The sequence below is a fragment of the Limimaricola soesokkakensis genome (assembly GCF_900172345.1).
In the GTDB taxonomy this organism is placed as follows: Bacteria; Pseudomonadota; Alphaproteobacteria; order Rhodobacterales; family Rhodobacteraceae; genus Limimaricola; species Limimaricola soesokkakensis.
Genome location: NZ_FWFY01000004.1, coordinates 56,725 through 112,581, shown reverse-complemented (window position 1 = coordinate 112,581; position 55,857 = coordinate 56,725). Strand labels below are relative to the sequence as shown.

The following is a 55,857-nucleotide window of genomic DNA, read 5'->3' as shown; positions in this document are numbered from 1 at the left end:
ATGTCCTGGCCGATGGTCCGGTTGATACGGGTGGCGCGATCCATGTCAGTCCTTTCTTCCCCTGCGGGGACCCTCATACGCCTGCAGGCCGAGCGGCAAAAGGGTGACTGCCGCGTCCGGCCTGACGAAGTCGGGGTTTGGGCGATGACACGCCGGAAACGCCGAAGTCGGGCAAAACCGGCCGGCGTCCCGGCCGATTTCCCGGCCGAGGGACAGGACCGATCGTTTGGATTAGACGGTGAGCAGCTTTCGATACATCTCGATCAGGAACGCCTCGGCATCCGCGAAACGGTCCTTGGCCTTTTCCGGCGCGATCTCCTCGATCTGGACGTCGAAATCGGCGTAGTGCTGGGTCGTGGCCCAGATCGAGTAGAGCAGGTGATGCGGATCGACGGGCGCGATGCGGCCCGTTTGGATCCAGTCTTCCAGCACCGCGATCTTGGCGTTGTAGAGCTCCTTCAGCGGACCGAAGATCTCGCTCTTGGACTGCGGCAGCCCGCTCAGGATCTCATTGGCGAAGAACTTGCTTTCCTTGGGGAAGTTCTTGGAGATGTCGAGCTTGCGCCGGATGTACTGGCAGATCTCCTCGACCGGCTCGCCATGCGGGCTGAGCATGTTCAGGGGCGCCATCCACAGCTGTAGCGTGCGGGCCAGAAGCTCCCGGCGGATCGCGTCCTTGCTTTCGAAGTAGTAGAGCAGGTTCGGCGTGGTCAGCCCGGCGGTCTTGGCGATCAGGTTGATCGAGGCACCGGAGGAGCCGTGCTGCGCGAAGACCTCGAGCGCGGCGCCGAGGATCTGTTCGGTGTTCTTGCGCTGGATCCGGGTCTTGGGCTTCGTGCCTGCCATGCGTGCCATGAGCCGTCCAGCCCCTCGTATAGGTCGATCCGCACGCCCTATCGCACAACTGGAATGGCGAGGCCAGCGGGGCGGACCGTTCCGGCGGGCAGGGTGGGCTGCCCGCCGGTCGGCGTCTCTAAGGCGCGATGCGCTCCTTAGGAGACGGCCTTCAACTTGGTGACGTTGTCCGCCTTCTCGCGGAAGGCCGGGATCACCGTGTCGCCGTAATCGGCGATGATCTTCTCCTCGTCGCCGCTGTCGAGATAGATGTTGAACTGCGTGGTCCCGGCTTCCTCAAGCTCGCGGATCTTGGCGATGTGCTCTTCGGGGGTGCCAAGCACGCAGAAGCTCTTGATGATGTCCTCGGTGATGAAGTCGAGATACGGGTTATCGCTCTGGCCGTGCTTGGAGTAGTCGTAGCCTTTGCGGTTCTCGATGTAGGACGTGAGCGAGGAGGGCACCTGGTCGCTGTCGGCACCGTATTTCTCGACGATGTCGGCGACGTGGTTGCCGACCATGGCGGGGAACCACTTCACCTTCTCGATCGCCTCGTCGATCGGCCCGGTATGGGCCGGCGCGGCGGCCATCACCTTGTAGTTCGACATGTCGAGCCCGGCCTCGGTGCCGGCGTTCTTGGCCTGATCGGCCAGCCACTTCACGATCTTCGGCTCCGCGATCTGCAACACCACGCCGTCACCGACACGGCCGGCCGAAGCCAGCGCCTTGGGGCCGTAGGCGCCGATCCAGACGGGAAGCTCATAGCCGTCGGCCCAGGGGAACTTTACCGGCTCGGGGCATTCGCCGTACTGCACTTCCTCGCCGCGGATCAGCGCCTTCACCACATGGGTGAACTCCTCCAGACGCTTGAGCGTCGACGGCTTCTTGCCCATCACGCGCACCGCGCTGTCGCCGCGGCCGAGACCGATGTCGAAGCGGCCGCCGGACTGCTTGGCGAGCGATCCGAACAGTGAGGCCGCGACCGACCACTCGCGCGAGTTCGGGTTGGTCACCAGCGGGCCGAAGCGCATCTTGGTGGTGTGCTCCATGCACATCGCCATGGCGACGAAGCTCTCGCGCCACAGGATGTGGCTGTCGTAGAACCAGCAATAGTCGAAGCCTGCGTTTTCGGCCTGGCGGACCAGCGCGCGGGCGCGTTCGGGTTCGACGAAGCCCTTGAAGCAGATGCCGAATTCCATGTGATTTTTCCTCCCTAGAAAATCGATGGTCTTTTGTTCGTTCAGTGATCGGGCGGGCAGATGCGGATGCCCGCATGGCTGAAGGGCACCGCTTTCGAGATGTTCAGCCGGATCAGGATCGGGGTGATTGCCTCGATGCAGCGCGCCGATTGCGCGTCGCCCGCGTTGTAGGCCTCGACGCCGAGCTTGCGCACCAGCTCGATCACCTTCTTGCGGGCATCAAGGCTGTTGCCGCAGACGAGTATGTCGCAGTTGATCGACTGGTCGAGCGCCTTCAGCGTCACCGCCGAGACGTTGTGCAGCGCGCCGATCACCGGGATGTCGGGGCCCAAAAGCGCCTGCGCGGCCTCGGTGGCCGAGCCCTCGGGCGGCATGTCGACCTTCTTGGGGTCGCCCTCGGCGAGCGGCACCACGATGTCGACGAGGATTTTGCCGGCGAGGGCGGGCTTGAGTGCTTCAAGTGTGGCGTTGTGGGCCGAGAAGGGGACGGCGAGGATCACCATCTCTTCGGCGGCCTTGGTCGCGCCCTCGTTGTCGAGGCCGCGGATCTTTGCAGCACTGCCGGGCAGTTGCGCCTGCAGTTCCTCGGCGATGGCGGCGGCGCGCACGCCGTCGCGGCCGCCGAGCACCACCTCGACGCCGGCGCGCGCAAAGCGCAGCGCGAGGCCCTGTCCCTGCGGTCCCGTGCCGCCAATGATCGCGATTGTCATCTGAACATGTCCTCTTGTTTCTTGCGTAGAATGTCGGCACCGCGGCTCTCGGCAGGCGTCCAGTCGAGCCCGCGCAGCAGCACCGCCGGGGTCTTGCCGTCCTTGCGCACCACCAGCCCCGAGGCGGCGGCGATCTCGTCGGCGAGCGCCGGTTCGGTGACCTGCAAAGGGCGGCCCCAGGCGTCGGTGTTGCCCTGCTCGCGGATCGTCGCGGGCACCTTTGAAAGGCCGATCGCGACGTTGACCTGTCCCAGCCGCCAGGGCCGGCCGAAGGTGTCGGTCATGACCACCCCGATCTCGGCGCCGAAGCGCGCATGGAGCGCCTCGCGCAGCGTGGCACAGCTCGCATCCGGATCGGGCGGCAGCACCATCACCGCGCTTTCTTCACCGAAATTCGATTCATCGACCGCCGCGTTGGCCGAAATGAAGCCGAGCCGATGCTCGCAGATCATCGTGCCCTCATTCTGATCGGGGCGGCGGAAGGAGCGGACCACGCGGGTGCTTTCGCGCAGCACCACCTCGACCTTGCGGGCGTCCTTGTTGAGCTCCTCGGCGTAGCGAAGCGCCTCCTCGGAAGGCATCACCGTGTCGAGCGGGATGATGCAGCCTTCGGCCTTGGAGAAGATCTTCTGCGCGACGCAGAGGATGTCGCCATGGCGCAGGCCGAGATCGGCGGCGTCGAGCCGGTCGCCGATAATCGCGGCGAGATCGTCGCCCTCGCAGATGTCGGGGATGCCGGGGATGGCGGTCAGCGAGACGGAAAGGCTCATTGCGCATGCTCCTGGCGCGTGCACCGCAAATGGCCGGCGGGCAGGTGATGCAGGTCTTCGACGGTGTCAATGTCGATGCGAAGGCTGCCCAGCGGCATCATTACCGGGGTCAGCCCGGCGGCCTCGGCGGCGCGGCGGTGCCGGATCGTCGATTTCGCGCCATAGGCAAAGGCGAAGGGACAGGGCAGCGGCACCAGCAGCGCGTTGGTGCCCAGATCCTTGGCCGGGCAGATCACGGCCGTCCCGGCATCCAGCGGATGGGCGAGCAACAGCGCCAGTTCGGCAGGATCGGGAGCGGCGAGATCGCCGGGCAACACGCAGAGCGCCTCGTAGCCCTGGTCCGTGGCCCAATCCGCTGCGGCCTCGACCGCCGGGGACAGCGAGGGCGCCCCGGCGTCATCGATCACGTTGAGCCCGAGGCTCTCGGCCACGCCGCAAATGGCCGGGCTGCCGGTGACGACGGCCAGATCGATCCGGGTCGCGCATCCTGTCACCGCTTCGCGCAGCCGCGTCACCGTGGCCCGGAACAGGGTCAGGGCCAGATCACCGCGCTGTTCGGGCGAGAGGGCGAGGCCGAGCCGGGTCTTGGCGTCGCGCGGATCCTTCATCGGGATCGCGACGAGCCGCTTGGCGGTGCCGCTCATGCCACCGCCTCCACCGGGGCGAAGGCGAGATCGAGGATCTCGCGCGCCAGCCGCGCCTTGTCTGCTTGAGTCTTCATCAGGATGTCGCTGCAATGCGGGGCAGGGCCCGCGGCGGCGATCTCGGCCCCCAGCGCGGCATCGGCATGATCGATGACCAGCCTGTCGGCCAGCCCGCTGTAGCGCTGCGCGACGCCGAGCGCGTCGGCCCGCAGCCCCAGCGCCGCCATCATGCGGTCGGCCGGGCCCTTGACCACGCGACCATCGATGAAGGGGCTGACCGCGATCTTCGGCGCGGTGGCGGCGCGCAGCGCCTGGCCGATGCCGGGAATGCCGAGGATCGGCGCGATGCTCACCAAAGGGTTCGAGGGCGCGATGACGATCAGGTCGGCCCCGGCGATGGCGGCTAGCGCCTCTGGCGTCGGGCGGGCCATGTCCATGCCGGAAAAGGCGATTTCGCGGATCTCCGGGGCGCAGCGCTCGCGCACGAAATATTCCTGGAAGCTGAGCCAGCGGCCATCGGTGGTGCGCAGCCGGGTCTGCACCACGTCGTCGGTGGGCAGCAGGATATCCGGTTCCACGCCGAAGGCGCGGGCCACGTCACGGGCGATGTCGGAGGGCCGATCGCCCTTTGCGCGCCGCATCGTGCGGTGGATGTGCAGGCCAAAATCGCGGTCGCCGAGCGACATCCAGGTCTCGGCGCCCAAAAGGTTCAGCGTCTGAAGCGCCCGGTGCCCCTCATCGGCCACGCCCCAGCCCTGGCTGCGGTCGATCATGCCCGCGAGGCTGTAGGTCAGCGTGTCGATGTCTGGCGAGACCCACAGCCCGTGGAAGCTCTCGTCATCGGCGACGTTGCCGATCACCGACAGCGCCACGTCGTCATGTGCGGCGAGCCCCTCGGCCATCTTGGCGCCGCCGACGCCACCGGCCAGCAGGCAGACCTTGCGCCGGCTCATTGCGCGGCCTCCGCCCGGGCAGGGCGCTCGGGGAACATCTCGAGGAAGGCCAGCGGGTCGCGACCCTTGCGGTCCACCAGCGGCGCCAGCTCCTCGGGGTCGTGATGCTCGAACACCTCGCGCGTCTCGTAGATGGTGTTGCGGCGCACCGGCACGCGGCCCGCGGCCCGGATCATCCGCACCAGTTCCCGCGCGGTGATCTCCTGCCCGTGGTTCGATCCGGCGGCGCGCGAGATGCTCTCGTTCATCAGCGTGCCGCCCAGATCGTTGACCCCGCGCGACAGCATCTGCTGCGCCCGCGCCGCGCCGAGCTTGGTCCAGCTCACCTGGATGTTGTCGATCCAGCCATGCAGCATGATCCGCGACACCGCGTGCATCAGGTCGACCTCGCGCGCCGTCGGGCCGGGGCGCACCTTGTCGGGGTTCTGGGCGTAGAGGGGCGAATCGGTGTGCACGAAGGAGAGCGGCACCAGCTCGGTGAAACCGCCGGTGTCCTTCTGGATGTCGCGCAGGAGGGCGATATGCGCGGCCCAGTGTTCGGGCGCGTCGACATGGCCGTACATGATGGTGGCGGTGGTCGGGATGCCGACCTCATGCGCGGTGCGGATGATCTCGACCCAGCGCTCGGCCGAGAGCTTGTTGGTGGTGAGCTGCATCCGGACCTCGGTGTCGAGGATCTCGGCCGCCGTGCCGGGCATCGAATCGAGACCGGCTTCCTTCAGATCGGCCAGGAAATCGCGGTAGGACATCTTGGTCTTGGAGGCGCCGTACCAGATCTCGAAGGGCGAGAAGGCATGGATGTGCATCCCGGGCAGCGCCGTCTTGATGGCGCGGATGATCTCCCGGTAATAGGTGCCTTCCATCTTCGGATGCAGCCCGCCCTGAATGCAGACCTCGGTCGCGCCGCGGTCCCAGGCCTGCTGCGCGCGCTCCACGATCTGCGCGGGCTCGAGCCACTCGGCGGATTTGTCCTCGGCCCGCTTGGCGAAGCCGCAGAACTTGCAGCCCATGTAGCAGATGTTAGTGAAGTTGATGTTGCGGTTCACCACGAAGCTGACCCGGTCGCCATTGGCGCGGCGGCGCAGCGTGTCGGCGGTGCGGTAGACGGCGTCGATATCCGCTCCTTGGGCCCGGAACAGGGCCACGCCCTCATCCGTGCTCACCTCGCCGCCCGAAAGCGCCTTTTCGAGGATCGCGCGGATCGGGTCGGATGCGCCACCCACGGCGGCGGGATCGCAGGCGAACTGCCGGGTCGTCGACTGGTAGGTCATGCTGTCTCTCCGATATGCCGCTGCTCGCGCGCCAGCCCTTCGCCCCCGGCCATGCCGAGCGCACGGGCTCGCACGGAGGCGTTGATGAAGCCCAAATCCTCGGTGAGGTATCTCGGGTAGACGGTGAGCCTTTCGCGCAGCTCGAACCCGGCTTCTTCGCAGGACCGCGCGAGGCTGCGGATCTCGGGCCATTCGTGTTGCGGGTTAATGAAATCGATGGTGACGGGCGAGATGCCACCCCAATCGTTGATGCCCGCGTCGAGATAGGCGATGTGCCGCGCGCTCAGGTTCGGCGGCGCCTGCAGGCTTATCTCCGGCGCGAGGATGATCCGCGCCGCTGCGATGGTGCGCAGCATGTCCTCGAGCCCGGGCTCGGGGTGATCGGCCATTTCGATGTCGGGCTTGCGCTGGAAGTTCTGGATGATGACCTCCTGCACGTGGCCATGGCGCGCATGGGCGGCGTTGATCGCCTCCAGCGCCTCGATCCGCTCCGCCCAGGTTTCGCCGATGCCGATCAGCAGCCCGGTGGTGAAGGGCACGCGCTTCTGGCCGGCGCGCTCCAGCGTGCGCAGCCGCTGCAGCGGCGTCTTGTCGGGGCAGGCGAAATGCGGCTGGCCCTTGCGGGTCAGGCGGCGGCTGACGGTTTCGAGCATCATGCCCATCGAGGCCGAGACCGGCTTGAGCGTGTCGATCTCGTCGTCGGTCAGCGTGCCGGCGTTGACATGCGGCAGCAGGCTGGTCTCGCGCAGAACCAGCGCGCACATGTCGCGCAGATAGTCGGTCAGCTTCGAATAACCCAGCCGTTCCAGCCCCTTGCGCGCCGCCTCATAGCGCAGCTCCGGTTTTTCTCCGAGGCTGAACAGCAGCTCCTTGCAGCCCTCGCGCTCGCCACGCAGCGCCTCGGCCAGCACCTGTTCGGGCGTCATGATCCGCGCCTCGGGCGAAGAGGGATGCTTGACGAAGGTGCAGTAGCCGCAGGTGTCGCGGCACATGTTGGTCAGCGGCACGAAGGCCTTGCGCGAATAGGTGATCCTGCGGCCCCAGGCCGCGTCGCGGATCTGGCGGGCGCTGGCCATCAGGGCATCGAGATCCCCGTTTTCGGCAAGCGGCGCGCCGGTGCTGGGCAAGTGGCTGGTCATGATCTCCTCCTGCCCTCAAGGCTGAGCGATCTCGACGCGACTTGTCAAAACTATTTTTAGCATCAGGTCAAAAAACAGCTCATTGTCAGTTTATATCGTTTAGATTCATTAAGATAACCTGCAGAACCATTTCTTCATGATCAAAATAATTGACTACTAGATAAAACTACGCGGATAGTCGGGGAAAGCTTCACTCGGCGCTTGGGAGGGCGCCGTGGGGCAATGGGAGGACAGTATCGTGAGGATTGGAGCGCCACGCGAAGTGGCCGCCGGCGAGGCGCGGGTATCGATGACGCCTGCGTCGGCGCGGGATCTGCGGAAGCTGGGGCATGCGTGCCTGATCGAGGCGGGGGCGGGTCTGGCGGCGGGGTTCACCGACGCGGCCTATGAAGAGGCGGGGGTCACCGTGGTGCCGGACGCCGCGACGCTCTGGGCCGAGGCGGAGATTGTCACCAAGGTGCGGCCGCCGCTGGACGAAGAGCTCGGGCGGCTGCGCGAGGGCCAGACGCTGATCTCGTTCTTCTACCCGGGCCAGAACGCCGAAGGCTTGGGCCGGGCGCGCGACGCCGGCGCCACGGTGATCGCGATGGACATGGTGCCGCGGATCTCCCGCGCCCAGAAGATGGACGCGCTCAGCTCGATGGCCAACATCGCGGGCTACCGCGCGGTGATCGAGGCGGGCAGCAATTTCGGCCGCTTCTTCACCGGCCAGGTGACCGCCGCCGGCAAGGTGCCGCCCGCGCGGGTGCTGGTGATCGGCGCCGGCGTCGCCGGCCTCGCGGCGATCGGCACCGCGACCTCGCTGGGTGCGGTGACGCTCGCGTTCGACGTGCGCCCCGAGGTGGCCGAGCAGATCGAGAGCATGGGCGCCGAGTTCGTCTATCTCGACTTCGAGGACAGCCAGGACAGCGCGGCGACGGGGGGCTACGCCGCCCCCTCCAGCCCGGAGTTCCGGGAGAAGCAGCTCGCCAAGTTCCGCGAGCTGGCCCCCGGGATCGACATCGTCATCTCCACCGCCCTCATTCCGGGCCGCGACGCGCCGGTGCTGTGGACCCGCGACATGGTCGAGGCGATGAAGCCCGGCTCGGTGATCGTCGATCTCGCCGCCGAGCGCGGCGGCAACTGCGAGCTGACGGTGCCGGAGGAGAAGTTCGTCACCGAGAACGGCGTGACGATCATCGGCTACACCGATTTCCCCAGCCGCATGGCGGCGCAGGCCTCGACGCTCTACGCCACCAACATCCGCCACATGATGGCCGATCTGACGCCGAACAAGGACGGCGTCGTCAACCATAACATGGAGGACGACGTGATCCGCGGCGCCACCGCGACGCATCGCGGCGAGATCACCTACCCGCCGCCGAAGCCCAAGACCGCCGCCATCGCCGCCGCGCCCAAGAAGGAGAAGGCGCGCGAGCTGACGGTCGAGGAAAAGCGCGGACAGGAGATCGCGGCCTTCAAGAAGCAGACCAAGGACCAGATCGGCCTGCTGGCCGCGGGGGCGCTGGTGATGCTGCTCATTGGCGCGGTCGCGCCCGAGAGCTTCATGAGCCACTTCATCGTCTTCGCGCTGGCCTGCTTCGTCGGCTTCCAGGTGATCTGGGGGGTCAGCCACTCGCTGCACACGCCCTTGATGGCGGTGACCAACGCGATCTCCGGCATCGTGATCCTCGGCGCGCTGCTGCAGATCGGCTCGGGCAACTGGCTGGTGGTGTTTCTGTCGTTCATCGCGGTGCTGATCGCCTCGATCAACATCGTCGGCGGTTTCCTGGTCACGCGCCGGATGCTCGCCATGTTCCGCAAGTCGTAAGGGGGCCGGATCATGAGCATCGGCATCGTTTCCGCCGCCTATATCGTCGCGGCCATCCTGTTCATCCTGTCGCTCGGGGGGCTGTCGAACCAGGAAAGCGCCAAGCGCGCGGTCTGGTACGGCATCGCCGGCATGGCGGTGGCGGTCTTCGTCACCGTGTTCGGCCCCGGCGTGCACAACCTGTTTCTCATCCTCGTCGCGATCGCGGCGGGCGGCTTCGCCGGCTGGATCGTCGCCGGCCGGGTGCAGATGACCGAGATGCCGCAGCTGGTCGCCGCGCTGCACAGCTTCGTCGGCCTGGCGGCGGTGTTCATCGGCCTGAACGCCGACATCATGCTGCACGACGTCAACGCGCTGCTGGCCAGCCACGGCCTCGACCGCGCCGCGCTGGCGCTCTTGGACCCGACCGAACTCGCGCAGGCGGGCGGCGGCTTCTTCGGCGAGCTCACCGGCTTCGGCAAGAAGCTGGCGCTGAAGGACGCGGCCGAGATCGGCATCCTCAAGACCGAGGTGTTCCTCGGCATCTTCATCGGCGCGGTGACCTTCACCGGTTCGGTGGTGGCCTTTGGCAAGCTCGCCGGCCGCGTCGACGGCAAGCCGAAGAAGCTGCCGGGCGGCCACATGCTCAACGCCGCGGCGCTGGCGCTGTGCCTGGCGCTGGGGCTTCTCTACCTCACCGGCGCCGGCATCTGGACCATGGTGCTGGTGACGCTGATCGCGGGCTTCATCGGCTGGCACCTGATCATGGGCATCGGCGGCGCCGACATGCCGGTGGTGGTGTCGATGCTGAACTCCTATTCGGGCTGGGCCGCCGCGGCGATCGGCTTCACGCTGGGCAACGACCTGCTGATCGTCACCGGCGCGCTCGTGGGCTCCTCGGGTGCGATCCTGAGCTACATCATGTGCAAGGCGATGAACCGCAAGTTCGTCTCGGTGATCCTCGGCGGCTTCGGCGGCACCTCGGGCCCGGCGATGGCGGTCGAGGGCGAGCAGATCGCGATCGACGCCGACGGCGTGGCGCAGGCGCTGGAGGACGCCGACAGCGTGGTGATCATCCCCGGCTACGGCATGGCGGTGGCGCAGGCGCAGCAGTCGGTCTCCGAGCTGACCCGCAGGCTCCGGGCGCAGGGCAAGACCGTGCGCTTCGCGATCCACCCGGTGGCGGGGCGTCTGCCCGGCCACATGAACGTGCTGCTCGCGGAGGCCCGGGTGCCCTACGACATCGTGCTGGAGATGGACGAGATCAACGACGACTTCCCCGAGACGGACGTCGCCATCGTCATCGGCTCGAACGACATCGTGAACCCCGCCGCCCAGGACGACCCCAACAGCCCGATCGCCGGCATGCCGGTGCTCGAGGTCTGGAAGGCCAAGCAGGTTTTCGTCTCCAAGCGCGGCCAGGGCACCGGCTATTCCGGCATCGAAAACCCCCTCTTCTTCAAGGACAACACACGCATGTTCTACGGCGATGCCAAGAAATCGCTGGATGAATTGCTGGCCCGCTCGGCCGCCTGAGGCCACCGTTCAAGGAAATGACGAGATGAACGCAGAGACCAAGATCCGCAACGACCTTAGCGCCTACTGGATGCCCTTCACTGCCAACCGGCAGTTCAAGGACAACCCGCGCATGATCGCCAGTGCCGAGGGGATGTACTACACCACCACCGACGGGCGGAAAGTCATGGACGGCACCGCCGGTCTGTGGTGCGTCAACGCCGGTCACCGCGCACCGCGCATCACCGAAGCCGTGCAGCGCCAAGTCGAGGAGCTGGACTACGCGCCCGCCTTCCAGATGGGCCACCCCAAGGCCTTCGAACTGGCCTCGCGCCTCGCCGATCTGGCACCGGGCAAGCTCAAACACGTCTTCTTCACCAATTCCGGCTCGGAATCGGTGGAGACCGCGCTGAAGATCGCGCTGGCCTATCACAAAGCGCGGGGCGAGGCGGGGCGCACCCGGCTGATCGGCCGCGAGAAGGGCTATCACGGCGTCAATTTCGGCGGCATCTCGGTCGGCGGGTTGGTCAACAACCGCCGCGCCTTCGGCACGCTGCTGGGCGGCGTCGATCATCTGCCGCACACCCATGACATCGCCCGCAACGGCTTTACCAAGGGCCAGCCCGAGCATGGCGCAGAGCTCGCCGACGAGCTGGAGCGGATGGTCGCGCTGCACGGCGCCGAAACCATCGCCGCGGTGATCGTCGAGCCGATGGCAGGCTCGGCCGGGGTGATCCTGCCGCCCCAGGGATATCTGCAGAAGCTGCGGGAGATCACCCGCAAGCACGGCATCCTTTTGATTTTCGACGAGGTGATCACCGCCTATGGCCGGCTCGGCCGCGCCTTCGGTGCGGATTACTACGGCGTCGAGCCGGACATGATCACCACCGCCAAGGGCCTGACCAACGGCGTCATCCCGATGGGCGCGGTGCTGGCCGGCGAAGAGATCCACAACGCCTTCATGACCGGCCCCGATCACATGATCGAGCTGTTCCACGGCTATACCTATTCGGGCAACCCGGTGGCCTGCGCCGCGGCGCTCGCCGCGCTCGACACCTACCGCGAGGAGGAACTGTTCGAGCGCGCCGCCTCGCTCGAGGACTACTGGGCCGATGCGCTGTTCAGCCTGAAGGACAAGCCCGGCGTGATCGACATCCGCGCCGTCGGCCTCGTTGGTGCGGTCGAGCTGGAGCCCTTTGCCGATACGCCCACCAAGCGGGCCTTCGACACCTATCTGCGCGCCTGGGACAAGGGCGTGCACCTGCGCACCACCGGCGACACCATCGCCATGTCGCCGCCGCTGATCATCGAGAAATCCGAGATCGACCAGCTGGTCGGCACGCTCGGCGAGGCGCTCGACGCCTGATCATGGCCGGTGCGCGGCGGCCGGGAGGGCCGCCGCGCACCGGTCCGTAACGGGAGGACCTATGAAAGACATCCAGACCAACACCCGGATCGACGGGGCCCGGCTGTGGGACTCGCTGATGGAGATGGCCAAGGTCGGCCCCGGCCTGCGCGGCGGCAACAACCGCCAGACCCTGACCGATGCCGACCGCGAGGGGCGGGACCTGTTCAAGCGCTGGTGCGAGGAGGCCGGCATGAGCGTCGGCGTCGACAGCATGGGCAACATGTTCGCCCGGCTCGAAGGGGCCGAGCCCGATCTCGACCCGGTGATGATGGGCAGCCATCTCGACACCCAGCCCACGGGCGGCAAGTATGACGGCGTGCTGGGCGTGCTGGCGGGGCTCGAGGTGGTGCGTTCGATCCGCGACCAGGGCATCACCCCGCGCCGCCCGATCGTCGTGGTCAACTGGACCAACGAGGAGGGCACCCGCTTCGCCCCCGCCATGCTGTCGAGCGGCGTCTTCGCGGGCGTCCACACGCAGGACTGGGCCTATGCGCGTGAGGATGCGGAGGGCAAGCGCTTCGGCGACGAACTTGCCCGCATCGGCTATGTCGGCGAGGAGCCGGTGGGCCAGCGAAAGATGCATGCGATGTTCGAGCTGCATATCGAGCAGGGCCCGATCCTCGAGGCCGAGGGCAAGGATATCGGCGTCGTCACCCACGGGCAGGGGTTGAGCTGGACCCAGGTGACCGTCACCGGCAAGGAGAGCCACACCGGCTCCACCCCGATGCCGATGCGCCGCAACGCAGGCCTCGGCATGGCGCGCATCCTCGAAAAGGTCGACGAGATCGCCTGGAGCCACAAGCCACACGCGGTGGGGGCGGCCGGTCATATCGAGGTCTTCCCAAACTCGCGCAACGTGATCCCCGGCAAGGCCGTGTTCACCGTCGATTTCCGTTCGCCCGAGCTGGCGGTGATCGAGGACATGGAGGCGCGGCTGCGCGCCGAAGGCCAGAAGATCGCCGACGAGATGGAGCTGGAGATCGCCTTCGAGAAGGTCGGCGGCTTCGATCCCGTGCCCTTCGACGAGGGATGTGTCGAGGCGGTGCGCCGCGCCGCCGAGAAGCTGGGCTACAGCCACCGCGAGATCATCTCGGGCGCGGGCCACGACGCCTGCTGGATCGCGCGCGTGGCGCCGACGGCGATGATCATGTGCCCCTGCGTCGATGGTCTGAGTCACAACGAGGACGAAGAGATCAGCCGCGAATGGGCTGCCGCCGGCTGCGACGTGCTGCTGCACGCCGTCCTGGAAACCGCCGAAATCGTGGAGTGAGGAGATGAGCATGAGAACCGTGATCAAGGGCGGCACCATCGTCGCCGCCGACCGCAGCTACGCCGCCGACATCGCCATCGAGGGCGAGAAGATCGTGCAGATCGGCGCCGACCTGTCTGGCGACAAGGTGCTCGACGCTACCGGCTGCTACGTGATGCCAGGCGGGATCGACCCACATGTGCATCTGAAGATGCCCTTCATGGGCACCCATTCTGCCGATGACTTCGAGAGTGGCACCCGCGCGGGCCTCGCCGGGGGTACCACCATGGTGGTCGATTTCTGCCTGCCCAGCCCGGGCCAGTCGCTGATCGAGGCGCTGGAGGGCTGGCACGCCAAATCGCAGCGCGCCTGCGGCGACTACTCCTTCCACATGGCGGTGACCTGGTGGAGCGAGCAAGTGTTCGAGGAGATGCAGCAGGTCGTCGATCTCGGCATCAACTCCTTCAAGCACTTCATGGCCTACAAGGGCGCGCTGATGGTCGATGATGACGAGCTGTTCGACAGCTTCCAGCGCTGCGCCGCGATCGGCGCGCTGCCGATGGTGCATGCCGAGAACGGCGACGTGGTCGCGACCATGCAGCAGAAGCTCCTGGCGCAGGGCATCCGTGGCCCCGAGGGCCACGCCATGTCGCGCCCGCCCGAGGTCGAGGGCGAGGCCACCAACCGCGCGATCATGATCGCCGACATGGCGGGCGTGCCGCTCTATGTGGTCCACACCTCCTGCGAGCAGGCGCATGAGGCGATCCGCCGGGCGCGCCAGAAGGGCATGCGGGTCTATGGCGAGCCGCTGATCCAGCACCTCGTGCTCGACGACAGCGAGTATCGCAACCCCGACTGGGACCACGCCGCCCAGCGCGTGATGTCGCCGCCCTTCCGTGACAAGTCGAACCAGGACAGCCTTTGGGCCGGCCTTCAGGCAGGTTCGTTGCAGGTGGTGGCCACCGATCACTGCGCCTTCACCATCGACCAGAAGCGCACCGGCATCGACGATTTCACCAAGATCCCGAACGGCACCGGCGGGCTGGAGGACCGGATGCCGGTGCTCTGGACCGAAGGGGTGAACACCGGACGTCTGACCAAGAACGAGTTCGTCGCCGTCACCTCGACCAACATCGCCAAGATCCTCAACATCTATCCGCAGAAGGGCGCGATCCTCGAAGGCTCGGACGCCGACATCGTGGTGTGGGACCCGAAGAAGTCGAAGGTGATCTCGCCGGAGACCCAGCAGTCGGTGGTCGAGTACAACGTTTTCGCGGGCCGCGAGGTCACCGGCCTGCCGCGATACACGCTGAGCCGCGGCACGCTCGCGGTCGATGATGGCCGTGTCTGCGCCACGCCCGGCCATGGCCGCTTCGTCAAGCGCCCCGCCTTCCCGGAGGTGAACAAGGCGCTGTCGAAGTGGAAGGAGGTGACGGCGCCGCGCAAGGTCGAGCGCAAGCCCGAGAACATGCCGGCCTGCGTCTGAGATGAAATGCCCCCGGGACCTTCGGGGGCATTTTCTTTAGCGCCCGGGGAAGAGAAAAAGAGGGCGCCCAAGACCAATAACAGGGAGAGGACAAGACATGACGGACATGACTGCGGGAATCCCCGCGGCGGAAGGCGGGGCGCGCGCGCCCCTCGACGCCGCCGGGATGGATCCGAGGCTCTACAACGAGGACCAGCTGCCGACCACGGCGGCCGAGCGCACATGGGACTGGCTCGCCATCGCCGCGCTCTGGGTCGGCATGGTGGTCTGCATTCCGACCTACCTGCTGGCCTCCTACCTGATCAATTCCGGCATGAGCTGGGATCAGGCGGTGCTGACCATCCTCGCGGCCAATGCGATCGTGCTGATCCCGATGGTCCTTCTGGGCCATGCGGGCACGAAATACGGCATCCCGTTCCCGGTGCTTCTGCGCTCCTCCTTCGGACCGTCGGGCGCCAAGATCCCGGCGGTGGCGCGGGGTATCGTCGCCTGTGGCTGGTTCGGCATCCAGACCTGGGTCGGCGGCTCGGCAATCTTTGTGATCCTCAACACGCTCACCGGCGGCGCGCTGGCGGGTGAGGCGCTGCCCGTGCTCGGCATCAGCCTCGCGGAGTTCGTCTGCTTCCTCGCCTTCTGGGCGCTGCATCTCTACTTCATCAGAAACGGCACGGAGTCGATCCGCTGGCTCGAGACCTATGCCGCGCCGTTCCTGCTACTGATGGGCTTCGCGCTGCTGGCCTGGGCCTATTTCGCCGCTGGCGGCTTCGGCCCGATGCTCTCGACCCCGAGCGCCTTCGATCCCGGCCAGCCGCAGGAAGGCCAGTTCTGGGTGGTGTTCTGGCCGAGCCTGACCGGCATGATCGGTTTCTGGGCGACGCTGGCGCTCAACATCCCGGACTTCACCCGTCACGCCAAGAGCCAGAAGGACCAGTTCCTCGGCCAACTCGTGGGCCTGCCGATCCCGATGGCGCTGTTCGCCTTCATCGCCTCGGCTGTGACCTCGGCGACGATCGTGATCTATGGCGAGGCGATCTGGGATCCGATCCAGCTTGCCGAGCGGATGGGCGGCTTCTCGATCATCATCGCGCTGTTCGCGCTGATCGTGGCGACGCTGACCACCAACCTCGCGGCCAACGTGGTGGCGCCGGCGCACGGCTTCTCGAACCTCGCGCCGAGCAAGATCAACCTCAAGCGCGGTGGCTACATCACCGCGGGCATCGGCATCGCCATGTTCCCTTGGGTGCTGGTCAACCACATCGTCGGCTGGCTGATCGCCTATTCGGCGCTGCTGGGGCCGATCGCGGGCGTCATGCTGGCGGATTACTACCTGCTGCGGAAGACCAAGCTCGAGGTGAAGGACCTGTTCCGGATGGACGGCATCTATTCGGGCCGCAACGGCACCAACTGGGCCGGGGTCGGCGCGCTGGTGATCGGCATCCTGCCGAACCTGCCGGGCTTCCTCGCCGGTGTCGGCATCACCGCCGGCACCTCGGACTTCTTCGCCACGATCTACACCTATGCCTGGTTCGTCGGGCTGTTCGTGGCTGGCGCGGCCTACCTCGTGCTGTCGAAGATCCTCAACAAGTGACGCCATGCGCGTGACGGGCCGGGGCGGCAGGTGTCGCCCCGGCCTTTTCATGTCCGGAGACAGGAGAAGACGACATGCCCAAGGCCTACTGGATCGCCCATGTGACGGTCACCGACCCCGAGCCCTACAAACTTTACGCCGAAGGTGCGACGCAGGCGTTCCGCGAGCACGGTGCGCGGGTGCTGGCGCGCGGCGGCCGGATCGAGGCGCTGGAGGGCGAGAGCCATCCGCGCAACGTGGTGATCGAGTTCGACTCGATGGAGGCCGCGCTCGCCTGCTACAATTCCGACGCCTATCAGGCCGCCAAGCGCCACCGCGAAGGGGCGGGCATCGCCAACATCATGATCCTCGAGGGCGCGCCGGGCTGACCGGCGTCGGGCGCGGTCATTCCAGCCGGTAGGGCAGGTCCTGCCGCAAATCCGCGTCCACCTTCAGCCGCCCCTCGAGGGGCGGCACCGCGCGCTGGTGGCAGTTCGTGCGCTCGCAGATCCGGCAGGAGATGCCCACCGGCTCGAAGGCCTGGGCCGAAGCGAGGTCCATGTGGTCGGCATAGACCAGCTCGCGCGCATGTTTCACCTCGCAGCCCAACCCGATCGCAAAGCGCCGTACCGGCGCGCCCCAGGCCCCGCCGCCGCCGCTGATGTCGCGCGCCAGCGACAGGTAGCGCACCCCGTCGGGCGTCTCGGCCAGCTGGCGCAGCCAGCGCGTCGGCGTCTCGAAAGCCTGATGCACGTTCCATAAGGGGCAGGCGCCGCCATAGCGGGCGAATTGCAGCTGGGTGGCGGAGTGGCGCTTGGTCACCGTGCCCGCCTGATCGACCCGCACGAACCAGAAGGGCACGCCGCGCGCGCCGGGGCGCTGCAGGGTGGAGAGCCTGTGCGCCACCTGCTCGAGGCTGGCGCCGAACCGCTCGGCCAAGAGTTCGAGATCGTGGCGTGTCACCTGCGCCGCGTCGAGGAAGGCACCATAGGGCATCAGCGCCGCCCCCGCGAAATAGTTGGCCAATCCGATCCGGGCGATGTCACGCGCGGTGCCGATCTCGAAGCGGCCGAGATCGAGCGTGGCCTCGATCAGCTCCCGGTGCTCGATCAGGGCAAGCTGCACCAGAAGCTGGAACCGCCGGGTCGCGCGCGGCGCCCGGGACGACAGGGTGAGGCTGCGGTTCTCGGCGTCGAAGCGCCGCAGCGGCGCCTCGGCCACCTCGCGCAGCGTGATGCCGCGCGCTTCGAGCGCGCGCGCCGCCGCCTCGGGTGCGTCCTGCCCCTCGGTCGCAGCGCGGCGGGCGAATTGCTCGGCGGCGCGGTCGATCGCGTCGATGTAGTTGTCGCAGTAATGGAAGAAGTCGCGCACCTCCTCCCATGGCGAGGCGGTGGTGCCCGCCCGGCCCAGCGCCTCGTCGAAGGAGGCAAGGCGATCTTGGGTTCGGCGATAGGCGGCGTGCAGGTCGAGCAGGGCGCGCGCCACCGAGGGGGCGTTGGCAGCGACCATGCGCAGGTCCGAAAGCGGCGGCTGCACGCCGCTCAGCACCGGGTCGGCCAAGGCCTCGCGCATATCCGAGGCAAGGCGGATCTCCTCGCCGGAGGTCAACTCGGTTACGTCGAAACCGAATTCGCGCGCCAGCGCCAGCACCACGCCGGCCGAGACGGGGCGGTTGTTGTTCTCCATCTGGTTCAGATAGGGCAGCGACACCCCCAGCCTTTCGGCAAAGCGCTTCTGGGTCAGCCCGATCCGACCGCGCAGCTCACGCAGCTGGGTCCCGGCATAATGCTTCTGAACCGCCATCACGCCCCACTTTGCTGATTTGCATAAATCCTGCTCTGCATAATGCCGAATTTGCAAATTCGCGCAATCTCGCTGGGAGGAGGCGGGGCGTTTTTCCTATGGTGGCGCGCGAAGGAGAACGCCGATGCAAGAGATTTTGCGCGAGCTCGAAGAGCGCCGCGCCTCGGCCCGGATGGGCGGGGGAGAAAAGCGGATCGCGGCGCAGCACGCCAAGGGCAAGCTGACCGCGCGCGAGCGGATCGAGCTGCTGCTCGATGAGGGCAGCTTCGAGGAATACGACATGTTCGTGGCCCATCGCTGCACCGATTTCGGCATGCAGGAGAGCCGACCCGCGGGCGACGGCGTCGTCACCGGCTGGGGCACGGTGAACGGCCGGATGATCTATGTCTTCAGCCAGGACTTCACCGTGTTCGGTGGCTCGCTCTCTGAGACCCACGCCCAGAAGATCTGCAAGATCATGGACATGGCAATGCGCAATGGCGCGCCTGTCGTCGGCATCAACGACTCCGGCGGCGCCCGCATCCAGGAGGGCGTGGCATCGCTCGGCGGCTATGCCGAGGTGTTCCAGCGCAACGTGCTGGCCTCCGGCGTTGTGCCGCAGATCTCGCTGATCATGGGCCCTTGCGCCGGCGGCGCGGTCTATTCGCCCGCCATGACCGACTTCATCTACATGGTGAAGGACTCCTCTTACATGTTCGTCACCGGCCCCGACGTGGTGAAGACGGTGACCGGCGAGGTGGTCACCGCCGAGGAGTTGGGCGGCGCGCTGACGCACGCCCGCAAGTCGAGCGTCGCCGACGCGGCCTTCGAGAACGACGTCGAGGCGCTCCTAGAGGCGCGGCGGCTGATCGACTTTCTGCCGCTCAACAACCGCGAGAAGGCGCCCAAGCGTCCCTTCTTTGACGATCCCGCGCGCGAGGAGCCGAGCCTCGACAGTCTGATCCCCGCCAACCCGAACCAGCCCTACGACATGCGCGAGCTGGTCACCAAGATCGCGGACGAGGGCGACTTCCTCGAGATGCAGGCCGAGTTCGCCAAGAACATCCTCACTGGCTTCATCCGTCTCGAAGGCCAGACCGTCGGCGTCGTCGCCAACCAGCCGATGGTGCTTGCAGGCTGCCTCGACATCGACTCGAGCCGCAAGGCCGCGCGCTTCGTGCGGTTCTGCGACGCCTTCGAGATCCCGATCCTGACGCTCGTGGACGTGCCGGGCTTCCTGCCGGGCACGGGGCAGGAATATGGCGGCGTGATCAAGCACGGCGCGAAACTCCTCTTCGCCTATGGCGAGGCGACCGTGCCCAAGGTCACCGTCATCACCCGCAAGGCCTATGGCGGTGCCTATGACGTCATGGCGTCCAAGCACCTGCGCGGCGACGTGAACTATGCCTGGCCCACCGCGCAGATCGCGGTGATGGGGGCCAAGGGCGCGACCGAGATCCTGTACCGCTCCGAGCTGGGCGATCCGGACAAGATCGCCAAGCGCACCAAGGATTACGAAGACCGCTTCGCCAATCCCTTCGTCGCCGCCGAGCGCGGCTTCGTCGACGAGGTGATCATGCCGCGCGCCACCCGTCGCCGCACCGCTCGCGCCTTCGCCGCCCTGCGGAACAAGAGCCTCGAGAACCCGTGGAGGAAGCATGACAACATCCCGCTCTGAGGCACGCCCGCCGTTCCGCAGCCTGCTCGTCGCCAATCGCGGCGAGATCGCCTGCCGGGTGATCCGCTCCGCCCGCGCCATGGGGATCGAGACCATCGCGGTGCATTCGGTGGCCGACCGCGACGCGGTGCATGTGGCCATGGCCGACCGCGCGGTCGAGATCGGGCCTGCGCCCGCGGCGCAGTCCTATATCGCCATGGACCGCGTTCTCGACGCGATCGAGCAGACCGGCGCCGAGGCCGTGCATCCGGGCTACGGCTTTCTGTCGGAGAACCCGAAATTCGCCCGCGCGCTGGCCGAGCGGGGCGTGGTCTTCGTCGGCCCCCCGGCCGGCGCGATCGACAAGATGGGCGACAAGATCGCCTCAAAGAAGATCGCCGCCGAGGCGGGGGTCTCCACCGTGCCCGGCCATATGGGCCTGATCGAGGATGCCGATGAGGCGGTGCGGATCGCGCAGCAGATCGGCTACCCGGTGATGATTAAGGCCAGCGCCGGCGGCGGTGGCAAGGGCATGCGCATCGCGCATGACGACCAGGCGGCGCGCGAGGGCTTTGAGGCCTCCAAGCGCGAGGCGGCCAGCTCGTTCGGCGACGACCGGATCTTCATCGAGAAGTTCGTCGTGGGCCCCCGGCACATCGAGATCCAGGTGCTGGCCGACCGGCATGGCAACTGCGTCTATCTGGGCGAGCGCGAATGCTCGATCCAGCGCCGTAACCAGAAGGTCGTCGAAGAGGCCCCGTCGCCCTTCCTCGACCCCGAAACCCGGGCCGCGATGGGCGCGCAGGCCTGCGCGCTGGCGCAAGCGGTCGGCTACGAGAGCGCCGGCACGGTCGAGTTCATCGTCGATGCCGATCGCAACTTCTACTTCCTCGAGATGAACACGCGGCTGCAGGTCGAGCACCCGGTGACCGAGTTGATCACCGGCATCGATCTCGTCGAGCAGATGATCCGCGTGGCCGCGGGCGAGCCGCTGCCCTTCGTGCAGGACGACATCAAGCTCAATGGCTGGGCGATCGAGAGCCGGCTCTATGCCGAGGACCCGTATCGCGGCTTCCTGCCCTCGATCGGGCGGCTCACGCGCTACCGCCCGCCGCAGGAATTCGCGTCCCAAGCGGAGGTCGTGCGCAACGACACCGGCGTCGCCGAGGGCGGCGAGATCTCGATGCATTACGACCCGATGATCGCCAAGCTCTGCACATGGGCGCCCGACCGCGAGCGCGCCGTCGATGCCATGGAGCGCGCGCTCGACGGCTTCGAGCTGGAGGGCATCGGTCACAACCTGCCGTTCCTCTCGGCGGTGATGGCGCATCCGAAGTTCCGCTCGGGCGAGATCCATACCGGCTTCATCGCCGAGGAATGGCCCGAGGGTTTCTCGGGCGTCGATCTGCCGCGCGACACGCTGCGCCGGATCGCCGCCGCATGCGCCACGTTGCAGCGGATCGAGGAGATCCGTCGGGCCCGGATCTCTGGCCGGATCGATCACCACGAGCGCCGCGTCGGCGAGGCCTTCGTGGTGCAGGTTGCCGGCGAGAGCCACGCGGTGACGCTGAAGGCCGGGGAGGGCGCTACCGACGTGCGCTTCGAGGACGGCACGCTGCTGCGGGTCGCGGGCGACTGGACCCCGGGCGCACGGCTGGCGCGGCTCACGGTCGAGGGGACGGATACGGTGCTGAAGGTCGAGCCGCGCATCGCGGGGTTCCGGGTGCGCCATCGCGGCGCCGATCTCGACGTGAAAATCTGGACCGCGCGGCAGGCCGAACTGGCGGCGCTGATGCCGGAAAAGCAGGCCGCCGATACCTCGAAGCTGCTACTTTGCCCGATGCCGGGCGTGGTGGTGCATGTCGCGGTCGAAGAGGGGCAGGAGGTCGAGGAGGGCCAGCCGCTCTGCACGGTCGAGGCGATGAAGATGGAAAACGTGCTGCGCGCCGAGCGCAAGCTCAAGGTCGCGAAGCTGCACGCGGCGGCCGGAGACAGCCTCTCGGTCGATCAGACCATCATGGAATTCGAATGAGCCTGGGAGGGCCATGACATGACCGAGAACAGCGACTCCCGTGCATCATGGGCCGCGCGCGCCCGCAAGGAGCTGAAGGGCCGCGATCCCGAGAGCCTGACGCGCGACATGCTGGAGGGGATCGCGGTCAAGCCGGTCTATGACGCGGGCGACCTCGAAGGGCTGTCGCATCTGGGCGCGATGCCCGGCGAGGCGCCCTATGCGCGGGGCGTCCGCTCGACCATGTATGCCGGTCGGCCCTGGACGATCCGGCAATATGCGGGCTTCTCCACCGCCGAGGAATCGAACGCCTTCTACCGGCGGGCGCTGGAGGGTGGGCAGCAGGGGGTTTCGGTCGCCTTCGATCTCGCCACCCATCGCGGCTATGACAGCGACCACCCCCGGGTCGAGGGCGATGTCGGCAAGGCCGGCGTGGCGATCGACAGCGTCGAGGACATGAAGATCCTGTTCGACGGCATCCCGCTCGACAAGGTGTCGGTCTCGATGACCATGAACGGCGCGGTGATCCCGATCCTCGCCAATTTCATCGTCGCGGGCGAGGAGCAGGGCGTGCCGGTGGAGAAGCTCTCGGGCACGATCCAGAATGACATCCTCAAGGAGTTCATGGTCCGCAACACCTATGTCTATCCGCCAGAACCCTCGATGCGGATCGTGGCGGACATCATCGGCTACACCGCGGACCACATGCCGAAATTCAACTCGGTCTCGATCTCTGGCTACCACATGCAGGAGGCGGGCGCCGATCTCGTGCAAGAGCTGGCCTTCACTCTGGCCGACGGGCGCGAATACGTCCGCGCCGCGATTGCGCGCGGCATGGATGTCGACCGCTTTGCCGGGCGGCTCAGCTTCTTCTTCGCGATCGGCATGAACTTCTTCATGGAGGCCGCGAAGCTGCGCGCCGCTAGGCTGCTGTGGCACCGGATCATGGAAGAGTTCGAGCCGAAGGACCCCAAGAGCCTGATGCTGCGGACCCATTGCCAGACCTCGGGCGTGTCGCTTCAGGCGCAGGATCCCTACAACAACGTCGTGCGCACCGCCTACGAGGCGCTGTCGGCGGTGCTCGGCGGCACCCAGTCGCTGCACACCAACGCGCTCGACGAAGCGATCGCGCTGCCGACCGATTTCTCGGCCCGCATTGCCCGCAACACCCAGCTGATCCTGCAGGAGGAGACCGGCATCACCGACGTCGTCGATCCGCTGGCGGGGTCGTATTACGTCGAGCGGCTGACCCACGAACTGGCCGAGAAGGCCTGGGCGCTGATCGAGGAGGTCGAGAGCTTGGGCGGCATGACCAAGGCGGTGGCCTCGGGCATGCCCAAGCTTCGGATCGAGGAGACGGCGGCCAAGCGGCAGGCGCTGATCGACAGGGGGGAGCAGGTGATCGTCGGCGTCAACAAGTACCGCAAGGAGCGCGAGGACCCGATCGACATCCTCGACATCGACAACGTCAAGGTCCGCGACGGGCAGGTGGCGCGGCTGGAAACGATCCGGGCGACCCGCGACCAGGCGGCCTGCGGCGCGGCGCTGTCGGCGCTGGAGGAGGTCGCGCGAGGGAATGGCAACCTTCTGGAAGCGGCGGTCGAAGCGGCCCGGGCGCGCGCCACGGTGGGGGAGATCAGCATGGCGATGGAAAAGGTCTTCGGCCGGCATCGGGCCGAGGTGAAGACGCTGGCGGGCGTCTATGGCAAGGCTTGGGAAGGCGACGAGGGCTTCGAACGGATCCAAAAGGAAATCGCCGATTTCGCCGCGGCCGAGGGTCGCCGTCCGCGCATGCTGGTGGTGAAGATGGGTCAGGACGGGCACGACCGCGGCGCCAAGGTGATCGCCACCGCCTTCGCCGATCTGGGCTTCGACGTCGACATGGGGCCGCTGTTCCAGACCCCGGAGGAGGCGGCGCAGGATGCGCTCGACAACGACGTGCACGTGGTGGGCATCTCCAGCCAAGCCGCGGGGCACCGCACCCTCGCGCCGAAGCTGGTGGCCGCGCTGCGCGAGCAGGGGGCGGGCGAGATCCTCGTGGTCTGTGGCGGGGTGATCCCCGATCAGGATCACGAGATGCTGAAACAGGCCGGCGTCGCCGCGATCTTCGGTCCGGGCACCAATATTCCCAAGGCGGCCTCGGAGATCCTGTCGATGATCTCGAAAACTGGCAGCTAGCGCAGGGCCTTGCTCGGTTCGTGGCTCAGGTCACCTCGCGAGTTGGGAATGCTCGCGGGGTGCCGGTTACCTGGCAGCCGGTGTCTCGAAAAATGGACAAATCATTCGGATCGGCTGATGCTCCCCGCGGAGAACGACGATTTCGCTGGCGTGTTGGACCGGACCGACATCATCGCCGACATGTCCTGAAAGATAGCGGCCCCTATGCCACGGTGGGCCATGGCATGATCCACAGGCTCACGCCGGGAAGCAGACTCCGGCGCACCGCGTTTGGCATGGCTCGAAACACTCACAGCTCTGACATCACAATGGGCTGGCCGGTGTGGGCCGAGGGCGGTGCCATGCTCTTCATACGTGCTGATGATAGTGGTCTGGCCCCCCGAGCAGGCCCGACGCGCTGCTTCATCAGCGGGACCGAGGCAGCCCGTATCGAGCGACAGGTTCCAAAGGCATCTGCCCATACACCCACTTGATTGAAAGACCGCTCCGACAGTGTCTGGGGCAGCTCTCCAAGGTAGAATGTCTGCCATTAACGAACCGGTAAGATTCACCGCTCAATATCAACGCCGAGCACTGCACGAAGGGCCTGCAAGGCCTTTCAGAGCCGCAACGCTGCACGAAGCAACGACCTCGACGGCGTCTAGAACCTCTACGGTCCGAAGGGCGTGGTTTCCAGCTCGATGGGGCTTGCAGTCCGCGATGCTACGGCATCGCCCTCGCCCCGATCCGGGCAGTGAGCCAAGGCGTCCCGAGGTTTTCGGCGCCTCATGTGCACATGACGATCTTGTGGCCTAAAGGTCATTGTGCGTCAGAGAGGAAACAGTCTTGGCGCCTCCGCCACAGAAATGCCCGACTTCCCTTCGACATGTTACGGAATTCAGCCTGAACCATCGGATCTGATGGCCGGCATTGGACAAGATGGGGAAGGCACGATGCAAAATTGGGCAATCATGGGCAAACTGGCATGCGCTGGCTTGGCCCTTGCCATGAGCGGAGTATTTGCGGGCGGCGCCAAGGCCGATGCGGCGGCGGTCGATGCGCTCGCCGAGCGTGCTGCCGCCGCGATCGGGCGACTGCACTCCAATGCGCAAAGGGCGCTGGTGACGGTCGCACAGGACGAGGCCTTCGCCGACTATTTCCATACTCACGAATCTTCCGAACGGCACCGCCACAAGTCGCGGATCGACGAGGTCTCGCTTGCCACGCAGGACAAGTTCCATGTGGAGGAAATGTGCCTGATCGACCCGCAGGGCGCTGAAATCTCCCGCATCGTCGGCGACGAAATCGCCCATGATCTTGCGACCGATGAGGCCGATGCGCCGTTCTTCGCGCCCGGCTTCGCGGCAGATCATCGACAGGTCTATACGTCGCCGATCTACCTGTCGCCGGACGCGGATAAATGGGTGGTCGCCTATGTGACTCCCGTCTTGGTCGATGGGGACAAGCGGTCGATCCTGCATTACGAACACGCCTTCACGGCTTACGGCGACATCCTGCAGCGGCTGGCTGCCAATGATGAGGGCGAGATCATGATCGTCGCCGATACCGGGCATGTGATCTTCGACAGTCGCCGCGAGATACCGACCGAGCGGGTCGGTGAACTCGAGGACCGGGACGATTATTTCGAAGGCTTCGACTTTGCCGGTCTCGACCTCGCGGGCTTCCGTCAGGCGATCGGTCAGGATGCCACCCGAGGGCAGGGCCGCATCACCGGCCAAGATGTGGATCGCAATGCCGCGTTCCGGGTCGTGGGTCCCTGGACCCTCATCGGCTGGCAGGATCTCTGAGCATGGCCAAGGCCATCCCTGTCGCTCGCTGGGCGCAGGCGGGGTTGCGCCTCAAGGTGGCGGCCATGCTGTTCACCTGCGCCCTCGTGTCGCTCGGAATTGGCACATTGGTTGCCACCTATTTCGGAGAGCGGGCGCTGCGGGCGGAGGTCGCGGACAAGGCCACGCGTACCCTCAACGCCGACATGCTCGATCTGGAGCGTTGGTTGGACCGCGCGATGTATGACCTGACCACGCTCGCCGAGACGAACGTGATGCAGGACGTCCTGATCGCCGACGGCATCGGCGAGATCGCCCGGTCGCTGGCGGCGATGAGGACGCGATATCGCGAGTTCGCGGCATTCGTGGTGACCGACGAAACCGGCGCGGTGATCGCGGCCGAGGGAGCGGATCTGAGCCTCGGTCAGGATCTCGACATCGACCATCTGGACCAGAGCCTCGCCGGGCTTCCGGTCGTGGGTGGGTTCGACGCGCATCCTGGCCTTGCCGACGACTCCTTTCTGTTCAGCGTGCCGATCCGGGCCGAGTATGACCAAAGCACCGTGATCGGGGTGCTCTCGGGCACGATCGGCATGGACCGGCTGCGCGAACAGCTTGCCCGCGTGCAGATCGGCGATGAGGCTCAGGGCTCCGAGCGCGCGTTGCTGCTACGCAATGGCGAAGGGCGGCTCCTCTACCGCACCGGTTCGGAGGCGGCCGACGAAATCGTGCAGCGCCTTCTTGCTGCGGTGGAGGGAGTCGCGCCGGGCGAGGCTCTGGTGCGGGATCAGGGCCCCGATCTGGTCACCTCGGCGCAGTTTCCCGCCGAGAGCCCGTTCGCACATCTCGAGTTGCAGATGCTCTCGGGCGTGACCGAGCAGGCGGCTTTTGGCAGCATTGCGCAGCTCAAGCGCACTCTCACTCTGACCACAATTTTCCTCGGGTTGACGATGCTGGTCTTCGGCTGGATCGCCTCGCGCGGCCTGACCGATCCGATCACCGCCATGAGCGCGGCGATGAACAGATTGTCGATGGGTGCGCGAAACGAAAGCCGGACGCCTGACGTGGCTGAGCTGATCGCGCCTTCGATCCTCGATCGGAAGGACGAGATCGGCCTGCTGGCCCGCAGTTTCGACGGGTTGATCACACAACTCGCCCAAGCCCGTGCTCGTCTGATCGAGCAGTCCGAGTTGGAGATCGCCAAGCGCAACATGCGTCTCGACGCCGCGTTGAACAACATGTCCCAAGGCCTTTGCATGTATGGCCCCAAGGGCGAGCTGGTCGTGCACAATCGCCGCTTCGAGGAGATCTACGGCCTGCCTTCCGGGGCTCTCAAGCCGGGCATGAAGATCGCGCAGATCCTCGAGGTCGTGAACAGGGCGGGGCATGCCACCGAGGCACAGGATGCCGACTTCATCTCGCTCCTCACGCGGCGCGACAGTGACCGCGAGACCTTGACCCACCTTGCCTCCACCGGCGACGGTCGGTCGGTATCGGTGTCCTGCGTGCCAATGCCTACCGGCGGCTGGGTTGCCACCTTCGAGGATGTCACCCAGCGCAAGCGCGACGAGGCCCGGATCGAACACATGGCGCATCACGACGCGCTCACCGACCTCCCCAATCGCTTGCTGTTCACGCGCCGGATCGAAGAAACCCTTGCGGTCGCGGCGCGCGGTCGGCAACACGCCGTGCTCTATCTCGACCTCGACCACTTCAAGGCGGTCAACGACCTGCACGGCCATCCGACAGGAGACGAACTGCTCCGCCATGTGGGCGCGCGGCTGCGTGGTTGCCTGCGTCCCTCGGGCGTGGTCGCGCGGCTCGGCGGTGACGAGTTCGCGATCGTCGAAAGCGACATCGCGTCGGGCGAAGAGGCGCGCAAGCTGGCGGAACGCATCATCGAGGAGATCACCCGACCGTTCGAGATCGCCGGCCACCAGGTTGCGATCGGCACCAGCATCGGTATCGCGCTCTATCCCGACGACGGTGGCGACGCCCAGACGCTGGTCAAGGCCGCGGACATGGCGCTCTACCGGGCCAAGGCCGATGGGCGCAACGGCTTCCGTTTCTTCGAGCAGGAGATGGACAGCTCGATGCAGCAACGCCGGATGCTCGAACGGGATCTTCGCCTGGCTTTGCAGAATGACGAGTTCGAGGTCCACTACCAGCCCATCGTCGACATGGCGACGGGCCGGGTCAGCTGCTTCGAGGCGCTGCTGCGCTGGACGCATCCCGAGCGTGGCGCGGTGTCGCCCGCGGAATTCATCCCGCTTGCGGAGGAGATCGGGCTGATCGGCGAGATCGGTGCCTGGGTGCTGCAGCGCGCCTGCGACGCCGCTGCCGGCTGGCCCGCCCACGTTCGCATCGCCGTCAATCTGTCACCGGCGCAGTTCCGCTCGCAGCTATTGCTCGATCAAGTGGCTCAGGCCCTGTCGCAGGCCGGGCTGGACCCGCAGCGGCTGGAGCTGGAGATTACCGAATCCGTTCTGCTGCGGCAGAGCGAACTCGTGTTGTCGATCCTGAAACAGCTTCGCGGGATGGGTGTGCGCGTGTCGATGGACGATTTCGGCACGGGCTACAGCTCGTTGGGTTATCTGCGCTCCTTCCCATTCGACAAGATCAAGATCGACAGATCCTTCATTCGCGATATCGAGAAGAGTGGCGACGCGCTGTCCATCGTGCGGGCCATCACCGGGTTGGGGACGAGCCTAGGGATGACCACCACTGCCGAAGGGGTCGAGACCTTCGAACAGCTCAACCAACTGCGCTCCGAGGGCTGCAATGAAGTGCAGGGCTTCTACTACAGCCCGGCGGTCCGGCTCGACGCGGTCCCGGCGCTGCTCGACGGCATTGGCGCAGATCACCACGGCAACACATCGGCGGCATCGAATTCGAGACCGAAGCGGATCCCGGCCTGATGGGTTATATCGCCCCGTAATACATGGGCGCCTTCCTCGCCGACTTCGAGGCAAGGTGGCCATGACGTAGTGCGACCTGTGAGGGGCCGTATGCAGCGGATGCATCACACCCCCGCAAGTCATCGCGGTTCATGAACCCGCAAGTCATCGCGGTTCATGAAGATGACGCCGGGCGGTACTCGAGGATTGTTGCCGCGCGGTTTGCCGTAATTTTGGGGAAGTACGGCTAAGAGGCGCCATCCGCGCCTCAGTCAGCGGCTAGAGATTGCTCGCTCCACCGCTCGTCTTTCGAGCTCTGAATCATGCCTCAGTAGGCATGGCTACTGAGCCTAGGCACGATCAGCGGAACGCCAAGCGTATCATCACGCAGTGGTCGAACATGCCGTCAGGGTCGAATGAAGACGTCTCCCGGGGCCTGGGGCAGAGCTTCGGCGAGATCGTTCAGGCTATCGATCAGGAGTTGCGCCGCATAGCGCGGGTTGTGGGCGTGGGCGCCCCCGTCTTTCGCGACGAACTGGTAGTTGTAGGCCGCGCGCAGCAGCCGAGGCGTCCAGCTGGCATAGCGATTGTCGCGCGCGATCTCCTCCTCGACGGCCAGACCGTCGCCGTCGAGATCGGTGAAGAAGTAGGGAAAGCTGTCCGGCGCGTAGAGAACGGCCGCGTCGGTGACGGTCTCGGCGTAGAGCATGATCATCATGCGCAGATGTTCGTGCAGGGCTTCGATCTCAGAGGCGATGCCTTCGGCGGTGTCGCCGTCGCTGTCCAGATCCGCCGCACTGGTCCGGATGGCACGGGAATCCGCCACACCTGCGTGACAGTCCGTGCAGTCGGCGATCTCGATCGCCGTGTCATGCGCGCCGTGGCAGCCCGCGCAGTCGTCGAAACCCGGAACATGCGCGAAACGTCCCGCATAACTCCGGCCCGGGTATTCATAGCCGCCGCCGACCTCGGCACCCAGCAATGTCGCCGCAGCCGCGGAATAATGGACATTGATGAAGCTCAACTGGTCCGACACCTCGTCATCGCCGAGATCCGCGACGGCCGTGTCTACGTCCTCCCCGGACGCGCGGCCTTGGTGACAGACCGCGCAGACCGCCATGCCCGGCCCAAACGAGATCGCCGCGCCGGAGGGGAAGGGCAGGGTGGTGAGCGACGCCGCTTCCGGGGCGTGACATGAGGTGCATTCTATCAAATCCCCCGTGGGGACGGGATGGCTGATGACGCCCGCGGCGGTCATCGGCGAGGCGAGGTAGGCCCTGAAGCCCGTGGTGGAATGGCACGCGGCGCAGGCGCCGGGGATCTCGCCCTCCTCGTCCCAGTGGCGGAATGCTTCCGACATGGCGTCGGCGTGGCCCGACGCCATCCAGTCCGCGACGATCTCTTCCGGCGTGGGTTCGATGTCTTGGGCCAGTGGCCAAACTGGAACGAGACTGCCGGTCAGCAACGCGGACAGCAGGAAAGCAGGGCGGCGCATGGGGTCTCTCCGACGGGCTGGGGCCAGATGTCTTGATGATGCGATGCAGGGCCCCGTCGAGCCTTGATCGAGATCAAGGCGGCGGCGCGGCGGTTGTCCGATGCAGGGAGGAGAAGCCGCCCCGGAGGTCGACATGTCCTGTCTCGAGCCGCACCGCAAACGGCCGTTCGGTCCGCCCGCCATCGTTCCGGAAACGGTGACGCTGGAGGCGCGCGACCTGCCCGGCCTGCGGCCCATTGCCTGTGTCGAGGAGGGGGCGGAGGTGGCCTTGGGCACGCCGGTCATGCATGACAGGGCTCGGCCCGCGATCCGGGTGGTCGCCCCGGTGGCGGGCCGGGTGGTGCGGGTGGAGACCGGGCTCGGTCGCCGCGTCATCCTGGTCGTGATCCGGCCCGCGGGCCTGGCACGGGCTGCGCCGGTGACGGCTGTAGGCGACACCCGCGAATTGATGTTGATCCACGGGCTCTGGTGCGATCTGCGCACCCGGCCCTTCGACCGCGTGCCCGATCCCGAGGCACGGCCCCAGGCGGTCCTCGTGAACGCGCTGGACAGCGCGGCGGTCGCGGCGGCGCATGCCGCGCCATTCGCGCTAGGGCATGGCCTGCGCGCGCTTTGCAGGCTGACCGACGGGCCCGTAATCCTGTGTCAGCACGGCGGCGCGGCATTGGCCCCGGAGGAGGGACGCGTCGAGCTTGACACGGTCGCGCCGCGCCATGACGGCATGGCCCACAGGCTGCGCAGGCTGTGCAGCGTGGCCCATGGCGGCGAGGTCTGGACGCTCGACGCGCAGACGGCGATCGCGCTCGGTGGGCTCTGCGGCGAGGGGCTGTTCGATCCGATGCGCTTGGTCGAGATCGTCACGCCCTCGGGCGAGGTCGCGGGCCTGCGGCAGGCGCCGCTCGGCGCCGATCTGGCGGAGGCGCTGAAGGAAGCTGGCTGGACGACCCCGGCCACCCGGCCCCTAAGGCGCAACGAAACCCGGATCGACCCGCGCCATGACGCGGTCCCGCCGCCCGACGGTGCGCTCGGGCCGATCGTGCCGGTGCCGGCCTTGGCGGCGACGCTGCCGATGCGGCTGCGTGCGATCCCGCTGCTGCACGCGTTGCAGATCGGCGATGCCGAGACCGCCCGCAGGCATGGTTGCCTCGATCTGGTCGAAGAGGACATGCGGGCGGCCAGCGCGATCTGCGCCAGCGGCGCCGATTACGGCGCTCTGCTACGCCGCGTCCTCGACGAGCTGGAGGGCGAAAGATGAGGGGTGGCCATGTCACGGCGCTTCGAAAACGCGCCGCCCGTGATGCCACGGCGCTTCGATTGATCGCCCTCGCGCCACCTGCGGTGATCCTGTTCCTGCGGGCTCCGGGCACGGCGTGGCCCTATGCGCTGGCCGTGGTCACGGCCGCGCTGGCCTGCGCCCTGGTCTTCGCCGAGCTTCGCGGCCGCGGGCCGATCTTCGAGGCGCTGGTGCCGGCGCTGCTCATGCTCCTCTTCGCCCCGCCCGAGGCCGCGCCTTGGCAACTCGCGCTCGCGCTGTCTCTGGCGCTCGTGCTTGGCGCGCTCGTTTTCGGTGGTGCGGGCTTCGGCTTTCTCAGCATCGGCGCGCTGGCACTGGCGTTGCTTGCCTTCTCGTTTCCGCCCCTTGTGCCGATGGTTCCGGCATCGCCAGTGCTCTGGGCCGCCTTGCCCGGGGGGGGGCTGCTCCTGCTGGCGGGGCTTGCGCCGTGGCGGGTCGTGCTGGCCGGGGCCGCGGGCTTTGCACTGGCGGCGGGGCCGGGGGATCTGGGCTTCGCGCAGGCGGCGCCACTTGCTGTTCTCTTGGTCTATTTCGCCGCAGATCCCTTCGGCGCGCCTGTCACCGGGCCGGGGCAGTGGCTGTCGGGCCTGATGGTGGGCGGGATGATCGCGCTTCTGGGCGCACCCGGGGGACCCGGTTTCGACATGTCGGCAGGCGTCTTCGGGGTGCTGCTTGCGGGCCTGTTCGCGCCGCTGATCGATGCGGGTGTGATCGCCGTCGCCGACTGGCGCGAGGGGGTCCACCATGGCTGAGGCGCGCGGTCCATGGGCGCGGTTTCTCGCGCGGCCCAACGAGGACCCGGTCAAGGCGCTGGGCATGGCCGGGCTCGTGGCGCTGGGCGCGGCGCTTACCGTCTCGACCGCCGCCACGTTGTTGAAGCCGCGGCAAGCCGCCAATCTCGAGGCCGCCCGCGCAGCCCGAATGGAGGCCATGATCGAGGCGCTGCCGGGGCTGCGCGAGGTGATGGAAGAGACCGGGGTGACCGAGTTGCAAAGCCGCCTTGTCGATCTCGAAACCGGCCGCATGCTCCCCGGCGGGGTCATGGCGGTCGATGCCGAGCAGGCGGCGCGCGATCCTGGCACCGGGATCGAGCTGCCGCCGGAGGCCGACATTGCCGGGATCGGGCGGCGCGAGCGCGTGGCCGCGATCCACCTGCTCGAACGCGACGGCGCGCTGGCTCTCGTGGTGCTGCCGATGCGCGGCGCGGGGTATCAGTCGACCATCCACGCGCTGCTCGCGCTCGAAGCCGATCTCGACACGGTGGCGGCGCTGACCGTGACCGAACAGGGCGAGACGCCGGGGCTCGGCGCGCAGATCGAACGCGCCGATTGGCAGGCGCTCTGGCCCGGTCGCCGCATCGCCGATGACAGCGGCACCATCCGCATCGAGGTGGTGCGCGGCGCGGCCACCACGCCCTACGAGGTCGACGGCATCTCGGGCGCCACCCGCACCGGCAACGGCGTCACCGCCATGCTGCGCTTCTGGATGGGGCCATGGGGCTACGGCCCGTTCCTCGACCGACTGGCCGGGGAGGGGGCGGGATGATCAGGTTGTCGCACCACCTGACCGATCCGCTGATCCGCTCGAACCCGGTGACGCTGCAGATCCTCGGCATCTGCTCGGCGCTGGCGGTGACCACGGCACTGGCGACGGCGCTCACCATGGCGGCGGCGCTGATCTTCGTGCTCTGCGCCTCGGCCGCGATCATCAGCGCGATCCGCCGCCATATCCCGCACGCGATCCGGCTAATCCTTCAGATCACCATCATCGCCACGCTGGTGATCGTCACCGACGAGGTGCTGCGTGCCTATGCCTTCGAGATCAGCCAGCGGCTGTCGATCTTCGTCGGGCTGATCGTCACCAACTGCATCGTGCTGGGCCGGGCCGAAGGCTTCGCCATGCACCATCCCGTGGGACCGTCGATCTTGGACGCGCTGGGCAACGCGCTGGGCTACGGCCTCGTGCTGGTGATCGTCGCAACGATCCGCGAACTCTTCGGCACCGGCAGGCTTCTCGGTATTCCGATGCTGCCGCTGGCGGAACAGGGTGGGTGGTTCGAGCCGCTGCGGCTGATGCAGCTCGCGCCATCGGCCTTCTTCATCATCGGGCTCATGATCTGGGCGATCCGCACGGCACGCCCCGAACAGGTTGAACGGCCCGAACATCGCCTTCTATCCCGACAGGGGGAGGCGCGGCCATGATGGAGATCCTGCTCGCCTCGATCCTCACAGACAACCTCGCGCTGTCCTTCTTCCTCGGCATCTGCACCTTCCTCGCCGTGTCGCAGCGGATTTCCACCGCGCTGGGCCTCGGCATCGCGGTGATCGTGGTGCAGGGCGTGACGGTGCCGGTTAACGCGTTGATCCACACCTTCCTGCTCGCCCCCGGCGCGCTGCACTGGGCCGGGCTGCCCGAGATCGACCTGAGCTTTCTGCGGATCATCGTCTTCATCGGCGTCATCGCCGCGATGGTGCAGCTGATGGAGCTCCTGCTCGATCGCTTCGTGCCGGCGCTGCACCGGGCGCTGGGGGTGTTCCTGCCGCTGATCACGGTGAACTGCGCAATTCTAGGTGGCAGCCTGTTCATGGTCGAGCGGCGCTACGACCCGCTGGAGGCGGTGGTCTGGGGGATCGGCAGCGGCATCGGCTGGGCGCTGGCGATCACCGCCTTCGCCGCGATCCGCGAGCGTTTGCGCCATGCCGACATGCCCGAGGGGCTGCGGGGCCTCGGCGGGGCCTTCATTGTCACCGGTCTGATGTCGCTCGGTTTTTCCGGCTTCGGGGGGCTGGTGCCATGACCGGGGTGCTGGCGGGCGTTGTCCTCCTCGTGACGCTGGTGCTGGCGCTCAGCGCCGCGCTCATGATGGCGCGGCGGCGGCTGGTGCCCGATCTGTCCATCGCCGTCACGGTGAACGACCATGCGCCTTTCGAAAGCCGCTTTGGCACCGACCTCCTGGGGGCACTGGCCGCGCATGACATCCTGTTGCCTGCGGCTTGTGGAGGCGCGGGGACATGCGGCCAGTGCCGGGTGCGGGTCAGGGGAGAACCTGTCGCGCCGATGCCCGCCGAACGGGCCCGGCTGTCGCGGGCCGAACGCCGTGCAGGCATGCATCTGGCCTGCCAGCTCCGGTTGCGCGGGCCGGTTGCGGTCGAGTTGCCAGAGGCGCTTCTAGGCGCGCGCGGCTTCGACTGTACCCTCCTGCGCGCACGCTTCCTGACGCCGTTGATCCGCGAACTCGTGCTCGAGGCGCCGTCCGACGTGGCCGGCTCGGTGCAGGCCGGGGCCTTCGTGTCGCTGACCGCACCGCCGCATGATTTCGGCTTCGACGCGATCGAAGTGCCGGAGCGGTTTGCCGAGGATTGGTCCGAACTGCGGGGGCTGCGCGCCGTCATGACCGCGCCGGCCACCCGCGCCTATTCCATCGCCAGCACCCCCGCTGATCTCGCGCAGGGGCATTTCGTGCTGCTCATCCGTCTTGCCCTGCCACCGCCGGATCGGCCGCGTCTGCCGCCGGGGGCGGTCTCGTCCTGGCTGTTTCACGTGGAGAAGGGCACCCGGATCGCGGCAAGCGGCCCGCATGGCGATTTTCGCGCGCAAGCGGGAACGCGCGAGATGGTGCTGATCGGCGGCGGCGTCGGCATGGCGCCGCTTCGGGCGATCATCCATGAACAGCTAGGGCAGGGGGCGTCTCAGCCGATCAGCTTCTGGTACGGCGCGCGCCGCCGCGACGACCTGTACTATACCGGGGAGTTCGCGGCGCTGGCCCGTCGGTACCCGAATTTCCGCTTCGAGGTCGCGCTGTCCGATCCGCGTCCCGACGAGCCTTGGGGCGGGCGGACGGGCTTCGTCCACGCGGCCCTGCGCGACGGCCTCCTGCGCGATCATGCGGCTCCAGAGGCGTGCGATTACTACCTTTGCGGTCCGCCGCTGATGATCGCGGCGGTGATGGGCGTACTGGACGAGGCGGGGGTGCCGCCAACCCGGATCTTCTTCGATGATTTCGGGAGCTGAACCATGCAGATCGGACGACGCGAGATTCTGGTGGGCGCTGCGGCGGCACTCTTTGCCCCGCCCGCATGGGCCGCAACGGTCAGCCTTGGCGGCCCGGCCTTCGGCAGCTACTGGCGCTGCCTCGTGCCGGCCGGTACGGACAAGGCGGTCCTCATGGCCGAGGCCACAAGACTTATTGCCGGACTGGATGCGGAGTTGTCCCCATGGCGCGACGACAGCGCTCTCACTGCGCTCAATCGCGCCCCGGCGCGGCGGTGGATGCAGATGGGGGATGCGACCCGGACCTGCCTGCGAGAGGCCGAGGCCGTGCAGAGGCTGACCGGAGGCGGGTTCGACGCACGCGTCGGGCCGTTGGTGGCGCGCTATGGTTTCGGACAAATCGCAGGAGAGGTCCCGAGGGCAGGGCGGTTCGAACTGAGCGGCGGCGCGGTCCGCAAAAGTCATGACGCGCTGACCTTCGATCCCTGCGGCCTGGCCAAGGGACATGCGCTCGATCTGCTTGCCGCACGGATCGCCGGTCTGGGTGCGAGGGACGCGCTGGTCGAGATCGGCGGCGAGGTCCGGGCGCTCGGTCGCCATCCCTCGGGCCGGTCGTGGAGAGTGGCAATCGAGGTGCCGGGGGTGGAAAGAGTGCAAGCGCAGCGGGTGGTCCGGCCGGGGGCGCTGGCGCTGGCGACCTCCGCCCATGCGCCGCAGGGCCATGCGGGGCCTGCGACGACCAGCCATGTCATCGACCCGGCCAGCGCCCGGCCCGCCGCGCAGGGGCTCCTGCAGGTCTCGGTGCTGGCTCGAACCGGCCTGCGTGCCGATGCGCTGGCCACGGGCCTCCTCGCGCTGGGGCCCAAGAGGGGACCCGCGCTCGCCCGCCGGGCCGGGATCGCGGCCCTGTTCCTGCATCGCGCATCCGAGGGGGTGGTCGAGACGATGATCGGCGGCATCGACGCCCATTTCATTGCATGAAGGACATCGCGCATGTTGCTGCTACTCGTTCTCATTCTGGTGTCGCTGTCGATGGCGGGGCTGGCCTTGGGGCTTCTGGCCGGGCGCGGCCCGCTATCTAGCGGATGCGGCCGGGCCTGTGAGGGATGTCGCAAGCCCTGCGCGCGCCGCCCCGTGCCATGAAGCCGCTGCCTCGCATCGCTGCGATCATGACGCGCGATGTGGTCACCGCGACGCCCGGCATGGACCTGCTCCGCGCCATGCATCTCTTGGCGTTTCACGGCATTTCGGGCCTGCCGGTCGTCGATGCCGATGGCCGTCTCGTCGGCATGGTGTCGCAGCGGGATTGCCTGAAGGGGGCGCTGCATGCGGCCTACCACGCCGGACCGCCGGGTCGGGTCGACGAGGTGATGCATGCCCCGGTCGAAAGCCTGCCGGCCGATCTGGACATCCTTACGGCGATCGAGAGCTTCCTCGCCAACCGCTATCGCCGCTTTCCGGTGCTCGAAGAGGGGCGGATCGTCGGAATAGTTTCTCGCGGCGATGTCGTCAGGGCTCTGGCGGCGCGGGAGAGCTGGGTATCGAGCTGAAGCTACCTATGACGATCGCGCAAGCGGCACTCAAGCGGGCAAAGGGCAGCGATGAGCAGTATCACACGCGCCCGTGGGGAGCTTTCGCACGGCCACGAATGGCAGTCGGTCCTCTCGGTCCTTCGCTTGGCGTGGCACCCGTCGGAATTGCAGAGTCCAGCAAGACCCGCTGCAGACGCTTGGGTCATGTCCGGTGTATTGCCGGAAATGCGGTATCCGTCATTCGCCGGGCTGCGGTCGGGAACACCAGCAGGTCGCATGGCGGTGTCCTGAGAAAATCGCCATTCAACTCTTGCATCGGTCCCGTCCCCGGAAGAGCGACGAGGTCGAGCTTGCGCGCCGAGGCCAGTCGCCGGATCCGATTACGCGGATTGCCCTTGACCATCAGGATCTCGGTTTCGGGATCGAGGCCCGTTCGGTCGCGGAGCCGCTCGATTGCTTGGGTGCCTTGCTTCAGTGTCGTGCTCGCGACTGCGCCATCGGGGCCGCAGGAGAATTCGTCACCCGGCTCGGCGGGCGCGACTTGCATCAATGCGATGGCCGAACCGGGCGCGACGTCGCGAATGACCGGGATGAGCTTCTCGTTTTCCGGGCTCGGATCGAGCGCCACCAATGCGCGGCGATAGGGCGCCTCCGGCGCGGAGGTCGAGACCAGGACCGGCACCGCGCAATCGGCGGCCAGACGCTCCACGAATGTCCCGTGAAACGCGTCGATCCCGTTCGGGTGAACATGCTGTCCCACCACCAGCAGCTCCGCATTCTGCTGCGTTAGCACCCTATGAATATCCTGCCAGATGTCCGCATGGGTGCCGCCCACCTCCAGCCTCGGCCCGTATCGGCACTGGATGCGGGCGCGCAGCGTGTCGAAATAGCCTTCCACGAGGGCGGCGAAATGCGCCGCCTGTTCGGGGGCGATCCGAAAGCTCGAGGCATGGAAGATGTGCAGACGCCCACCCTTGCGGGCCGCGATCTCCGCCCCCCGCAGGACCGCTTGGTTGCCCGCCTTCGAGAAGTCGGTCGCGGCGACGATCGTTTTCATGTGCTCTACCCCTCGCTTCATTCCGGTGCGATCCAAGCCTCGCGGGCTTTCGCCCATCGCGCCTTGCGCCAGATCAATTGCAGGCTTTCCTGTGCGGGGCGGTCCGGCACCGATGGATGATCCGGTTCGACAGGTCCTCGGAAAGAGTTCCCCTCTTCCTCGTGAACGTCGGTGCCGAGACCCCCAATCCGACCGCTCCTAGGCCCGCGGATGATCGCGCGGGTGTCGATCACCGCGCCATGGCTGGTGCTGATCAGCCTGGCCATCAGCCAAATAGGTTGCTCATCGATCATGCTCTTGGCAGAGCCTGAACCGCACGGCCTCGGCAAGATCGACGGGTCCTGAGCCTAGCCGCCGCCCGTGGATTGCCAGCACGTCCGATCATCAAAACGCTTGGCGCCTTGCGGTTCTCGGCACATGACTTCAACCCTTCTGGGCTTCTTTGGACGCAACGCCGAGAAGCCAGTCCCTTGCGCGCAGGGCCGCCTCGGATGCGCCCTGACGCGGCAGCAGGGCGTAGAAATCCTGTCCCCCTTCGAGCGCGGTGGCGACAGGCTGAACGAGGCGGCTGGCATCGAGGTCCCGCTGCACGAGGAAACGGCTGGCCAAGGCGATGCCCTGACCGGCCAGGGCCGCGTCGAGGCTCAGCGTCGTCTGGCTGAAACGAAGCCCACGTGGCGCGTCCAACTCGGTTCCGAATGCCATCTCGATGAACTGCGGCCAAAGATCATGCGTATCGTGCAGCAAAGTCATGCGCGAGAACGCCGCTGCATCGAGAAGCCCGCCCTGACTGGCAACCAGTTGTGGCGAGCACACCGCGATGACCTCCTGCGGAAACAGCAGGTCGGCGCGCAGGCTGGCCCCGAATGGCGGGTGCCCCTGCCGCACCGCCAGGTCGATGCCGTCCGCGTGAAAGCTCATAACGCGCTCGGTTGCGGTGATCCGTAGGTCGATCCCGGGATTTGCCTCGGTGAACTCCCCGAGCCGCGGGATGAGCCATTTCGACGCGAATGTCGGGGTCACGCTGATCGTCACCCGCGACGGCGCTTCCCGAAGCGCGTCGGTCGCATCCAGAAGCTGGGAGAAGGCCCGGGCGACCGCGGCATGGTAGACCCGCCCCGCCTCGGTGAAGCTCAGCCCCCGCGGCTCGCGAAGGAACAGGCGCAGACCGAGATGCTCCTCGAGACCGCGCACCTGCTGGGCTACGGCGCCTTGCGTCACGCCCAACTCCTCCGCCGCTGCGCGGAAGGACAGGTGCCTGCCCGCCGCGGAGAAGGCGCGCAGGCCGCTCAGGGAGGGCAGATCGGCTTCGCTCGACACGATAGTTCTCCTACACCCACGCGACAGCTCACCTGACTGGTCGCCTTTATTCAAGCCCCTTATCTAACGATCCATAGGCGCACCGGGCGCCGCAGGAAAGACAAGGAGCGCGCAGGAATGGCGATAGAGAAAGTGGCGCCGATCACTGCCGGCAGCAGTGGCATGGGGGCTGGAGCCGCGCGGCGGCTGGTGGGCGATGGCTTCAAGGTCGGTGTGCTGTCCTCCTTGGGAAAGGGGGAGGCTCTTGGAAATCAACTCGGCGGCTTCGGCGTCACGGGCTCGAACCGGTCGGTCGAGGATCTGAGACTGCTCGTCGAATGCGCGATGGAAAGCTGGGGTCGGATCGACGGGGGGCTGAGCCGTGACGTCTGAAGTAACCGATATCGCGCGCCGGGACCGGACCGCCTTCGTCGTGAAATGGGTGGCCTCCGTCATCCAGATCCTCGGCTATGCCGGAACGGCCTTCGGCTGGACGCCGTGGAACCTCTACCTGTTCGTCGTTGGCGTTCTCGGATGGCTGTTCGTCGGGGTGCTGTGGAACGACAGGGCGATCATGCTGATCCACTTCGTCGCCCTCGGCGCGATGCTGGCAGGCATGGCGAGCCAGTGAGGTCGCCGATGGCACAGGGCTGAGGGTGGCGGCATCGACCTCGATGAGGCCGGATTATCGAGCAGAACCTGCCGTTACGCCGGCTCATGCCTCAACAGGTCATGCCCCAACCGCTTCGCGCTCGCCACGGCGGCGTCGTGGTGCAGCGACCAAGCCTGCGTGAGGCCTTCCATGATCAGCGAGAGTTCGATCTCGTGGCCACTGAGCCCGGTGGCGTCCGCGGCGCGGCGCGCCACCTCGGCCTTGTGCCGCCCCAGTACCTCGCGCAGCCGTTCGCTGCCGGGCTCGGCCGCCACCGCGCCGTGGAACAGGCAGCCATGCGAGGTCTCGGTCGCCATCCACGCTCCGACCCGGTCGAGCAACGCGTCCAGCGCCGCCTCCGGTGCGTCCGGCAATCCGTCGAAGAGGTGCGCGAGGTAGCGCGCGTGGCGATGCTCCAGCGCCGCCAGCACCATGTCCGCGCGCGATGGCACATATTTATAGAGCGTGCGCAGGCTGACGCCTGCCGCGTCGCGCAGGTCCTCGACGCTGGGCTCGGCGAAGCCGCGTGCGGCGAAGGCCCGCTCCAGCCCGGCGGCGATCCTGGTCATCGTATCAGTCATGCTTGACGATGTAGAGAGGTCCCTCTACCTGAGCAAGTAGAGCAATCATTCTACACGACGGAGCAACCCGATGACCCTTCCTGACAAGATGAAGGCCATGGTTCTGACCGGCCATGGCGGTCTCGACCGGTTGGAATGGCGCGAGGACATGCCTGTGCCGCACCCCGCCGCAGGCGAGGTGCTGATCCGCGTCGGCGCGTCGGCGGTGAACAACACCGACGTCAACACGCGAACCGGCTGGTATTCGAAGGCCGTGCGCGGCGATACGAACTCTGCGGCGGCCACGGGCTATGACGGCGCCTCGGACGCCGACGGCGCTTGGTCAGGGGCGCTGAGCTTCCCGCGTATTCAAGGCGCCGATTGCTGTGGCGAGATCGTCGCTGTCGGGGAAAAGGTGGCCTCCGCCCGCATCGGCGAGCGGGTGCTGGTACGGCCGATGCACCGGCCCGCGGGCGGCGACGAGGACGCGCTGGTCACCTTCGGGTCGGAGCGCAATGGCGGCTTCGCGGAGTTCACCACGGTCGCAAGCGAACATGCACTGCGTATCGACAGCCCGCTTTCGGACGTGGAACTTGCCTCCTTCCCCTGCGCCTTCTCGACCGCCGAGGGCATGATCCAGCGCGCGCGCCTCGGCGCTGAGCGGGTGCTGATCACCGGTGCCTCGGGCGGGGTCGGCTCGGCCGCGGTGCAGCTCGCCAAGCGGCGCGGTGCGCATGTCACGGCGGTCACGAGCCCGGCCAAGGCGGACGACCTCAAGGCCTTGGGCGCCGACGCCATCCTGCACCGCGATGACGCGCTGCCCGAGGGCGCCTTCGACGTCGTGCTCGATCTTGTCGGCGGCCCGCGCTGGCCCGCGCTCCTCAATGCGCTGGCGGTGCGCGGACGCTACGTGACCTCCGGTGCCATCGCCGGACCGATCGTCGAGCTCGACCTGCGCACGCTCTACCTCAAGGATCTGACGCTGATCGGCAGCACCCGACAGGAGCCGGGCGTGTTCGCCGATCTGGTAGGCTATATCGAGCGGGGCGAGATCCGGCCCGTTTTGGCAGAGAGCTACAAGCTTCACGAGCTGCGCGCGGCGCAGGAGGCGTTCCTCGAGAAGGCGCATATGGGCAAGATCGGGATCGAGGTCGCGGACTGATCGCGATCCGCGGGGTCGCGCCATGTCGGAAGACGCGGCGACATGGTGCGGCAGGCCCCCCGGTGACGTCTTCGGCCTTGACGGAGTAAAAGGCCAAACCCGCCACGGGTCCTCTTTCCCGATCCGCATTCGCTCGCCCGGATCGCGGCGCGGCGCCCGTTTGACCTCGCGCGGGCCTGAGCACATCGACAGGTGCGCTCGGGGCACCCCCGGTCTTCGCAGGCATGCTCGGCGCCCCGGTCGGCATTTTCCCAAGCCGATAATCCGGAAACGACGAAACCATGTCGGTTTCTCGCCGGACAGGTTGGCCGCCGATGCGATGGGCTGGAGGGGCAGCGAGGGAGGTATGGATGACTCATTCCGTCGAAGCCGATTCCGAGCGCCCGAGGCACCGTCGCAGCGGCGGGCGCGCCGCGCGGCGCGAGATGAGGCTCCGTACGGTGGTGGCCGGGCCGCCCTTCATCCGGCGCAAGACCCCCGTGCATGCCGTGCTGGACGAGGAGGGTCTCACGCGCATCGAGGCCACCTCTGACCGCATTCTCGCCGAAATCGGCATCGAGTTTCGCGGCGATGAGGAGGCGCTGCGGCTCTGGCGCCGGGCGGGGGCAGAGATCGACGGGGTGCGCGTGCGCTTCCCGATGGGGCTGCTCGCGGAAGTGCTTTCTTCCGCGCCCTCGCGCTTCACCCAGCATGCCCGCAATCCGGCCAATGACGTGGAGATCGGCGGCGACGGCGTGGTCTTCGCCCCGGCCTACGGCTCGCCCTTCGTGATGGATCTCGACCGGGGGCGGCGCTACGGCACCATCGCCAATTTCCGCGACTTCGTGCGCCTTGCCCAGTCCTGCCCATGGATGCACCACTCCGGCGGCGTGGTCTGCGAGCCGACCGACATTCCAGTCAGCCACCGTCATCTCGACATGGTCGCGGCGCATCTGACGCTTTCGGATCGTCCGTTTCTCGGCGCCGTGACCGCCGAGAAGAGGGCCGAGGATTCGATCGAACTGGCGCGGCTGGCCTTCATGCCCGGCTTTCTCGACACCCACTGCGTGATCATGGGCAACGTCAACGTGAATTCGCCGCTCGTGTGGGACGGCACGATGACGGGGGCGCTGCGCGCCTATGCCGCCGCGGGGCAGGGGGTGGTTTGCGTCCCCTTCATCTTGGGAGGCGCGATGGGACCGGTCACCAATGCCGGGGCCATCGCGCAGGCCCATGCCGAAACGCTGGCGGGCTGCGCGCTGGCGCAGCTGGTGCGGCCCGGTGCGCCGGTGGTCTATGGCAACTTCCTTTCCTCGATGGCGCTGCGCAGCGGGTCGCCCACCTTCGGCACGCCCGAGCCCGCGCTCGGCTCGCTGGTCGTCGGCCAACTCGCCCGCCGCGCCGGGCTGCCGCTGCGCTGCTCGGGCAGCTTCACCACCTCCAAGCTGCCCGACGCGCAGGCGATGCAGGAAAGCACCGTCTCGATGATGGCGGCGGTGAATTGCGGCGCCAATTTCGTGCTGCACGCGGCAGGGTTTCTCGATGGGCTGCTGTCGATGAGCTATGAGAAATTCGTGCTCGACTGCGACTTTCTCGGTGCGCTGCACAGCTATCTTGGCGGCATCGACACCTCCGACGAGGCGCTGGCATTCGATGCTTTCCGAGAGGTCGGACCGGGCAGCCATTTCTTCGGCTGCGCCCATACCATGCGGCACTACGAGACCGCCTTCTGGGATTCGGATCTGGCCGACAACCGCAACTGGGAGAGCTGGGACGAGGATGGCGGGCTGGACGCCGCGACCCGCGCCAATGCGCGCTGGAAGCGGCTGCTGGCGGAGCACGAGGCGCCGCCGATCGATCCCGGGACCGCGGAGGCGATCTCGGATCACGTGGCCCGCCGCAAGGCCGAGCTGCCTGAATGCTGGCATTGAGCGCCGCGAGCCGGTTCAATGCGGCTGCACGACCGGAGTGACCCGATGCGCGACGACCCCCTTTTGCAACCCTTCCGGCTCAGGCACCTGACGCTCAAGAACCGGGTCATGTCGACCGCGCATGAGCCGGCCTATTCCGAGAACGGCCTGCCGGGCGAACGCTACCGGCTCTACCATGCAGAGAAGGCGAAGGGCGGCATCGCGCTCACCATGACCGCTGGCTCTGCGGTGGTCTCGCCCGACAGCCCGCCCGCCTTCGGCAACCTCACCGCCTACAAGGACGAGATCGTGCGGCCGCTGTCGGAGATGGTCGAGGCCTGCCACGAACATGGCTGCGCGGTGATGATCCAGCTGACTCATATCGGCCGGCGCACCGGCTATGCAGGTGGCGACTGGTTGCCGGTTATTGCGCCCTCGGCCTTGCGAGAGCCGGCGCATCGCAGCCACCCCAAGGCGATGGAGGATTGGGACATCGACCGCGTCGTGCGCGACTGGGCGGCGGCAGCGGAGCGGATGAAGGCGGCCGGTCTCGACGGGATCGAGATCGAAAGCTACGGCCATTTGATGGACGCCTTCTGGTCGCCCGCCTGGAACCTGCGCGAGGATGATTGGGGCGGCAGCCTCGACAACCGGCTGCGCTTTACATGGGCGGTGATCGACGCGATCCGCGAAGCGGTCGGCCCGGAGTTCATCACCGGCATCCGCATGGTGGCGGACGAGAACATGGAGGGTGGCCTGAGCCGCGAGGAGGGTATCGAGATCGCCCGCCGCCTCGCAAATTCGGGCAAGATCGACTTCCTCAATCTCATTCGCGGGCACATCGACCACGACGCCGCGCTCAACGAGGTGATCCCGATCGCCGGCATGCGCTCGGCCCCGCATCTCGATTTCGCGGGCGAGGTGCGGGCGGCCACGCGCTTCCCGGTGTTTCACGCCGCCGCGATATCGGACGTGGCCACCGCGCGTCATGCCATCGCCGAGGGCAAGCTCGACATGGTTGGCATGACCCGCGCCCACATGGCGGATCCGCATATCGTCGCCAAGATCATGCGCGGCGAAGAGGCGCGCATCCGGCCCTGCACCGGTGCGACCTACTGCCTCGACCGGATCTACGAGGCGGGCGAGGCGCTGTGCATCCACAACGCCGCCACAGGGCGCGAGGCGAGGATGCCGCATGTGATCCCGAAGGCGCCGTCGCGACGCCGCGCCGTGGTGGTGGGCGCCGGTCCCGCCGGGCTCGAAGCGGCGCGGGTTCTGGCCGAGCGTGGCCATGACGTCACCGTGCTGGAGGCCGCGTCGCGCCCGGGCGGGCAGGTGCTGCTCGCCACGCGCAACCCGCTCCGGCGCGACCTGATCGGCATCGTTGACTGGCGCGTGGCCGAGCTGGAGCGGCTTGGCACGCGGATCGAGTGCGGCCTCTATGCCGAGGCCGAAGACGTGCTTGCCCGCGACCCCGACATCGTGGTGATCGCGACGGGGGGCCTACCGCAAACCCCTCCGATGCCGGGGGGCGGTGCCGATCTGTGCCACAGCTCCTGGGATGTGCTCTCGGGCGAGCTACGCCCCGAGGGCAAAGTGCTCGTCTATGACGACCATGGCGGCCATCAGGCGCTCTCGGCCGCCAAACTGCTGGCCGAAGGCGGCGCCGAGGTCGAGATCGTCACACCCGAGCGGATGTTCGGCATCGACATGGGCGGGATGAACCACGTGCCCTACGCGCGCGCCTTCCAGTGCACCGATACGCGGATCACCCTGCACACGATGCTCGAGGGCGTGCGGCGCGACGGCAATGCGCTGGTGGCCCGGCTGGGGTCGCGCCACGCGCCGGGCTGGTCCGAGGAGCGGCGGGTCGACCGCGTCGTGGTCGAGCATGGCACCTCGCCGCTCGACGAACTCTACTTTGCGCTGCGGCCGCATTCGGGCAATGGGGGCGCGCTCGACCACGCGGCGCTTCTGGCAGGGCGTGATCCCTATTCGCAGGCCCACCAAGGTTTCATGCTGCTGCGGATCGGCGACGCGGTCGCCTCGCGCAACATCCATGCTGCGATCTATGACGGCCTCAGGATGTGCCTGCCGCTATGAAATGACAGGGGTGCCCGTTGTGCATGGCAGCCATGGTGGTTTCGGTGCGGGATGGGCGCCGCATCCTCGAATTGCACTCCGAAACTGTTCTGCCGAAATCCCCTGCCCATGCCTGGTTTCCTCCGGGCGGAAATCGCGGTGACCGCTCACTCGCTCCAACCTGCGTGACCGGCCAGCCGCTCGATCAGGAAGTCCATGAAGATCCGCGTCTTCGGGGTCAGTACGTTGGTGCGCGGATAGACCAGCCAGAGCACCGAGCGATCGTTCATCTTCCATCCTGTAAGAACCCGGACCAACCGGCCCGTTGCGAACTCATGGGCGACGTTCCAAAGCGAGTTCATCGACAGCCCGGCCCCCGCGAGGGTTGCCTCGCGCTGCGCGTCGCCGTCGTCCATGATGGTTCGGCAGACCATGCGGGCCGGGTCCAGCAAGGCCGTTTCTCCAGCGGCGTTCACCAGTTCTCTTGGTTCGAGGTTGCTCCACGCTATGAGCTGATGGCCCGCCAGATCCGCCGGCGTGGTGGGGCTGCCGTGTCTCTCGAGGTAGCCCGGTGAGGCACAAAGGACGCGGGTGTCGTCGGCGAGCTTGCGTCCCTTCAGGCTGCTGTCGGCCAAGGGGCCGCTGCGCAGCGCAAGGTCGAAGCTGCCCTCGATCGCGTCGAAGCGCGTGTCGGACAGGCGCAGGTCGAGCGTAAGGTCGGGGTAGAGTTCGTGGAACTCGGGCAGCAGCGGCATGATGTGCAGTTGCGCGAAGCTGCTCGGCGCGGCGAAGCGCAGCGTGCCCTTCGGGCCGGCGTCGCTGCCTCCGAGGGCCGCACGGGCCGCATCCGCCTGGGCGAGGATCTCGCGGGCATAGGGCAGGAAATCCGAGCCCTCCAGCGACAGTGACACCTTGCGGGTGGTGCGGCGCAGAAGCTCCACGTCGAGCTCCTGCTCCAGCTTGGCGAGGCGCGCGCTCGCGACGGCAGGGGCAAGGCCCAGCTCGCGGCCAGCAGCGGAGATGTTGAGCCGTTCGGCCGCCATCACGAAGAGGCGGAGATTGTCGGTGTCCATCGGGATTATATACCCAAACAGAAAAATCAATTCCGAATGGCGCAGCTTCATCGGGCGTTCGCAAGCTATATCTTGGCCGAGCCACGACTGTATTCGAAGCCCATTGGCTCGGTTCCCGGAACTCTGCTTCATGATTGTCATCATCGCCTTGCTGTCGGCCTTCTTCCTGTTCGCGGGCTCAATCAAGCTGTTTGGCTGGCAGAAGTTCATCTTCGAAACCCGGTTCGCGATGTTCGTGAAATACGGGCTCAATCGCCGGATCATGGCCCTTGTCGGTCTCGTGGAGTTGTTCGGCGCGGTCGCCATCTGGGACCGGTCGAGCTGGCTCGGGCCGCTTGGTGCGCTGGCGCTGCTGGGCACGTCGCTCGGCGCGATCGTCTGCCACCTTGTTTGGGACACTTGGAAGGAAGGCGTTCCGGCGATGGTAACTGCCACGCTCTCTGCCATCCTGCTCTGGTCGGGCCACGGTGCATTGCTCGCCGCCTTTGGTCGGACCCGAGCGGGCGCGACCCCCACGTAGCTTGAGGAGACATGCGATGTTCAAGACCATCCTGATCACCGGCGCGACGGACGGCATCGGCCTTCTGACCGCCAAGACGCTTGCCGGCGAGGGTCATACCGTCCTGCTCCACGGGCGCAGCGCCGAGAAGCTCGAGAATGCGGCCAAGGAGGTGGGTGGCACGCCCGAGACCTACCGGGCTGACCTGTCGCGGCTGGACGAGGTGGAGGGTTTCGCCGAGGAAATCCTCGCGCGCCATGACCGGCTCGACGTGCTGATCAACAACGCGGGCGTCTTCAAGACCACGCAGGCGCGCACGCCCGACGGCCTCGACACCCGCTTCGTGGTCAACACCATCGCGCCCTACCTGCTGACGCGGCGGCTGCTGCCGATCATTCCGACATCGGGCCGCGTGGTGAACCTGTCCTCGGCAGCGCAGGCGCCGGTAGATGTCGCGGCGTTGCGCGGCGAGCGGGGCCTCGACCACATGGGGGCCTACGCGCAGAGCAAGCTGGCGATCACGATCTGGACGCGGGAGATGGCGAAGGACCACCCGGAGGGGCCGGCCTTCATCGCCGTCAATCCGGGCTCGCTGCTGGCCTCGAAGATGGTCAAGGAAGGCTTCGGTGTCGCGGGCAACGACCTGTCGATCGGGGCTGACATCCTGCGTCGTGCGGCGCTGTCGGATGCGTTCGCGGAGGCGTCGGGCCGCTATTTCGACAATGACAGCGGAGACTTAGCCGAGCCCCACCCGGCTGCGCGAGACGCGGCACATGTGGCCGAGGTGATGGCGGCAATCCGCGAACTCGCGGGCAAAGGAGGGCGGAGCTGATCTTCAAATTATATTCCGGGGCCGAAAACTGAAACCAGAATTGCCTCCATTATAGCCAGAAGCAAAATGCCGTATTTCGGGGTCAACGCAACTATCATCCGGAGTTCCCGATGAAGACGATGATCCTGAACGACTATGGACCCGACGCCGCCTTCACCCCGACAGAGACCGAGCGTCCGTCCGTGAAGCCCGGGCATGTCCTCGTTCGCGTCAAGGCGACGAGCGTCAACACCGTCGACACGATGATCAGGGACATGGGCAAGGACCTTCCGCTGTCGCCCGATCTGCCTGCCATCCTCGGCATGGATTTCGCGGGCATCGTCGAGGAGGTGGGCGAGGGCGTCGCAGGCTTTGCCGTAGGCGACGAGGTCTATGGCTGTGCCGGCGGCCTCGCCGACCTTCAGGGCGCGCTGGCCGAATACATGCTGGCCGATGCGCGTCTGATCGCGCCCAAGCCGACGTCGCTGAGCATGCGCGACGCCGCGGCGCTTCCGTTGGTTGGCATCACAGCGTGGGAGGGCCTGCACCGCGCCGGGGTCGACCGCGGTCAGAAGGTGCTCGTGCAGGGTGGGGCCGGAGGCGTCGGCCATGTTGCCGTGCAACTGGCGCGGCATCTCGGGGCCAAAGTGTGGTCGACCGGCACCGGCGAGGCGAAGCTGGCGGCGATCGAGGCCCTTGGGGCAACGCCCATCGACTACCAGGCCGAGACGGTCGAGGCCTATGTCGCCGCCCATACCGGCGGCGCCGGGTTCGACGTGGTCTTCGACACGGTCGGCGGCGAGAACATGACCAACTCCTTCGCGGCGGCGGCGCTGAACGCGCAGGTCGTCTCGACCGTCGCGCTGCTGGCCCTCGACCTCTCGCCCGCGCATTTCAAGGGCCTGTCGCTGCATGTCGTCTTCATGCTGCTGCCGATGCTTCACGATGTCGGCCGCGAGGCGCATGGCGCGATCCTGGCCGAGCTCGCGAAGCTCGTGGATGCGGGGGCCGTGAAGCCGCTGCTGGACGAGCAGCGCTTCGGTCTGGCCGAGGTCGGAGACGCCTATGCCCGGCTGAAGAGCGGTCAGGCCATGGGCAAGGTGGTCGTGGAGGTCTGATCCTCCGATTGGGCCATCGATCGGGCGCCGGTCTGCGGCGCCCGGTCACGCTGACTTTCGGCTTTGCTGCTGCGTGTCGGCGCTTGCGGCCACCGCCCCGTTGGTCCGGCCACCGGACAGATACCGACGGCCACCGCCCCCTGATGATGTCCGAAGCCGCTGGCGCCTCAGGGACATGGCGTCCTTCTGGGGATGGGCGCCCTCAGCTTTCCGGGCCGTAGTGGGCGAGGAACATGTCGACGCAGTCGGAGATGACGGCATCCGGGTCGACCTCGGCTTTCGCGCCCATCAGGAACTGCGGCCAGACCAGGAAGTGCTTCACCATCGACAGCAGTTGGCCCGCGGCGAAGCCGGGCTCGGCCTCGCGCAGTGCGCCCGCCCGCATCGCCTCACCGATCAGCCCCGAGATGGGGCCGTCCTGCATCGCGGCCTTGGCGAAGAAGGCCTGCGCCAGATCCTGATCGCGCAAGAGTTCCGACATGACCAGCCGGTTCAGGCCCATGTATTGCTCGCCGGTCAGATGGCCGATGTAATCCTGCGCCGCCCCGATCAGCTGCTCGCGCAGCGGCACATCGGGCTGGTAGCGCAGCTTCGGCATGGCCGCGATCTCTTCGAGCAGGATGTCGGTGATGGCCTGAAACAGCAGCTCCTTGCTCTCGAAATGCTTGTAGAGCGTGCGCTTGGACACTTCGGCCAGTTCCGCAATCCGGTTCACCCGCGCGGCCGGGAAGCCCTGCTCGCGGAACTCTTGGATCGCCGCCTCTAGAATATCTTTTCGTTTCTTATCAGTCAGTTTCATCGATTCCGTCCCGCCGCGCCGCGATTTTGTAAACACAGGGGTTTACACCGCCCACCCTTACTTCCCATGTAAACACCACGGTTTACAAACGCAAGCGCTGCGGCGCCGAAGGGCACCACGATGAAATACAAGCAACTCGGACATACCGGTCTCTACGTCTCGGAGCTGACGCTGGGCACCATGACCTTCGACAATGAGGGCGGCAGCTATGCCGGCATCGTGGGCGCGACGGGGCAGGAGCTGGCCACCCGCATGGTCGATCTGTCGATCGAGGCGGGGATCAACATCTTCGACACCGCCAATGTCTACAGCTCCGGCGTGTCGGAAGAGATGCTGGGCGTAGCCTTGGGCGACCGGCGTCAGGACAACCTCATCGCCACCAAGCTTTACAACACCATGACCACCGGCCCGAACGATCTGGGCACCAGCCGGCTCGCGATCATGCGCGAAGTGGAGGGTAGCCTGAAGCGGCTCGGCACCGACTACATCGACCTCTACCAAGTGCATAACTTCGACGTCACCACGCCGCTCGAAGAGACGTTGCGCGCGCTCGACGACCTCGTGCGGCAGGGCAAGGTGCGTTACATCGGCCTGTCGAATTTCGCCGGATGGCAGATCGCCAAGGCGGACGGCATGGCTCGGCTTCTGGGCACCGAGCGGTTCGCTTCTACGCAGTCCTACTACTCTCTCGTCGGCCGCGAGCTCGAACGTGAGATCCTGCCGGCGGCGATGGACCTCGGCCTTGGCACCTTCATCTGGAGCCCCTTGGCCAGCGGCTTCCTGAGCGGAAAATACACCCGCCACAGCGAGGCCTCGGGCCGCCGCGCCGCCTTCGACTTTCCGCCGGTCGACAAGGATCAGGGCTATGACGTCGTCGATGCCCTGGCCGCGATCGCCGAGGAGAAGAACGCCTCGGTGGCGCAGATCGCGCTGGCCTGGCTCTTGCACAAGCCGGGCGTCACCAGCGTCATCGTCGGTGCCCGCAAGGAAGCGCAGCTGGTCGACAATCTCGGCGCCGCCGACATCACGTTGAGCGACGAGGAGATGGCACGGCTCGACGAGGTCAGCGCGCTCAAGCCCGAATACCCCGGCTACCTGCCGGTCTGGCGGCGCGGCGACACGCTGTTCGGTCAGCTCCACGACTGAGCGAAAGACCTGGCGCCCGGTCCAGGGCCGGGCGCCCCCTCCCCACACATACGCATATCAAGGATCAGACAGATGGCTGACACGAGTTTCGGACCCAAGGGCTGGACACCCGAGCGCCTCGGAAACCTTTCCGGCAAGACCTATGTCATCACCGGCGCCAACGCGGGCGCGGGCTTTCAAGCTGCGCGCATCCTCTTGGGCAAGGGCGCTGAAGTGGTGATGCTGAACCGCAGCGCCGAGAAATCCGCCGCCGCCGTAAACGAGTTGAAACAGGAATTCGGTGCCGCCGCGCCCGTGCGCTTCATCCGCATGGACCTCGCAGAGCAGGCCTCCGTCCGCATGGCCGCCGATGAGGTGCTGAAGACCACCCCGCGCATCGACGCGCTGATCTGCAACGCCGCCATCGCCCAGGTGCCGACGCGCAAGCTGACGCCCGACGGCTTCGAGAGCCAGCTCGGCACCAACCATTACGGCCACTTCACCCTGTGCGGGATGTTGTTCGAGCGCATCGAGGAAACGCAGGGTAGGATTGTCGTCGTCGCCAGCCTCGGCTACAACATGGGGCTGAAGACGATCCGCTTCGACGACATGAACTGGAACGAGGGCTACGGCGCGAACACCGCCTATTCCCAGAGCAAGCTGGCGCAGATGATGTTCGCCTACGAGCTTCAGGATCGGGTCAAGGCCGCCGGCCGCAACGTCGAGGTCTATGTCTGCCACCCCGGCTCGTCCGCGACCTCGCTGATCTCGACCAGCGGCAGCTGGACGATGCGCCTCATTTGGTGGCTGATGACCAAGACGCCGATGGTCCAGACCGCCGAGCAGGGCGCCTATCCGGAAGTGATGTGCGCCACCGAAGAGGGACTGACCGAGCAACGCGCGCTTTATGGCCCCACCGGGACCAGAGAGTTCGTCGGCCCGGTCGGCCGCGGTACGCTGAACGCCCACGCTTACGACAAGCCGGTCATGGTCAAGCTCTGGGAACGCTCGGAAAAGGACACTGGCTTCAGCTGGTCGATCTGAGCGCCGACACCACGTGAGGGGCGGGTCCGGGACCATCGGGCCGCCCTCCGGCCTCAGCCATACCGACAAGGGGCAAACGCCATGGACATCGTGAAAACCGCCACCGACTGGGCCCGGTTCGAAATGCTCTCCGCCGCCGTCTTCCTGGCCTTCGGGCTGGCCTTCACGCTGGCAGGTCTCGGCTTCCGGCAGTTCGGCACGACCGACATGGCGCGGGCCTATCCGGTCCCGATGCTGGTCGCGGGCGGGCTGCTCCTGATCCTCGGCGGGGGCCTGTACTTTCCAGCCCAGGTCCGGCTGACAGCCGTCCCGGTGGCCTTTGGCGGCGATCCCGCGGGCTTCGTCGCCGCCGAGATCGCCCGCGCCGACAAGGTGCTGAACGACTACTGCATCGCGGTGTTCCGGGTCTTTCCGCTGGTCGTCGCGATCTGCGCGCTTGCCATTCCCTTCCTCGACACAGCCCTTTGGCGGGCGGGCCTGATCACCGCCATCGCCATGGTCACGGTTCTCATCCTCATCGACAGCAACGCCAACGCTCGGCTGAGCGCCTACAGGCAGCAACTTTCGCTGGCAGAGGTGTCGGGATGGCCGTGAACGCGCCCATGGATCTCACGGCTGCCCGAGCAGGCTTCGGTACTTCTTCACGAAGAGGTCCTCTCCCTTGATCTTGCGCGTCAGGAAATCTCCGGCGGTCATGATGCCAAGGAAAGAGCTGCCCTTTCTGGGCCCGAGCGGCAGGAGAAGCGGCGCCTTTTTGCCCCAGGGCGCATAGGGCTTGATCCGCTCGAGCGGCGTGCCCTTGCCGAGGCTCAGCAGGGCCTTCTTCAGCCATGGCAGCTGGCGGCTCGTCGCCACGATGGTCATCGCATCACCGGCATCCGCCACGTCGCCCGCAGCAAAGACGTTGGGCAGGGAAGAGGGCCGCAGCCAGGGGTCGACCCGGATGCGCCCGGCGGAACCGGTCTGCACGCCCGGCAAGCTCTGCAATAGGTCCGAATTGGCGCGCGAACCGAGCGTGGGAAAGATCAGGTCGAATTCGTGTTCCGATCCATCCGCAAGCCACAGGCTGCCGGCATGGGGATCGGTCAGGTTCTCAAGGCCCTCGGCACGCTGCCCGAGGATCAGCCGCACGCCAGCTCGTTCGAGCTTCTTGGTCAGCTTGGTGCCGAAGGCTGGCGGCTTGTCGGGAAACAGGCGCGGCTGTCCCGAGATCAGGGTGATCCGCTTGTTCGGCATCGCATGGGCGATCTCTCCGGCAAGCTCGGTGCCGACGGCCCCGGCGCCGACGATGGCGACGGTCTGGGCGGCCTGCAACTGCGCATGGACGCGCGCGTTCTCGGCGCGGAAGGCGGCGATGTCGTCCCCCTTGGGTTTGAACGGCGCGGCGTTGCCGGAGCCGGTGGCGACGACCACCTGATCGGCCGCGATACGGCGTCCATCCTCCAGCGTGATGCCGGTGGCGTCCACCGATGCGGCGCGGGCCCGCACGACGCGGCCTCGTTTCAGCAAGCCGTCATAGGGGATGAGCGCCCGGTCGAGCAGCGCGGGATCGACCACGCCGCGGATCATCGCCGGGGCGTGGACGAAGTGGCTGCGCGCCTCGATCAGCGTCACCTCGGCCTTGGCGTCGAGGGATTTGGCAAGCTCGGCGCCGATATAGCCGCCGCCGCCGATCGCGATGTGCTGGGTCATGGAAGAATGCCTTTCTCCGGTGTCGGAGCAGAGATAAGGGCAGCGAGTCTGTATTGATATTTATACTTTTCACTGATCTATATAAGTATTGCTTTACAGGGGTGCATGGTGAAGCTCGACCAACTCAGGGTTCTGCGGGCCGTCGTCGAGACCGGTTCGGTCAAGGCGGCCTCCGAGCGACTGCACCGTACCCAGCCGGCCGTGAGCCAGGCGCTCAAAGCGCTGGAAGTCCAGACCGGGACCGAGTTGTTCGACCGCTCTGGCTACCGCCTCGAGCTGACGAAGATCGGCCGGCGGGTCTATCTCCAGTCGCTGCGGGTTCTGGCCGAGGTGGATGACCTCGCTCAACTCGTGCGGCATTTCGAGGAGGGGCGGGAAGAGACGATCGCGCTCGCCATCGACGCGGGCACCGATCCCGACTTGGTGACGCCGGTCCTGGGCCGGATCCAGACCGCCTTTCCGGAAACACGGGTCGTTCTGCGTGCCGAAGTGCTGTCGGGCGCCATCGACGCGGTGAAGTCCGGCAGAGCGGCTCTGGCGGTGGCCCCAATGCTGCCGGTGATGCTCGAGGAAGAGGGCTTCGAGCATCGGCCCATCGGCCGTGTCATCATGCGCAACGTCGCCGCCCCGGCCTTGATCGCGGCGATGGGGACGCTAGGGCGGCTCTCGGAGTTGCGCCGCTTCACCCAGGTGATCGCCCAAGACAGCGGGCAGGCCGCCGGTCTTTTCGATCGCGAGATCGGCGTGCAGAAGGGTCAGCGCCGCTGGTATGTCGCCGACCTGCACAGCAAAAGGGCGCTGCTGGTCGCGGGCCTCGGCTGGGGACGGTTGCCGGAGCACATGATCGCCGGAGATCTCGAGCGGGGAGCGTTGCAGGAGATCGCGCTTCCGCACACCCATCTCCCTTTCGAAGCCGGGGTCTATGCCTTCCGCCAAGCCCGCCCGGTCACCGGCCCGGTAGCCGCCGCAATCTGGAACGGGTTCGCCCAGTTGGCAGAGGGGCCGAGCTGAAACCACGGCTCATGGCTGATCGGCCATTGCGTCAGAGCCCCTCCCTCCATGAAATCCCCGAGGGCTGATCTGACGCTTTCAATGCAGAGCGTATCAATTTTGGTCCGCACCGGCCGAATGGTCGCCAATATACGGGGCGTGTCACCGTTGCGAGGACCAAGCCTCGTCCCATGCGCCGTAGCTGTCGTTCATGATGCGGATCTCCACCTCGCTGTCGATCGTCCGCATCAGCGGTTCGACGCAGCCACGGAGGGCAAGGTCCTTATTCGCAGCACCGGCCTGGGTCTCCGTCAGCCCCCACGACCCGGAAAGGCCGAAGCATGGGCTTGGTCCATTTCACCGAGGTGGAGGTCACCTGACGAGCCTTGGCTCCACATGCCGGATCATCAACGCCTGCGGCTGAAGCGCTGGCTCTGTTTTGCAAGCAACGAAATCATGGCCCGCCGTGATATGAACGTCGCCCTGCGCCATCATGCTGACGCCGTGGTGGCGGCCACTATTTCCCGCCCCGGACATGTGCAGGCTGCCGGCGGTCAGGAACGAGGTGTTCGAGCCGCTGAAGCCGCCCGGGATGTGGATGTCGCCTCGCACGAGAACGGTGGTTCGGTCGCGGGGCTCGCAGTTGCCGGCGGCGGCGCCGATCCGCGACTGGCTCGACGCCTTCAAGCCCGATCGGGTGGAGATCAGCAGCGAGCCGGAGATGTCGACCTTGTTGCCGAGCTCGATCTCGCAGTCGGTGACAAGGGCGATATCGCGCAGGCTGCCGGCATTCACCGAGTCCAGCGATACCGAGCTGCCGCTGCCGTTCGCCGGGTTCGGCAGGGAAGGCTTGTTCTTGCCGCCGCCTT

The 55,857-nt window shown here is 66.9% G+C and carries 50 protein-coding genes and 1 pseudogene (2 of these 51 cut by a window edge); 32 read left to right on the top strand and 19 right to left on the bottom strand.

The window, feature by feature from the left end; translation table 11 throughout:
• The 9 genes from LOS8367_RS08165 to cofG form a co-directional block, all read right to left on the bottom strand.
• Positions 1 to 44: the 5' end (the start) of a Tex family protein gene (locus LOS8367_RS08165; RefSeq protein ID WP_085896007.1), read on the bottom strand. 2,299 nt of this gene lie to the left of the window's left edge; only the first 44 of its 2,343 coding nucleotides appear in the window; its start codon is at positions 42 to 44; its stop codon lies beyond the left edge, outside the window.
• Positions 45 to 231: 187 nt separating this feature from the next.
• A complete protein-coding gene (locus tag LOS8367_RS08160) occupies positions 232 to 855 on the bottom strand; it encodes a TetR family transcriptional regulator C-terminal domain-containing protein (protein ID WP_085896006.1) in 624 nt (207 codons plus the stop codon).
• 137 nt (positions 856 to 992) lie between these two features.
• Positions 993 to 2,033 carry a TIGR03842 family LLM class F420-dependent oxidoreductase gene (locus LOS8367_RS08155; RefSeq protein ID WP_085896005.1) on the bottom strand — a complete coding sequence of 347 codons (1,041 nt, stop codon included), beginning with the start codon at positions 2,031 to 2,033 and terminating at the stop codon, positions 993 to 995.
• Positions 2,034 to 2,074: 41 nt separating this feature from the next.
• Positions 2,075 to 2,743: an NADPH-dependent F420 reductase gene (gene npdG, locus LOS8367_RS08150; protein ID WP_085896004.1), complete on the bottom strand. Its 669-nt coding sequence runs from the start codon at positions 2,741 to 2,743 to the stop codon at positions 2,075 to 2,077.
• The gene (cofE, locus tag LOS8367_RS08145) at positions 2,740 to 3,513 is read right to left on the bottom strand and encodes a coenzyme F420-0:L-glutamate ligase (protein ID WP_085896003.1); all 774 of its coding nucleotides are present in this window, start codon (positions 3,511 to 3,513) and stop codon (positions 2,740 to 2,742) included. Before cofE ends, npdG begins: the two co-directional genes overlap by 4 nt.
• On the bottom strand, positions 3,510 to 4,157 hold the full coding sequence (cofC, locus tag LOS8367_RS08140; RefSeq protein WP_085896002.1) for a 2-phospho-L-lactate guanylyltransferase: 648 nt from the start codon (positions 4,155 to 4,157) through the stop codon (positions 3,510 to 3,512). Before cofC ends, cofE begins: the two co-directional genes overlap by 4 nt.
• Positions 4,154 to 5,110, bottom strand: coding sequence for a 2-phospho-L-lactate transferase (gene cofD / locus LOS8367_RS08135; RefSeq protein ID WP_085896001.1), 957 nt, complete (start codon positions 5,108 to 5,110; stop codon positions 4,154 to 4,156). The genes cofC and cofD overlap by 4 nt, the downstream gene beginning before the upstream one ends.
• On the bottom strand, positions 5,107 to 6,381 hold the full coding sequence (gene cofH / locus LOS8367_RS08130) for a 5-amino-6-(D-ribitylamino)uracil--L-tyrosine 4-hydroxyphenyl transferase CofH (protein WP_085896000.1): 1,275 nt from the start codon (positions 6,379 to 6,381) through the stop codon (positions 5,107 to 5,109). The genes cofD and cofH overlap by 4 nt, the downstream gene beginning before the upstream one ends.
• On the bottom strand, positions 6,378 to 7,520 hold the full coding sequence (gene cofG, locus LOS8367_RS08125; protein WP_085895999.1) for a 7,8-didemethyl-8-hydroxy-5-deazariboflavin synthase CofG: 1,143 nt from the start codon (positions 7,518 to 7,520) through the stop codon (positions 6,378 to 6,380). The genes cofH and cofG overlap by 4 nt, the downstream gene beginning before the upstream one ends.
• A 238-nt stretch (positions 7,521 to 7,758) precedes the next feature.
• On the opposite strand from cofG, the gene LOS8367_RS08120 reads away from it, so the two are divergent.
• From LOS8367_RS08120 to LOS8367_RS08090, 7 genes are all read left to right on the top strand, one after another.
• Positions 7,759 to 9,330 carry a Re/Si-specific NAD(P)(+) transhydrogenase subunit alpha gene (locus LOS8367_RS08120; protein ID WP_085895998.1) on the top strand — a complete coding sequence of 524 codons (1,572 nt, stop codon included), beginning with the start codon at positions 7,759 to 7,761 and terminating at the stop codon, positions 9,328 to 9,330.
• Positions 9,331 to 9,342: 12 nt separating this feature from the next.
• Positions 9,343 to 10,845 (top strand): NAD(P)(+) transhydrogenase (Re/Si-specific) subunit beta, encoded by a 1,503-nt coding sequence (locus LOS8367_RS08115; RefSeq protein WP_085895997.1) that lies wholly within the window; start codon positions 9,343 to 9,345, stop codon positions 10,843 to 10,845.
• A gap of 25 nt (positions 10,846 to 10,870) precedes the next feature.
• Positions 10,871 to 12,190 carry an omega-aminotransferase AptA gene (aptA, locus tag LOS8367_RS08110; RefSeq protein WP_085895996.1) on the top strand — a complete coding sequence of 440 codons (1,320 nt, stop codon included), beginning with the start codon at positions 10,871 to 10,873 and terminating at the stop codon, positions 12,188 to 12,190.
• A gap of 61 nt (positions 12,191 to 12,251) precedes the next feature.
• Complete coding sequence (locus LOS8367_RS08105; RefSeq protein WP_085895995.1) at positions 12,252 to 13,502, top strand: Zn-dependent hydrolase; 1,251 nt, start codon at positions 12,252 to 12,254, stop codon at positions 13,500 to 13,502.
• A 10-nt stretch (positions 13,503 to 13,512) separates the two neighbouring features.
• On the top strand, positions 13,513 to 14,967 hold the full coding sequence (hydA, locus tag LOS8367_RS08100; protein WP_085895994.1) for a dihydropyrimidinase: 1,455 nt from the start codon (positions 13,513 to 13,515) through the stop codon (positions 14,965 to 14,967).
• A gap of 97 nt (positions 14,968 to 15,064) precedes the next feature.
• Positions 15,065 to 16,555 carry an NCS1 family nucleobase:cation symporter-1 gene (locus tag LOS8367_RS08095; RefSeq protein WP_085895993.1) on the top strand — a complete coding sequence of 497 codons (1,491 nt, stop codon included), beginning with the start codon at positions 15,065 to 15,067 and terminating at the stop codon, positions 16,553 to 16,555.
• Between the two features lie 74 nt (positions 16,556 to 16,629).
• Positions 16,630 to 16,923: a DUF1330 domain-containing protein gene (locus tag LOS8367_RS08090; protein ID WP_085895992.1), complete on the top strand. Its 294-nt coding sequence runs from the start codon at positions 16,630 to 16,632 to the stop codon at positions 16,921 to 16,923.
• 16 nt (positions 16,924 to 16,939) lie between these two features.
• Here LOS8367_RS08090 and LOS8367_RS08085 read toward each other — a convergent pair whose 3' ends face one another.
• The gene (locus LOS8367_RS08085) at positions 16,940 to 18,337 is read right to left on the bottom strand and encodes a helix-turn-helix domain-containing protein (protein WP_085895991.1); all 1,398 of its coding nucleotides are present in this window, start codon (positions 18,335 to 18,337) and stop codon (positions 16,940 to 16,942) included.
• Positions 18,338 to 18,461: 124 nt separating this feature from the next.
• Between LOS8367_RS08085 and LOS8367_RS08080 the strand changes: the two genes are divergently transcribed.
• The 5 genes from LOS8367_RS08080 to LOS8367_RS08060 all read left to right on the top strand — a co-directional run bounded on the left by LOS8367_RS08080 (position 18,462) and on the right by LOS8367_RS08060 (position 28,846).
• Complete coding sequence (locus tag LOS8367_RS08080) at positions 18,462 to 19,994, top strand: acyl-CoA carboxylase subunit beta (RefSeq protein ID WP_085895990.1); 1,533 nt, start codon at positions 18,462 to 18,464, stop codon at positions 19,992 to 19,994.
• Positions 19,975 to 22,005, top strand: coding sequence for an acetyl-CoA carboxylase biotin carboxylase subunit (locus tag LOS8367_RS08075; protein ID WP_085895989.1), 2,031 nt, complete (start codon positions 19,975 to 19,977; stop codon positions 22,003 to 22,005). The genes LOS8367_RS08080 and LOS8367_RS08075 overlap by 20 nt, the downstream gene beginning before the upstream one ends.
• A gap of 18 nt (positions 22,006 to 22,023) precedes the next feature.
• The gene (gene scpA / locus LOS8367_RS08070) at positions 22,024 to 24,162 is read left to right on the top strand and encodes a methylmalonyl-CoA mutase (protein ID WP_085895988.1); all 2,139 of its coding nucleotides are present in this window, start codon (positions 22,024 to 22,026) and stop codon (positions 24,160 to 24,162) included.
• A gap of 950 nt (positions 24,163 to 25,112) precedes the next feature.
• Positions 25,113 to 25,949, top strand: a complete 837-nt coding sequence (locus LOS8367_RS08065; protein ID WP_085895987.1) for a cache domain-containing protein — start codon at positions 25,113 to 25,115, stop codon at positions 25,947 to 25,949.
• A gap of 2 nt (positions 25,950 to 25,951) precedes the next feature.
• Entirely contained in the window at positions 25,952 to 28,846 is a 2,895-nt protein-coding gene (locus LOS8367_RS08060) for a bifunctional diguanylate cyclase/phosphodiesterase (protein ID WP_085895986.1), read from the top strand.
• A gap of 385 nt (positions 28,847 to 29,231) precedes the next feature.
• On the opposite strand, the gene LOS8367_RS08055 is transcribed toward LOS8367_RS08060, so the two are convergent.
• Complete coding sequence (locus LOS8367_RS08055; RefSeq protein WP_085895985.1) at positions 29,232 to 30,320, bottom strand: polyheme membrane-associated cytochrome C; 1,089 nt, start codon at positions 30,318 to 30,320, stop codon at positions 29,232 to 29,234.
• Between the two features lie 133 nt (positions 30,321 to 30,453).
• Between LOS8367_RS08055 and LOS8367_RS08050 the strand changes: the two genes are divergently transcribed.
• The 8 genes from LOS8367_RS08050 (at position 30,454) to LOS8367_RS08015 (ending at position 37,154) form a co-directional block, all read left to right on the top strand.
• On the top strand, positions 30,454 to 31,575 hold the full coding sequence (locus LOS8367_RS08050; RefSeq protein WP_165761418.1) for a hypothetical protein: 1,122 nt from the start codon (positions 30,454 to 30,456) through the stop codon (positions 31,573 to 31,575).
• Complete coding sequence (locus LOS8367_RS08045) at positions 31,572 to 32,366, top strand: RnfABCDGE type electron transport complex subunit D (RefSeq protein ID WP_085895983.1); 795 nt, start codon at positions 31,572 to 31,574, stop codon at positions 32,364 to 32,366. Before LOS8367_RS08050 ends, LOS8367_RS08045 begins: the two co-directional genes overlap by 4 nt.
• On the top strand, positions 32,359 to 33,159 hold the full coding sequence (gene nqrC / locus LOS8367_RS08040) for an NADH:ubiquinone reductase (Na(+)-transporting) subunit C (protein ID WP_085895982.1): 801 nt from the start codon (positions 32,359 to 32,361) through the stop codon (positions 33,157 to 33,159). The genes LOS8367_RS08045 and nqrC overlap by 8 nt, the downstream gene beginning before the upstream one ends.
• Positions 33,156 to 33,815, top strand: a complete 660-nt coding sequence (locus tag LOS8367_RS08035) for an NADH:ubiquinone reductase (Na(+)-transporting) subunit D (RefSeq protein ID WP_085895981.1) — start codon at positions 33,156 to 33,158, stop codon at positions 33,813 to 33,815. The genes nqrC and LOS8367_RS08035 overlap by 4 nt, the downstream gene beginning before the upstream one ends.
• Complete coding sequence (nqrE, locus tag LOS8367_RS08030) at positions 33,812 to 34,411, top strand: NADH:ubiquinone reductase (Na(+)-transporting) subunit E (RefSeq protein WP_207569241.1); 600 nt, start codon at positions 33,812 to 33,814, stop codon at positions 34,409 to 34,411. The genes LOS8367_RS08035 and nqrE overlap by 4 nt, the downstream gene beginning before the upstream one ends.
• Complete coding sequence (nqrF, locus tag LOS8367_RS08025) at positions 34,408 to 35,625, top strand: NADH:ubiquinone reductase (Na(+)-transporting) subunit F (RefSeq protein ID WP_085895980.1); 1,218 nt, start codon at positions 34,408 to 34,410, stop codon at positions 35,623 to 35,625. Before nqrE ends, nqrF begins: the two co-directional genes overlap by 4 nt.
• A 3-nt stretch (positions 35,626 to 35,628) precedes the next feature.
• Complete coding sequence (locus LOS8367_RS08020; RefSeq protein ID WP_085895979.1) at positions 35,629 to 36,585, top strand: FAD:protein FMN transferase; 957 nt, start codon at positions 35,629 to 35,631, stop codon at positions 36,583 to 36,585.
• 158 nt (positions 36,586 to 36,743) lie between these two features.
• Positions 36,744 to 37,154 (top strand): CBS domain-containing protein, encoded by a 411-nt coding sequence (locus tag LOS8367_RS08015; protein WP_106535109.1) that lies wholly within the window; start codon positions 36,744 to 36,746, stop codon positions 37,152 to 37,154.
• Positions 37,155 to 37,338: 184 nt separating this feature from the next.
• Here the strand turns inward: LOS8367_RS08015 and LOS8367_RS08010 are convergent, their stop codons facing one another.
• From LOS8367_RS08010 to LOS8367_RS08000, 3 genes are all read right to left on the bottom strand, one after another.
• Complete coding sequence (locus tag LOS8367_RS08010; protein ID WP_085895977.1) at positions 37,339 to 38,250, bottom strand: universal stress protein; 912 nt, start codon at positions 38,248 to 38,250, stop codon at positions 37,339 to 37,341.
• The gene (locus LOS8367_RS08005; RefSeq protein ID WP_085895976.1) at positions 38,211 to 38,486 is read right to left on the bottom strand and encodes an NAD(P)-dependent oxidoreductase; all 276 of its coding nucleotides are present in this window, start codon (positions 38,484 to 38,486) and stop codon (positions 38,211 to 38,213) included. Before LOS8367_RS08005 ends, LOS8367_RS08010 begins: the two co-directional genes overlap by 40 nt.
• A gap of 130 nt (positions 38,487 to 38,616) precedes the next feature.
• Positions 38,617 to 39,513: a LysR substrate-binding domain-containing protein gene (locus LOS8367_RS08000; protein WP_085895975.1), complete on the bottom strand. Its 897-nt coding sequence runs from the start codon at positions 39,511 to 39,513 to the stop codon at positions 38,617 to 38,619.
• 117 nt (positions 39,514 to 39,630) lie between these two features.
• On the opposite strand from LOS8367_RS08000, the pseudogene LOS8367_RS07995 reads away from it, so the two are divergent.
• Together LOS8367_RS07995 and LOS8367_RS07990 are read left to right on the top strand one after the other, a co-directional pair.
• Positions 39,631 to 39,861 (top strand): annotated as a pseudogene (locus LOS8367_RS07995) (SDR family oxidoreductase); the annotation flags it as partial.
• A gap of 13 nt (positions 39,862 to 39,874) precedes the next feature.
• Complete coding sequence (locus tag LOS8367_RS07990) at positions 39,875 to 40,123, top strand: DUF6552 family protein (protein ID WP_085895974.1); 249 nt, start codon at positions 39,875 to 39,877, stop codon at positions 40,121 to 40,123.
• Between the two features lie 74 nt (positions 40,124 to 40,197).
• Here the strand turns inward: LOS8367_RS07990 and LOS8367_RS07985 are convergent, their stop codons facing one another.
• Complete coding sequence (locus tag LOS8367_RS07985) at positions 40,198 to 40,725, bottom strand: TetR/AcrR family transcriptional regulator (protein ID WP_085895973.1); 528 nt, start codon at positions 40,723 to 40,725, stop codon at positions 40,198 to 40,200.
• Positions 40,726 to 40,795: 70 nt separating this feature from the next.
• Here LOS8367_RS07985 and LOS8367_RS07980 point away from each other — a divergent pair, with 70 nt between their 5' ends.
• The 3 genes from LOS8367_RS07980 (at position 40,796) to LOS8367_RS07970 (ending at position 45,858) form a co-directional block, all read left to right on the top strand.
• Positions 40,796 to 41,866, top strand: coding sequence for an alcohol dehydrogenase family protein (locus LOS8367_RS07980; RefSeq protein WP_085895972.1), 1,071 nt, complete (start codon positions 40,796 to 40,798; stop codon positions 41,864 to 41,866).
• A 350-nt stretch (positions 41,867 to 42,216) separates the two neighbouring features.
• Positions 42,217 to 43,776, top strand: coding sequence for a trimethylamine methyltransferase family protein (locus tag LOS8367_RS07975; RefSeq protein ID WP_085895971.1), 1,560 nt, complete (start codon positions 42,217 to 42,219; stop codon positions 43,774 to 43,776).
• Positions 43,777 to 43,821: 45 nt separating this feature from the next.
• Positions 43,822 to 45,858 (top strand): NADH:flavin oxidoreductase, encoded by a 2,037-nt coding sequence (locus LOS8367_RS07970; RefSeq protein WP_085895970.1) that lies wholly within the window; start codon positions 43,822 to 43,824, stop codon positions 45,856 to 45,858.
• A gap of 146 nt (positions 45,859 to 46,004) precedes the next feature.
• Here the strand turns inward: LOS8367_RS07970 and LOS8367_RS07965 are convergent, their stop codons facing one another.
• Positions 46,005 to 46,910 (bottom strand): LysR family transcriptional regulator, encoded by a 906-nt coding sequence (locus LOS8367_RS07965; protein ID WP_085896276.1) that lies wholly within the window; start codon positions 46,908 to 46,910, stop codon positions 46,005 to 46,007.
• 130 nt (positions 46,911 to 47,040) lie between these two features.
• On the opposite strand from LOS8367_RS07965, the gene LOS8367_RS07960 reads away from it, so the two are divergent.
• From LOS8367_RS07960 to LOS8367_RS07950, 3 genes are all read left to right on the top strand, one after another.
• A complete protein-coding gene (locus tag LOS8367_RS07960) occupies positions 47,041 to 47,430 on the top strand; it encodes a DoxX family protein (RefSeq protein ID WP_085895969.1) in 390 nt (129 codons plus the stop codon).
• A gap of 16 nt (positions 47,431 to 47,446) precedes the next feature.
• Positions 47,447 to 48,241, top strand: coding sequence for an SDR family NAD(P)-dependent oxidoreductase (locus LOS8367_RS07955; RefSeq protein ID WP_085895968.1), 795 nt, complete (start codon positions 47,447 to 47,449; stop codon positions 48,239 to 48,241).
• Positions 48,242 to 48,351: 110 nt separating this feature from the next.
• A complete protein-coding gene (locus tag LOS8367_RS07950) occupies positions 48,352 to 49,338 on the top strand; it encodes a zinc-dependent alcohol dehydrogenase family protein (protein WP_085895967.1) in 987 nt (328 codons plus the stop codon).
• Between the two features lie 202 nt (positions 49,339 to 49,540).
• Here the strand turns inward: LOS8367_RS07950 and LOS8367_RS07945 are convergent, their stop codons facing one another.
• Complete coding sequence (locus LOS8367_RS07945) at positions 49,541 to 50,137, bottom strand: TetR/AcrR family transcriptional regulator (protein WP_085895966.1); 597 nt, start codon at positions 50,135 to 50,137, stop codon at positions 49,541 to 49,543.
• Between the two features lie 120 nt (positions 50,138 to 50,257).
• Between LOS8367_RS07945 and LOS8367_RS07940 the strand changes: the two genes are divergently transcribed.
• The 3 genes from LOS8367_RS07940 to LOS8367_RS07930 all read left to right on the top strand — a co-directional run bounded on the left by LOS8367_RS07940 (position 50,258) and on the right by LOS8367_RS07930 (position 52,900).
• Entirely contained in the window at positions 50,258 to 51,283 is a 1,026-nt protein-coding gene (locus LOS8367_RS07940) for an aldo/keto reductase (RefSeq protein ID WP_085895965.1), read from the top strand.
• 72 nt (positions 51,284 to 51,355) lie between these two features.
• Positions 51,356 to 52,306 carry an SDR family oxidoreductase gene (locus LOS8367_RS07935; RefSeq protein ID WP_085895964.1) on the top strand — a complete coding sequence of 317 codons (951 nt, stop codon included), beginning with the start codon at positions 51,356 to 51,358 and terminating at the stop codon, positions 52,304 to 52,306.
• An 81-nt stretch (positions 52,307 to 52,387) separates the two neighbouring features.
• Positions 52,388 to 52,900, top strand: coding sequence for a hypothetical protein (locus tag LOS8367_RS07930; protein WP_085895963.1), 513 nt, complete (start codon positions 52,388 to 52,390; stop codon positions 52,898 to 52,900).
• A 15-nt stretch (positions 52,901 to 52,915) separates the two neighbouring features.
• On the opposite strand, the gene LOS8367_RS07925 is transcribed toward LOS8367_RS07930, so the two are convergent.
• Complete coding sequence (locus LOS8367_RS07925; RefSeq protein WP_085895962.1) at positions 52,916 to 53,998, bottom strand: NAD(P)/FAD-dependent oxidoreductase; 1,083 nt, start codon at positions 53,996 to 53,998, stop codon at positions 52,916 to 52,918.
• 105 nt (positions 53,999 to 54,103) lie between these two features.
• On the opposite strand from LOS8367_RS07925, the gene LOS8367_RS07920 reads away from it, so the two are divergent.
• Entirely contained in the window at positions 54,104 to 55,009 is a 906-nt protein-coding gene (locus LOS8367_RS07920; protein WP_085895961.1) for a LysR family transcriptional regulator, read from the top strand.
• A 351-nt stretch (positions 55,010 to 55,360) separates the two neighbouring features.
• Here the strand turns inward: LOS8367_RS07920 and LOS8367_RS07915 are convergent, their stop codons facing one another.
• Positions 55,361 to 55,857 carry the end of a hypothetical protein gene (locus tag LOS8367_RS07915; protein WP_133056306.1) on the bottom strand. It continues 940 nt past the right edge of the window, so 497 of the gene's 1,437 nt are visible here — the last part of the coding sequence; its start codon lies off the right edge, out of view; it ends in the stop codon at positions 55,361 to 55,363.

Excerpts from the sequence above, each read along its gene's own strand:
- LOS8367_RS08160 (WP_085896006.1), bottom strand. The coding sequence starts at position 855 with ATGGCACGCATGGCAGGCACGAAGCCCAAGACCCGGATCCAGCGCAAG.
- LOS8367_RS08155 (WP_085896005.1), bottom strand. The coding sequence starts at position 2,033 with ATGGAATTCGGCATCTGCTTCAAGGGCTTCGTCGAACCCGAACGCGCC.
- npdG (WP_085896004.1), bottom strand. The coding sequence starts at position 2,743 with ATGACAATCGCGATCATTGGCGGCACGGGACCGCAGGGACAGGGCCTC.
- cofE (WP_085896003.1), bottom strand. The coding sequence starts at position 3,513 with ATGAGCCTTTCCGTCTCGCTGACCGCCATCCCCGGCATCCCCGACATC.
- cofC (WP_085896002.1), bottom strand. The coding sequence starts at position 4,157 with ATGAGCGGCACCGCCAAGCGGCTCGTCGCGATCCCGATGAAGGATCCG.
- cofD (WP_085896001.1), bottom strand. The coding sequence starts at position 5,110 with ATGAGCCGGCGCAAGGTCTGCCTGCTGGCCGGTGGCGTCGGCGGCGCC.
- cofH (WP_085896000.1), bottom strand. The coding sequence starts at position 6,381 with ATGACCTACCAGTCGACGACCCGGCAGTTCGCCTGCGATCCCGCCGCC.
- cofG (WP_085895999.1), bottom strand. The coding sequence starts at position 7,520 with ATGACCAGCCACTTGCCCAGCACCGGCGCGCCGCTTGCCGAAAACGGG.
- LOS8367_RS08115 (WP_085895997.1), top strand. The coding sequence starts at position 9,343 with ATGAGCATCGGCATCGTTTCCGCCGCCTATATCGTCGCGGCCATCCTG.
- aptA (WP_085895996.1), top strand. The coding sequence starts at position 10,871 with ATGAACGCAGAGACCAAGATCCGCAACGACCTTAGCGCCTACTGGATG.
- LOS8367_RS08105 (WP_085895995.1), top strand. The coding sequence starts at position 12,252 with ATGAAAGACATCCAGACCAACACCCGGATCGACGGGGCCCGGCTGTGG.
- hydA (WP_085895994.1), top strand. The coding sequence starts at position 13,513 with ATGAGAACCGTGATCAAGGGCGGCACCATCGTCGCCGCCGACCGCAGC.
- LOS8367_RS08095 (WP_085895993.1), top strand. The coding sequence starts at position 15,065 with ATGACGGACATGACTGCGGGAATCCCCGCGGCGGAAGGCGGGGCGCGC.
- LOS8367_RS08090 (WP_085895992.1), top strand. The coding sequence starts at position 16,630 with ATGCCCAAGGCCTACTGGATCGCCCATGTGACGGTCACCGACCCCGAG.
- LOS8367_RS08085 (WP_085895991.1), bottom strand. The coding sequence starts at position 18,337 with ATGGCGGTTCAGAAGCATTATGCCGGGACCCAGCTGCGTGAGCTGCGC.
- LOS8367_RS08080 (WP_085895990.1), top strand. The coding sequence starts at position 18,462 with ATGCAAGAGATTTTGCGCGAGCTCGAAGAGCGCCGCGCCTCGGCCCGG.
- LOS8367_RS08075 (WP_085895989.1), top strand. The coding sequence starts at position 19,975 with ATGACAACATCCCGCTCTGAGGCACGCCCGCCGTTCCGCAGCCTGCTC.
- scpA (WP_085895988.1), top strand. The coding sequence starts at position 22,024 with ATGACCGAGAACAGCGACTCCCGTGCATCATGGGCCGCGCGCGCCCGC.
- LOS8367_RS08065 (WP_085895987.1), top strand. The coding sequence starts at position 25,113 with ATGGGCAAACTGGCATGCGCTGGCTTGGCCCTTGCCATGAGCGGAGTA.
- LOS8367_RS08060 (WP_085895986.1), top strand. The coding sequence starts at position 25,952 with ATGGCCAAGGCCATCCCTGTCGCTCGCTGGGCGCAGGCGGGGTTGCGC.
- LOS8367_RS08055 (WP_085895985.1), bottom strand. The coding sequence starts at position 30,320 with ATGCGCCGCCCTGCTTTCCTGCTGTCCGCGTTGCTGACCGGCAGTCTC.
- LOS8367_RS08050 (WP_165761418.1), top strand. The coding sequence starts at position 30,454 with ATGTCCTGTCTCGAGCCGCACCGCAAACGGCCGTTCGGTCCGCCCGCC.
- LOS8367_RS08045 (WP_085895983.1), top strand. The coding sequence starts at position 31,572 with ATGAGGGGTGGCCATGTCACGGCGCTTCGAAAACGCGCCGCCCGTGAT.
- nqrC (WP_085895982.1), top strand. The coding sequence starts at position 32,359 with ATGGCTGAGGCGCGCGGTCCATGGGCGCGGTTTCTCGCGCGGCCCAAC.
- LOS8367_RS08035 (WP_085895981.1), top strand. The coding sequence starts at position 33,156 with ATGATCAGGTTGTCGCACCACCTGACCGATCCGCTGATCCGCTCGAAC.
- nqrE (WP_207569241.1), top strand. The coding sequence starts at position 33,812 with ATGATGGAGATCCTGCTCGCCTCGATCCTCACAGACAACCTCGCGCTG.
- nqrF (WP_085895980.1), top strand. The coding sequence starts at position 34,408 with ATGACCGGGGTGCTGGCGGGCGTTGTCCTCCTCGTGACGCTGGTGCTG.
- LOS8367_RS08020 (WP_085895979.1), top strand. The coding sequence starts at position 35,629 with ATGCAGATCGGACGACGCGAGATTCTGGTGGGCGCTGCGGCGGCACTC.
- LOS8367_RS08015 (WP_106535109.1), top strand. The coding sequence starts at position 36,744 with ATGAAGCCGCTGCCTCGCATCGCTGCGATCATGACGCGCGATGTGGTC.
- LOS8367_RS08010 (WP_085895977.1), bottom strand. The coding sequence starts at position 38,250 with ATGGGCGAAAGCCCGCGAGGCTTGGATCGCACCGGAATGAAGCGAGGG.
- LOS8367_RS08005 (WP_085895976.1), bottom strand. The coding sequence starts at position 38,486 with ATGATCGATGAGCAACCTATTTGGCTGATGGCCAGGCTGATCAGCACC.
- LOS8367_RS07985 (WP_085895973.1), bottom strand. The coding sequence starts at position 40,725 with ATGACTGATACGATGACCAGGATCGCCGCCGGGCTGGAGCGGGCCTTC.
- LOS8367_RS07980 (WP_085895972.1), top strand. The coding sequence starts at position 40,796 with ATGACCCTTCCTGACAAGATGAAGGCCATGGTTCTGACCGGCCATGGC.
- LOS8367_RS07975 (WP_085895971.1), top strand. The coding sequence starts at position 42,217 with ATGACTCATTCCGTCGAAGCCGATTCCGAGCGCCCGAGGCACCGTCGC.
- LOS8367_RS07970 (WP_085895970.1), top strand. The coding sequence starts at position 43,822 with ATGCGCGACGACCCCCTTTTGCAACCCTTCCGGCTCAGGCACCTGACG.
- LOS8367_RS07965 (WP_085896276.1), bottom strand. The coding sequence starts at position 46,910 with ATGGACACCGACAATCTCCGCCTCTTCGTGATGGCGGCCGAACGGCTC.
- LOS8367_RS07960 (WP_085895969.1), top strand. The coding sequence starts at position 47,041 with ATGATTGTCATCATCGCCTTGCTGTCGGCCTTCTTCCTGTTCGCGGGC.
- LOS8367_RS07955 (WP_085895968.1), top strand. The coding sequence starts at position 47,447 with ATGTTCAAGACCATCCTGATCACCGGCGCGACGGACGGCATCGGCCTT.
- LOS8367_RS07950 (WP_085895967.1), top strand. The coding sequence starts at position 48,352 with ATGAAGACGATGATCCTGAACGACTATGGACCCGACGCCGCCTTCACC.
- LOS8367_RS07945 (WP_085895966.1), bottom strand. The coding sequence starts at position 50,137 with ATGAAACTGACTGATAAGAAACGAAAAGATATTCTAGAGGCGGCGATC.
- LOS8367_RS07940 (WP_085895965.1), top strand. The coding sequence starts at position 50,258 with ATGAAATACAAGCAACTCGGACATACCGGTCTCTACGTCTCGGAGCTG.
- LOS8367_RS07935 (WP_085895964.1), top strand. The coding sequence starts at position 51,356 with ATGGCTGACACGAGTTTCGGACCCAAGGGCTGGACACCCGAGCGCCTC.
- LOS8367_RS07930 (WP_085895963.1), top strand. The coding sequence starts at position 52,388 with ATGGACATCGTGAAAACCGCCACCGACTGGGCCCGGTTCGAAATGCTC.
- LOS8367_RS07925 (WP_085895962.1), bottom strand. The coding sequence starts at position 53,998 with ATGACCCAGCACATCGCGATCGGCGGCGGCGGCTATATCGGCGCCGAG.
- LOS8367_RS07920 (WP_085895961.1), top strand. The coding sequence starts at position 54,104 with ATGGTGAAGCTCGACCAACTCAGGGTTCTGCGGGCCGTCGTCGAGACC.